This is a genomic window from Paraburkholderia sp. EB58 (genome assembly GCF_050436665.1).
GTDB lineage: Bacteria > Pseudomonadota > Gammaproteobacteria > Burkholderiales > Burkholderiaceae > Paraburkholderia.
In genome coordinates, this window is the sequence record NZ_JBNDMQ010000037.1 from 1 (window position 1) to 57,084 (window position 57,084).

The following is a 57,084-nucleotide window of genomic DNA, read 5'->3' on the forward strand; positions in this document are numbered from 1 at the left end:
TTAGGGGACTCTTTAAGATTCTTCTTCGGTTACATGGAGAGAGAGTCTCAAGTGTTCGTCTACATGCTGGGCCTCCAATCCCCTTGCTCCGTAGGTCATGCGAGACAATGGGAATTCGAGCGCCGGATGCTTTTGCGTTCGCGCCTCCCTCGCCATGGACGATCTCTTCGCCACTATAGGAAAAACGTCACCGCATGACTTGACACGAAACGACAATTCACGAGAAGCGTTCAAAGCCCCTCCTCCTGTCACACAGGTGTCCCACACGTCAGTGTGACAGACCCTGCCGCAGCAAGCTCCACACCCTCCTCTTACCGGATCGACCGGCACCCGTCGCATCGCGCAACCCATAGCTCGAAGGTGAACCGCTCCCCGGCGGCAGCGCGCTCATTAAACGTATCGGTGCCGGGAATTCTGACTTGCGTCTTCTAGACCCCATGTAATTCTGGATTTGTCCTGGCACACACCACACGCGGGGACGGCTGTCGGGTTGCATCCCAAGGATTATGTCCGGCTGACGAACAACCATAACCAGATGGAGTAACTCAATGCGCAACAAAGATCCGACGGGTTGGTCCGTCGCCTTCATAACGCATCCATGATGCGCCCGGCTCCCGTCCCCAAAACCGAATTACTCCGGCAAACCAGCTTATACAAGGACACCCTTATGAACAATGCCCCAAAGAGCCTCTGGCAGGTATTCGTCGATGAATGCCGACAGTGCCTCATCGACTACTTCACGCCATTCATCCTCCTCGCGCGGTGGCTACGACGCCGTACGCGCAAGTGAAACGTCAACGATACATGCATGGAGACACGAGATGGAAACCACACGCTTTACCGCAGCCAACGGCCGCGAGGTTGTCAAGGTCGTGACCGACTCGGGCGTCACCGGCTACATCGACGCCAGCATCCCGCCCGAGGCGATCGAAGCCTGGTACCGGCGCCTGAGCGCCGATCTCAGGCGCCCCATCGCACATGCGCGACGCATGCTGCGGCAGAACCAGCGTCGCGCGACCAGGCCGATGCGCAAACGCACGCACCGTAGGCGCCCCGGCCCTCGTCTGTGGCTGCCCAGACGAGGTCGCCCGCTCATTGTGCTTCGCTAGTCCGCATCAACTTGCTTTCTGACCCGCCCATGGGAACCTGGATCCGTTGCCGCACGACGAGTCGTCGAGACGGGACCGACGGATCCACTTCATTACCTAAACGGAGCCCCACATGCAAAACGATCAACAGCAAACGTCACTGTTTTCTTTCGTCCATCCGGACCATGCGTGCCTTCCCCGCCCCGTCAGGGCGCTCTGCAACACCGTCGCCACACTGTTGTTGTTCGCCCCGGTTTTTATTGCCTGCACCTCGTGCCTTGGAATCCTTCTGGGACTCGCTGGCCTGCAGGGCGCCTGCCCGGCCCTGGCGCAAAGTATTGCCCTCGGGGTAATCGACATGATCAAGGGCGGCGCAATCGGATTCACCGCCCTCCTTCTCACCAGAGACTTCTTCGAACGCGAGCAGTTCGCGCAGTTCATCCGCGACGACCTGTACCACATGATCGAGAACGAGATCATGCCCCTGTTTCGCTAGGCGTGCTGCGTCTCTCGACGCCCGGCTCCCACCGCTTTGCCATTGCTTCTTGCCTGCACGGAGAATCACTCATGATTGATGTCATCGTATTCACGGCTCGCCTGTTCCCTCCGATGCTGACCGGCTCCCTCATGGGTGCCGGCGTTGGATCGGTTCTTCACCTCCATGGCATGCACCGACTGCTCACGATGCTGGTCTGCACGGGACTGGCGTTCGCGCTCCACCGCTATGTCAGCATCGCCCGATGGCTGATGGCTACCGCGACCCTCGCCATGCTGGCGCTTGCAATCGGTCAGTATTCTGTGCTGCTTGCCGGTCTGCTCGGCGCCGGAATCGTACTGTGGCTGGCATTGCGCGCCAGGCAACGGTACCTCGCGACCAGACAACCCACCCAGCCGCCCGAACAACAGCCCGGCCCACGCTCGGGGGCGCAACATGCACCCAGCGAAGCGACGCCCCAGCGGGCGTATTTCCTGAACGATCGCGTACTGCGCGCGCGGTTCGCCTTTGACGCCATCACGGGGATGGCTGATACAAAGAACCGGCTGCTCAATGCGGCACGCGATGTCCTCTTCAACCCGGCGCAGGCGAGAAACGGCATCCTGCTCTCTGGCGAACCCGGAAATGGAAAAACCATGTTTGCCGAAGCACTCGCTGGCGAGTTGCAGATCCCCTTCTTCTCGATTTCCTACCAGGACATCGCCTCGAAGTGGGTCAATGAAACACCTGAGCGTGTGAAAGCGGCCTTCGCGCAGGCCACCCGCCTAGGTCAGGCCGTCTTCCTGATTGACGAGGTGGACGGGTTTATCAAGGCCAGGAGCGATTCCCATCATATGGATAGGGATTTGACGAACACGATGCTCACCGAAATCGTCCGACTGCGTGGCACCCGCATTATCCTGGTCGCCGCCACCAACGATCTCGACTGGTTGGACGGGGCCGCTGTGCGCGAGGGGCGTTTCGACTTCAAGATCGAAGTGCCATCGCCTGACGCGCCAGCGCGTGAAGCGCTCCTTTCCCGCACGGTCTTCAAGGCGCTCGGACCGAACGCCGTCAGCTTGCCCGTACTCAAGAGTCTCGCGGCCCGCTGGGAAGGGTTCAGTGCGGCGCGTCTGATGGCCATCGGGCCTCAGCTTGGCGACATGCGGCGTGAAGGTCTTTTCGGAAATGGAGTGGTGTCGTCCGAAATTGCCATGCAGGCCATGCGTCGCATCCAGGGATCGAGAGGACACCTGCCGGAGAAGGTCAAGACGGTAGACGAAATGATTATGCCCGTGGGCTCTCGTGACGAACTTAAACGCCTCGCACGGCGCCTGCGCCATATTCACCGCATGGAACAGCTCGGTGGCTCGCTTCCCCGTGGCGTACTGTTCTATGGCCCACCGGGCACCGGCAAGACGCAGGCCGCGATGGCCGTCGCAAAGTCCAGTGGGTGGGCGGTTCTCAAGACGACAGGCGCGGACCTCCTCGCCAGCCATTCCGCGTGGAACATGCTATTCCGACAGGCAAAGGACCTGCGACCCTGCATCGTCTTCATCGATGAGGCGGATGACGTCTTCAGGAATCGGGCCATGTCTGCGGTTGTGTCCGTGACCAACCGGATCCTTGCCGCGATCGACGGCGCCGATGGCCGCGTGCCTGATGTACTAATAATTGCGGCTACCAACCATCCGGAAGCGCTGGATCCGGCGGTGCTGCGCGGCGGCCGCCTCGAGCAGAAGATCCGCTTCGACGTGCCGTCACGTGAGTCGCTCGCGGCTTACATACGCTCCCAGCTGAAGCTCAAGGCGAGCGATACCTTCGCGATTTCCCGGCACACCGTAGAGTGCCTGGTCACGGCGCTCGAGGGCTGCTCGATCGCGGATACCGACGCCGTGTTGCAGCGGCTTATCGACGAGGCCGCGGCGCGACACATCGAATCGGGAGCCTCCACCATTACAACTGGCGATGTGCGTGCAGCGCTTTCGACACTGCACATTTCCGTCGGGTGATCCGTCTCCCCGTTCCATGGCGCTTTGAACTTTCGGGCCGCGCTCCTCGCACTGCGGGTCGACTCTTAACCCATATGCAGGCCGCCGGGCATTGTCACGTTGATGGCAGGTTTGAGGAAGACGCGGCGACAATCGCGGGCATGAAACGAACCACTTTGCCGCTGCGTACGTCGGTCACCGACACCATTTCCTATGCCGGCTACAGATTTCCGCCCGATGTGATCAGCTACGCGGTGTGGCTGTACGACCGCTTCCCGCTGAGCCTGCGCATGGTCGAGGAACTGCTGGCCGCACGCGGCATTGAATGCGCGAGAAGGTGATGCGCCGCTTCAAATCAGCGGGTCACCTGCAACGTTTCGCCTCGGTCCATGATCAGGTTGGCGATCTGTTCCCGCATTGTCGTTACCACAACAACGCAAAACAGAAGCGGGCGCTTCGCGCCGAGACCTTCGAAGCGTGGGAAAACGCGACGAGCGCTCCGATGCTGGGGTGACTCGCTGATTAAATTCGGTATCCTTATATACTACGTGTTCGAGCGCGTGTGGCTCGACAACTTGATAATACCCGCAGCAGTGCAGCACCACAAGAGCGGTGTGGCCGCATGAGCGAGCCGGAAAATTTCGTTGTGCAGGCGTAGCCCGCATCTGCCACGACCAGAGCCAAATCTGATCTGGGATGCTGCGTCAGAGAAGGAGAGTTGGTGCGTGTATAGGCGAGTCGGAAGTGAATGCAGGCGGTACGTGCACTCGGGTCGATCCGGGTTGTGCAAGGCAAAGGCGTCCTCGCGTATCGTCGAACCTGACGCGCACCGCCGCGAGACCCCGGACATCGCGCGCCTCGGTGCCGGAAGGTCCAAGTCATGACCATTTCTGCGCCGCCCACATATAGGCGCCTGTAGACAATCACTCAGGACTACCGGCCTGTGGACACTTCACGGGCAGCGAAGTGAAACAGGGAGTTGCCAGGAAGTCGAAAACGTTCGTCGAACAAGCCGGACGGGACGCAAAAATTGTCGATGCAATTCACTACGCCCGCTATGCCGTCGCCCGGTTTCACTCGCTGCCGATGACGATGGAGGGTAAGCAGTTTCACATGGACTTCTCGCGAGAGATCGCGAAGCTGACCGAGGCCATGGAATTGCTGGGCATCGACACATCGAAAGAGCTACTCGCCCCACGTTTCCCGGACGATTGGGACGGGTGACCACCATGGACCGCAGACCTTCACACGAATGCAAACCCAAGGCAAGCGTGGGATAACGCACATTCAAAACGAGCAAAAGGCTGGCAGCTGTTTTGCCTTTCCTTCTTGTCAGCCCGCACCGAACGCAGTAAGCCCAACGTCGTGTAGCCCGAAATCACTTCGCGCATAGCGACAAACTCGCCAACCCACGTCTTGGCGGAAATGTCGCCAAATCCGGGAGTGAATGTGACGGTCGAAAAGTAATAGGGCGTGAGCCAGTCGGAGCGGACGGTACAGGGTAGGTGGCGCCGGTCGGGGGGAACCTGCAAGTGAAAACGAGTAAGGTCGGTACCACGAATACCCGGCCCACGCCAGTCCGACCGTTTGCGAGGAAGCCTCAATAGACGGGCAACCAGGACCCACCGTCCCGGCCAGACAGCGAAGACGTTGCCGAACAGACTGAGTGCACTCGGCGATCTGAAGAGTCCAAGTGCAATGGCGGTAACGCTGCTGACAGTCTCCTTGCCGTTCTGGTTCAGGCTGAAACTAACCGACGAGAGGGTTTCGCTTGCAGAGGGATCCCCATTGATATACGATATGTATATCATGAAAAGGGGTATGAATGAGTCGAATCCTGGTTGACTTGCCCGACTCGCAGGTCGCGGAGTTGGCAGCCCTTGTGGAGGCTGAGCAACGTCCGCGCGCCGCTGTTATCCGTGATGCGATCGAGGCGTATATCTCGCAGCATAAGGCGGTCCTTGGGGCTGAGGTTTTCGGGCTATGGAAGAGCAAAAAGGTCGATGGCCTTGAGTACCAGCAGGAACTGCGCTCGGAATGGTAAAGGCTCTCTTCGATACCAACATTCTGATCGACTATCTCGGCGGCGTCGGTGCAGCAAAAAAAGAATTCGCACGATACGAGTACAAAGCGATCAGCACGATTACCTGGATGGAGGTACTCGTTGGGACAACAACAGATGACGAGGCGGCGATTCGTGCATGGCTTGGATCATTCGACGTGATCGCACTGGACACTCCGATTGCCAACCGTGCGGTCGAAATTCGCAAGCAGACGCGGATTCGCCTGCCCGATGCCATTGTGTGGGCGTCAGCCCAGGTAAATTCGCTGCTGCTGGTTTCGCGTAACACAAAGGATTTTCCTGCGGATGAACCCGGCGTGCGCGTGCCTTACAAACTCTAACGAAAGCCCCAGTACAGGGGTATTACGAAGTAAGGCGAAATAGCTAGCCATGAACCGTCAAGACGCTGACGGACTCGTCCTGCCCGTCAGAATCGCTTTGGAGCGGATCCGTCAGGGGAAAGCTGATCGCGACGCAACTGCGTGCATGGCGGAGATACTGCTGCTGACGGGATTTCTGACAGAGGGCGGCTTCGGGCGACTCGACAAGCCTTTCCTGAACGATGTAGAAAAGCGCCTGCTGGCCGAGATGACGCAAGGTGGCGTAGGTGGCGAATGGAAAATCGCGTCGGAGTTAGTCGACGCGCTTGTCGTCGTTGTCAATGAATACGACAGGCTGATGCGAGAACCGTGGGAACTCTCACCCGCCTACGACGTGACGTTCGCGCACAATCCGGTGGGCGACTGGACGAACCAGCATCTCATGTCGGTCAATGGCAAATTCAAGAATTTCACCGAGGATGACCTGCTGCAGGTGGCCGACCTGTTTGGAATGGTCGGCGCGGCGCAGACGATCATCAGAGACGTGCGCGAAGCGGTGAAGGCATGGCCGGACTTTGCGCAACAGGCTGGCGTTAGCGCCAGCGTCACCGCGGATATCGGGCGCCAGCACCTGCTCCTCCTCTAACGCGCGGACTCCGGTCGCGATGGACGAGCCGGCGCGCTACGCTGCCTGCAAGACCGGTTCGATGATGGCTAGCTCGGCGCCCGGCTTCCACTCTGGAGCGAGCGCGACCAAAGCCTCGCGCGCGCCCTTGCACGGATAGACGGGATAGTCCTTGCGCAGTCGTATCAGGTTGAAATACGCGTAGAGCCTGAACTCGCCGTCCCCCGGGCGGGTATAGACGCCGTAGCGAAGCCCGTCGGTCACAATCAGCCGGTGGCACCCCGGGCGCGTCTGTGCTGCGCATGCCCGCGTTGCCATCTCAAGGAGCGATGTTCGCCCAGCGACTATCGCCGCATCCGACGATGGGAGCACGAACATGTACTGGAAGTTATGCAGCGTCGACTCGACCGGAAGCCTGATGCAATGACCATCAGAAGAAGCACTGTCGAACACGTCTTCGGCACGCTGAAGCATTGGATGGGGCCACCCACTTCCTGACCCGGACGCTCGGACGGGTGAGCACGGAGATGAGTCTTCAGGTATTGGCCTACAACCTGAAACGCGTCCTGAATATACTGGGGGGCTGAGAAGAGGGCAAAGAACAGCCTCAGGGCAATCGCCAAAGCGGCCATCCCACAGTGCTCTCGAGATTGCAACATTTAACCCTAAGTCTTAAATGAAACAATATCGCACATCGCCCACTTGCACGTTTCTCGTCTCCTGGATACGATCCGTTCAGATTCTCCGCCGCTCAGCGGCACGAAGCAAACCGGTCCAAGACCGTGTGCATGAAGAAAAACCAGGTCAGTAGCTTCGGGTGACCGTAGCCGCTAATTGACCGGTCCGCAACACCGCATTGAATCTTTGTGCCACTACAACTTTGGCCAACTTCAATTGCGTTACGCGTCAATACAAAAGGTCGCTGTTTGGACACGCTGGTGGCTTTTGACCACCAGTTCAAAATTCGTATCGAAAAGTATCAGTGCTTCCAGGCAAATACCGCGTAACGGGTCTTAACCCGTTCATGCGCGGTCGACGCACACATATCGACGAACTTCGTCATTAAATCCGACGCTTCTTGCGCCAGCAGAATCGTCCGAGAAACAAAGTCGCGCCCCGCGGGGTCGCGCACGCCCGCCGAGGCGTCACCACCTTTCACTGCTTTTCAGTTTGACCCGATTCTCTGTGGCATCACGGAATCGGCGCCTTTGCCAGACACCTTGGGCAAGTGTCGTCCGTTGCATCCCGGGAATTCACCAGTGACAGACGCAGGCCCGTCACTGGAGGATCCCGTTTGACCCGGTCTGCTGTAGTGTGACCATTGTTTTGGAGGAGCGCCATCTCCTTGCAGTGACGGCGTCGGACGCAGGTGTCAACCTGCCACAACGTCCGTCGCGGCTCGGCCATGCGTTCTGTTCTAACACCCGGTTTCCAGATAATCTGACATCTTTCGGATGCCTATATATGCAGAACGACATTGATGTTTTTGGATGTGACGTTGGCTACTTCCAGGTGAAATGGGTGGTACGCCGTAACGGAGCGATCGAAACGGGAAATTATCCGTCAGTCGCCATTCGGAAGATGAGGTCGAGCACTGCGACGGCGACGGCGACCGCAGCCGACATGTTCATCGACCACAAGACAAACGTCGAGATCGAAATCGGCGACGTGACTTACGAAGTCGACACGTCGCCAGACAGCATCGCAGGATCGAGGACGGCCCGAGCCGAGACAGATAACTTTCCAAGGGAGGACGAGTACGCGGCCCTTGTCTTTGCGAGCCTGGTCGCGATCCAGGCAAGGAAGGTACGACTGATGGTACTAGGTCTGCCATTACACACGATGCGTCATGCCGAGTTTCTGAAACAACGCTTCGAGGGTACGCACAACCTTCGTCAACATGGAATTTGCACGGTAGAGAAGGTTGCAGTCATACCACAGCCTTTGGGTGCGCTCGCATACCTGCGGGTTGCAGCGCCCTTGGCGGCCACGCCGAGTACAACCGCATGCCTGGTCGACAGTGGATGGCACACGACTGACCTGATCACCGTCGAAAATGGAAAGAAAGTCGACCACGCCCGCAGCGTTGGCCGCCCCGGCGGCGCTGCTGTGGTAATCCGGGAAGTTGCGCGCCTGGTTGGTGAGTCGATCGGTGAACGTATCGAGAACATAGACCGGATCGATCGTGCGCTGCGATGCAGGCATCCCCTTCACGTCTACGGGAAAGCGGTCGATCTTCAGCCCTTTCTCCGCGATGCACTTCACGTTACATATCCCATCGTCAAAGCGCTCCTCACCGTAGTGGGGACCTGCGAGGACCTTGTCGTTTATGGAACCGGCGGCGCCGCGTGTTACTACGCCGATGCCCTTAAACGTACGCTCGGGTTCGACGTATATACCGTCGATCGTCCTCAGCTCGTCAACGCGATCGGGTTCGTTCTTGCTGGCGAAGCCGCGACGAAACCGCGGAGGATCTCATGAAATCCGTCCTGAAAATACAGCTCACGTTCAATGCTATCGAATATCCTGCATCCCTGCTTCCGCTCCTCGACATGCCTCCGTCCATCCGCGCCCGCTTCTGCAAGCAGGTGCTTGAACTGTTCTTTCGGGAAGGAGGCGCTAGGGACGGCATCTGGCCTGTACGGACGCCATCCGGAGTGAGGGGTGTCGGGGAAAGCAGAGGCCCGCAGTCTGCCCTCGCCAAGGCAGAACCTGAGGGATCAATCGAGCCTGAAATGTTTGATGATTCATTTGCAAGCCACTTCAAGTAGCGATGATTTGGACATACCCGCAAAATTGCTCCACTAACCGGCGAAGCCACAACGCGGATTTTGAATGCCATATCGACGTGCATTCAGTTTCCTGCTTTCCGTAAAGGCTTCGCGGTACTGACAATGATTGGCACGATGCGAGGACGACCGCTCTTTGTGTCGTAGAACGAATCCTGATCGTCGCGGGTAACCTACAAGAACTGCAAGCAGATCCAGATTCGGATCTCTTCGAGCCGGACAGCCGAAGGAAAGATAATTCGGCAAATCCGGAAAACGATCAACGCAGCAGACTCGAAGTGAGTCAACCGTGACCCCGATAGTTGCGTTTTTGGATCGGTTTATAAGGGCACGGGCATGCCTGCGTTCAATCCGGCTTCCTCTCCCCTTGGTCATCATGCCGAGTCATTGACGGGCAATAGCCATTTGGTTGCACACCTTCATTCTGCACCGAATATCCCCGGATTCGGCGCAGACGTTAGACGCGTCAAACGGCTCTCATGCGTCCAAGATGTTTGCCGTTTCCGCCTTCGATTCCGCGTAAGCCTTGAGGTACGTCTCGAGGGGCTGAACCATATCGGCCTTACGAATCCACGCGGCCCAATTTCCGACTTCCATCCAGATCAGGTTCATCGTTTCGATCGGCAATCGCTGTTCGATCATTATCTCGACGATAACGATGAGATGTTTTGGCTTAAGACCTGCGGGCTTACCAAGCTTGTAGCCACGTTCATATAACATGTCTGCGATCCTGGGGATAACGCTATGATGCATCTCGAAAATCCTTGAGCCATGCCGCCCACCTCGTTCATCTATGAGCGCGCGCATCTGCCGGTTAAGTTCCGCTCCCATCTAATTTTCTCCATTAGTACTCTTGATGATTTTACATTCGCGACTCGCTCGGGACGATTCGGGTCGTGGCGTGTGCAGAAACAATATCCCTATCTGAGAATCAAGTGAAGAGAAACCGGACGTTTTGCTGACGATATTGTTTCACGTAACGTCACTAGCACTGACTTCACCACGGTATCCAGGGTAAGGTACTTGAAAATGACACGGATACATTTTCATGGACAAGAGTTCGTACACCGATTCGACAACCCGCCTGACCTACCATCGTAGATGCAGGTACCAGACGACCGCTGAAAGCCTTGTCAAACGTCTATGTGTTTATGGCGCCAAGAAGAAGAAGCTTGGTGACGCCCATCGCCTGGTAATCCGTTCGCGGGGCACAGCCCGGGCGTATCAGATTTGCATCGCAAACTTTCTATCGTTTCGCGCCCAGGGTGGTGCGCCAGACCGTGGACCATACCTACGCGCCGAGTTCGACGAGTTCCTCTATCTAAACAGCCTGACATGGCAGCAAAAAACTGTTGACCAGCACTGGCAGGCGTTCATAAAGGTTTTCTCTTTAGAACTCCCGCGCTACAGGGCCTCCATGCCCAGCATGGTCAAGGGTCGCGCCTATACCCATGAAGAGTTTGAGAAAATTCTCGCGGTGGCAAGCTCCTTGCACCGCCTCTCTATTGCTCTGCTCTACTATTGCGGGCTTCGCACCGAAGAAATCTTGCGGATATCCGATCTTCACATTGACGCGCCGTCCCCGGATCGTCCATGGCGTCAGGACCTCTTCTTCGGGTTGCACGAAGTGATTATCTGTACCGTTACTGGAAAAGGCGGCCTTACCCGGAAGATAGCGGTCCCGGCGCACCTGTTTGCGCAGCTCAATCAGCAGCGACTTAACCAATCCCGCACCGTCTGCAATCGGGGGCAAGATTTCACGACACATTTTGGACTGGTCGGCGGTCAGGCGCTGTCGATGGCATTCACAAGGGCATCAAAGGCTGCGCTCGGCTTTAGTCTCGGTGCGCACGGCCTACGTTACTCCTACATCCAGCGCAGGCTGGCAGAGCTACGCGCGCTAGGTCTCTCAGATAGTCAATGCCTTGCTATCTGCAGCCAGGAGGTAGGACATTTTCGCGAGGACATCACGTTACACTATACGACTCCCAGGAGGCAGCCATGAGGCAGCGCGATCTCCCAACGGGCCTATTGGCCCGCGTTCAGCGAAGTGGGCGGACCTTCTTCTATTTCCGCGCCAACCCGATGGAAAAGGAAATTCCATTAGGATGTGATCGAGCCGCGGCGCTCGCACACTATCAGTCGATTCAACGGGAACGGTTGATCTCCGCGCACCCGGGTGGCCTGCGTGCACTTGATCTTGTTTCGCAGTTTCAGCGATGCAATACGCTCCCAGTCGAGCGTCACGGCAAGTCGAGGCGAAACAATGAACTCAAGGTTCTCGTGGATTTCTTTTCCGAGTTCGGCAACCCTAACATTACATCCCTGCCATCACAGCGTCAGTTTGAATCATGGGTGACGCGAAAGGACGATATCCGCAACTTCGATTCGGTGCGTCTGTTTCGGATGATCTGGTCATTTTTCACGAAACACGGATACATCGACAGTGAATGTCCGTGGAAATCCACTGGCCAACACCGTGAGCGTGTAACCCTTGAGCTTGCTGACATACTGTACCCTTACTCGCTCTCTCCGCTTAAGGAAATCTTTGAGGCCTTACTCACTCCCAACTGTGAGATGTCGTCGGTGGTAATGCCCGACGGTAAGGCTGCGCTAGCGATGGTCCGGGACGCCTTGCGCACATCCAAAGAAGCTGCGCGCAATGCACTAGCAGAGAGTTTTCGCAGCGATTTGGTTCCGGCTCTGCTAGATCTCGGCTACGAAACTTTATTTGCGGTCTTGTCGTCTCCGACCCGCATCAAGAATCTGCCGCCAGGGAAACTGATTCTCCTGGAACACAAGCGAACCGTCATCGCCACGTTACGACAAAAAGCCACAAGGGATGAGCCTATCCTCACTCATTAGTGGTTGACCCGTGGGTTGCGATGCAACAATTTAAGAATCGGAAAGACATGTCCCTCGACGAACGCCTAGTGGAGGCGCTGGCACCTCGCGCAATAAAAGTATTCGGCCACTGCGGGAAAATGACTGTCGAAGGAGGAAGTGACCATGTTAGCCCGCAACGCTATACCATCTTCACTGATCCAAGCGGCGAGGTCGATCCCGTCAAGATAGCAGCTGGCCTCAAGCGCGTTCTGGCGGACACAGAATTGGAAGAAATCTACCATACTGTTCTGGGCGAAACCCAACAGATGTTCGAAGAAATTCGGTCAATGAACCAAATCTTCTTCAGCACCCGCCAGTATTCAACAAGAAAGACAAGACGTCACTGACGTACTTGAGGGAGATCCCAGCGTTATTCACTAGGTCTGGAAACTTGCATCGCGGCAGGCGTGTATCGCCGCCTCCCGCGATCACTTCCTTCTCACCTAGCACCAATACAAGCTGGAAATACATATGCCCTAGACCGTGCGCGACGATCACATCCTGAACACCGACCGGCGTGGTTTTAAAATCATCTCTCCATCAACGGTCGCTTTCGAGGGGCAGCTGGACAAAGTCTCGACCCGGTGACGCTCGACGACATCGCACGCATGAAAGCAGACTTCGTCACTGCGATGAAACACGCGCTCGAGGCCGGCTTTCAGTGGCTTGACCTCATTTCGCGCACGTCTGACTTTCCAATTAATCTTGCTGTACTCATCGTAGGTTCCGACCCAAGCGACTACAATGATTCTCATCTGGTATGCCAGATTACTCATCATGCGATAGTCGTTGGCCACGGGACCCGACATAGGCGAGCTTCGCAAGCTCGACCAGTCAACGCTGACCAGCATTCATGCTGAGCACTGCGCAAACTAAGCTTTGGCGATGCAGCCTGCGACCACATCGACCACCTAATCACACCTTCGCGGTGTCCAGATGCATGCCTGAATGTCGCTGACCCACAACCGACCTTCGATCTCATGTACCTTAACAGTGGCTTCCAAGGTACAACGGCCGATCGCGCGGTGATGCCAGTCGGCGGGTAGTCGCCGAACGCAGTCCCGTGCTCCCTGTTCGGCGAACACCCGGCCGCATCGCAACGCGCCCGAACTTCTATTCTCGCCGGGCTCACACACTCGTCAGGGATATTGATTATCCACAACCAGCCTACCGGCTAATCATCGGAGCCCCTTTGTAGGGCGATATATGGGGCCAACGATTCCTCGTCTAGCCGGACACGCAACAGGATGTGCAACCTTGGCAGCAGGACTTGCTTGGTGTCACCGCCTGTTTTTGCTTAAACGCTCTCATTAGACGGCTGGCCGGGTTCGGACTCACTTCTGCCATTGACTGCCTCGTGGGGAGAACAGCGGCTTTTGGAGAACCAACTGTCGCCCGAACTTGTGTCCGGACCGCGTCCAGTGCTTCACTTTTAGCCCTTCTTGAACACGATGATCATGGTGTCGCCCGGCAAGCCGCATCCCCTTCGAGGCACCTTAGCCACTGGCCCAGGGCCGGACATAACGACCCATCCCTGTTGCAACATTTCGACAATATGGTCTTCCATCGTTTGCCTACTGCGCGTCTGTCGAAGATAGTAGGCGTTCAACATTTTCTCATACGTGAAAGTCTTGATTTTCATGGCACGTCCCTTCGCGTCGAGAATTGCAGCAGATATCAATGGATTTGCCCGGTCGACCGGCACCGCAGGGTTGGCCTGCGAAACTCCTTTTTCCTTCACAAGCTGCGGTGCGCTGCCCGCGACCATCGCCGCCGAGCGCACACACGGATCGCCGGCGAGATGTACGGCTATCACGGAGAAGGAAGGTGCGGGCAAGAGTCTGGTAGAACACAGTGCCTACGAAGAGCGGTGGTCGTTATGCCGAGGGCCGGGCGCGTGAAGCGCCGAGGGAATGCACTGGTGGGTAAATTATTGGGGTCATGGGAATCGTTGACTGTGGCAGAGCGCACTGAAGAGATCAAAAGCAACAAATGCGCGGCAGGCGGCGCATTGACAGGGGCCATGCTACCCGCGTGTGCAGTCGGCGTTCCGCATTCTGAATGCGGATGGATGGAATCGACGCGAGCGTCTGGCCTTAGGCCGATGACGAGACGTGCCTGGTCAGCGCGTCCAAGGCCCATTGTCTGGGTGGAACTGACGGTTGAATGTCGTCACGAGAACGCGGGCCAACGACCGTAGATGGCTGTACTGAGTCGGATGGCGATCGCCTCAGATCGATCCGATAGAGTCAGTCTGTTTTCTCTGAAGCGGGCACTCAATTCGCCGTGTTCTCCAGCCGCTAGGCCAAGCGACGGCTGCTGTCGTTCCGTCGCGCCGTGGCCATCGCTAGGCGGGCCGCTCCAGGTGGGCGCAAGCGCACTCGCGCTGGCTGGAAGGCATCAAGTTCGCCCGGCTGAAGCAACAGATTGTGCTACAGGAATATATCGACACGGTGCAGAGCTGTGGCAGCCGTGTGGCCAGCCCCGACCACGAAGTCGAGACGGCCGCGCAGGCCAGCGCGCTTTGGCCAGTGATCGAGGCGTTGATGGAGCTGCGCGGCATTATTCCGCTCGAGGCGTGACGGTGGTCGCGGAACTCGTTGAACTCGCACGGTTTGTCGGCGCGCCCCAACTGGTGGCGTATCTGGGCCTGGTGCCCAGCGAAGACTCGAGCGGCAAGCGCGAGCGCCGCGGTGGCATCACCAAGACCAGCAACAGCCACGTCCGGCGGGTACTCATCGAAGCAGCGTGGACCTATCGTCATGCCGCACGAACGACCGCGATCCCGCAGCGGCGCGCAAAGCGTAAACCGCCGGAAGTCCAGAAGATCGCATGGTCGGCGCAAAAGCGGCTGTGTCAGAGTTTTCGAAACCTGATGGCACGCAGGAAGCTCAAAAACCAGGTCTGTACCGCCACTGCGCGCGAGCTCGTCGGCTTTATCTGGGTTATCGGGCAAGATGTCGCCCCCCAAGCCGGGCTTAGCCGGCACATGCGGTTAGTTGATACGCAACAGGATATTTCGGCCAAGACCACGCAACGGTGGGAGAACCCTGGCGGCGACACTAGGAGGCAACTGGAAACAGCACAACCCTCGAAACTAGAGTGAGGCAGCTCCCCGACGTTTCGTTTGTCATGCGGTTACAAACCCGCGCATATGAGAATGATCAGCCGTCGGATAACCGCCTTGCCCTCGCCCAGGCACCCTGTGTTGACGACCGTCATAAAGACGGTCTCGCATAGTCGTGAGCGTGCAAGTGTCGCCCCTCACGACCAATGTGTAACATGGAAAACCGACGTCGCGTCAACGGTCCGCTACGCCGGGCTGACGTCCGTCCTTGACCCGTGAAACTTCGGGGAACCACGTTTTGGCATTTGACACGGTCCATTCATGTCAGTGTTCTTTTCGTTAAACTGAACAAAACCGGACTTCAAGTTTTGACTTTTCCGCAGGACCTTGGCATAGTGCATTTACCGCTTGCGGAATGACTCAGAGAAAATCCGGTTTAACAGTGCTCTAGCTAGTCCGAGCCCCTCTGTCAAAACCGGTCTATGACGTAATGAATTGACCGTCTAGGCACTGCTGGGCGATCCAGATGAGGTCTCGCGCGTCCAATTTCGACCTGCATCTCGCCCTCAAAAACGAGCACACGAAGGTCGTGCGCTGCAATCGTCGTGCACTCACACGAGCAACCACGAACCAAGGACCCGATCTACCGGGCCTGCGTTCATATTTGCCGTTATATGAAACAAATTCCTATCCTGCCCATAGCAGAGTACGGCACGAATCGATAGTCGGCCTGCCCGGCGCCGCTTTTCGCCTAATCGCCTGACGGTTGAAGATTAGGTGAAGAGTCGCGAATTCCTGCCCGTCGGTCTCTGGCCAGTGCGCGGCCCCGATCCCCTTGAAAACGTAACCTTGCACCAACTATTTGGCGCAGGCGATTGCGCGATTGCACTCGTTCCTTGCGATCACAGGGCAGCGTGTTTCTAACAATCACCATCAAACGATGCCTCAGCGCGGCCACCGCCGCCCGGCAAGTCCATTTAGTCAGTCTTGCCAAATCAACAGAAAGGCGTCACCCCGCGGATCAGTTGCGGGCGCATTTCTGGGCGCTTCCGTTTTGCTGGAGGCATTGTTGGATAACTGCGTCATGGAGCTTTAGATGGTAGAAGCACGGAAGAAACAGCGTCGTCAACGCGCAATGGTGGGCGATCGCCCCAGCGTGCGCGCGGTCTTTGTCAAAGCCCACCAGGAGCGGCTTAAGGGGAAAAATCCTCTGACCACTTCGCTGCAGGCAGTTGCATGCCGCGTCAAACATGAGACTGGTATTGAAATCAGTCGTTCGACGGTGCGAAACAACCTGATCGCCCACAACCTGTATGGGCCGTGGGAAAGAGAGGCCGCGAAGTAAAAGGATTATTGATGGTCCTTCCTACCTAATCTTAGGAGGGACCATCTTTCATATCAGGCATGGTACGGCACAGATTCCAGATTCTTTATGTATTCAACATAACGAACTTTCACTGACATTTTTTTAAGAATCGACTGCAAAGAAAGTCAACTAACATTACATCAGTCAAAGTTCCCTCGACATTTTTCACTAACCCCTCCCCTATTCTCAAGGATTTTTATGAGCTCAAGTTATCAAAACTTCCGTTTGGTCGACTCTGTCGCATCGACGCTCCATGGCTTCCGCTTCGGGATGGCGCCGGCCAACTTGATTGACGTGAAATCAGTCGTCGCCGCTGCGATCGAGGAATACGAGCCTCATGTGGATACGGAGGTCTTTTCACTCGTCACTCACTGTGCCAGCGAAATCCGGTCGAGGGAAAGGTACCGTCAGTTTCAAAGGAAGTTCAGCAAACCATGCTGGTCTCGCGTGACAAAATCCGCAACACTCATTGCATACGACGCCGCACCACTTCGCGAACCTGACTATGAACCACTGGTCACAGTTTGTAGTTATCCTCACGCATCAACCGCTGACCCGTGGACCGCCATGCAGATTTTTCAAGGCGGGCAAGATCTATCGCTCGACCAACAGTTGGTGAAGTCGTTGGAACCTCGCGCTACGGAATTGTTCTACGGATACGGAAAAATGACTGTGGAGGGAGGAAGTGACTACATCAGCCCACAGCGCTACACCATCTTCCCGAGTCCAGATGGACGAATTGATTCCGTGAGGATCGCGACGGGGCTCTCTCTCCTCCTGGCGGATATTCAACTGGAGGAGACTTACCAGACTGTTCTAAAAGAAACGAAACAGTTGCTTATCGAAATGCGTTCGACGAATCCCAATGTGTTCAGCGCCGATCCGGTCCGGCAAGCGGCCGGGAAGGCGATTCGTTGACATACTTTCCGGGAAATCCCAGCGTTCTTCATTAAATCTGTTAACCGACTCGCGGCAGGCATCCATGCCCGCCTGTCGCGGTCTTTCCTTAAGTTCGCCCGATAGCACACAGGCTGTCAAGCTGTCGTGGCCGCGTTCGGCGATACAGTTGAGGCCGCGGCTGTCGTGCGGACGATGTCGACGGGTCTGTGCCTATCCGCGTATCAAACACGATTCCCCCGTCATAATCGCTAGCGCGGAGCGAAAACATCTCAGCAGGCAATCCGCCATGGCGGATTTGAAGCTCGTGGCGTAGCGCCTTCCGTGAGTCCTATCCGAAATCCCGCTGCGCCAGGCGTTCCCTGCCCCTGACGCAGCCACGCGCTCCCGCGTCGACCCACAGATGGATCTGACCAATGATTTGTGAGAGGCCTTGACAACTTCCTGCTCATAGAAGCCATCCGCCATTGGGCATCCGGCCCTGCGTATGGGCCACCCGCCGCCAGATGCGCAGGCGCTCGAGCAGGACCGGCGAGATCATGGCGTAGCGGTCGCGGCGGCCTTGACCTGCTCGATGCGCAGCGTCATGCGGTGTCCGATTTGCGGCGTCCGATTCGACGCATCACGCTGTTGCGCGCTTCGATTAAGACATGGTTGCCTGCGCGTTGGCTTATCGCCCCCTCTGCTCCACCGTTGACCTGAACGATCTGCGCCGTCACGTGAATGACTTCTGGCGAGGCTAGTCATCCGATGGTGCCGCGATATCGGCGGGGCCTTCCGCGCGGCCATTCAGCGGCTCGGAAATCTTGCAGCTCTGCCGAGCCTCCTACAACGCGGTTCCGAAGAATCCCGGGTCCTCGACGTAGCCCGGTGCAATGACACTACGACGATGCCCTGCGGGCCCAGAGTCTTGAAAAGGTCATGGCAGTACAGATAGAGCGCAGCCTTCGAGGCTCCGTAGCACCCTTGGCCCAAGCCGCGTAAAGCGGCAATCGAACTGGTAAAGACAATGCGCCCACCCGGCGCACGAAACTGGTCCACGAGCGCTTCTGTCAACAACACCGCAGACAAGGTGTTATTGCAAAGACGGTCGCTCCATCTGTGCCATACCGGCGAGGGCATCTGCATAGTGTGCGGCGGGAACCCGGCGCAGCACATGGCCTCCTGCCGTATTCACGAGGACATCGATCACGGGAAATCGCTGCGGCAGCAAAGCGCGGGCGCGTTCAACCTGATCGGGCGGTGCAAGGTCGGCGTGTCGGGCTTATCTGTCGAAGACCGTCGACGACGCCCAGATGATCGCCGCGATCCAGCAGGTCGCCGCCGGACTCAAGTAATGAGTCTGGCGATGACCGAGGCGCTGGCCGACTACGTGTCCTTCGGCGGCGAACGGTTGCCGCACGAAAGGCTCTTCGAGCGCGAGTACCAGACGCTGTGCACGCTCGCGTCCGGCAAGCAGCTGACCGACGTCGCGAACGCGTCGTCGCTGTCGGTGAAAACGGTAGGCGCGTACCGCACGCCTCTGTTTGAGAAGATGAAGCTCACCAACAATGCCGAACCCAGGTTCTGCGTGATGACCAATCGGCTCGTCGACCTCAATCCGGCGATGGCCGGCTAGCAATCGGCTTTGGCGTTCAGCCGCGGGCAGGACGCCGGTTCATCGACAAACCGGTTCCTGCCCGTTCGTCGTGCTCGCGGGCGAATTCTCTTTGCACCGCCCTTTGTCGCGCAAACACACGCCCCGAACGCGGGCACTTCGGTGACATCGCCCCTTCATGGGCTCGTTCTTAAAAGCCTCCGCTGAACCGCTTTTTGCACGCCGTCCGCTAGAACTCAAGGTTTTCCCGGCATTTTGCGCATAAAACTTGCGCTTTACAGGAGCCCTTCTTGGATGTCCCTCTTCCGCAAGACAAATATCGAACACATGCGGGCGGCCAGCCAGAGCGCCGGTCTGAAGAAGGCACTTGGCGCGCTTGATCTGACCATCCTCCGCGTTTGCGCGATTATCAGCACGGGGATTTTCGTGCTGACCGGCACGGGCGCGGTTCAGCGGGCCCGGCGCTGAGGTGTCGTTTCTGATCGCGGCGATCGCGTACGGATTCCCGGCGCTCGCGTATGCCGAATCGCGTTGACTTGTCGGTTGCTTGCCTCTTCAGCGGAACGCCGCGCCATGCGCGCGCGGACAAGGCGCCAAACCGCGCGGTCTTTGCCCTGATTCAAACACAGCAGCACCCGCGTACCTTCCTCTCGTTAGGAGCCCAGGTCAGTAGCTCGAAGGGGGATTCGCTGCCCTGGGTATTCGAATGTTATCGGCTCAACCGCCTTGGCAATTCGTTGGCGGCCTAGTTTAAGGCTAGCGCCAGTTGTTGGGGACTGGCATCAACAGCCCCGAGTTCGGATTGGGCGATCTCCTGGGGATTTCGAAGGCCCGGAATCCCCACCCAACCCCATAGGCGGCAAACTATAGGGCTTCCGCATGCACGACCGGGCGGCTAAGTTTGACTGTAGTCGGATTCACGGCGGCTCCTTGGACGTGCTCTTTACCCTAATTCTGTACTTCTGCTTGCCTAGACGGTAGGTGTCTGGCGACGAACAGACTCGTTCATAGCCAGACAAAACGAATCTGGAGGTAAGTCATCGTGAAGTCCCTTATTCAGGCTGTTGTTGCCGCTGCCCTCGCGCACCACTGCTCCGGTCATGTCGTTCGCTCAGCAGTCGAACGCCCCTGTCACCCATGCGCAAGTGCGCGCGGAGCTCGTTCAGCTCGAAAAGGCTGGCTACAATCCGTGCTGCGGCAAAGATCCGTATTACCCGGCCGCCATCCAGGCTGCTGTTGCCCGCGTAGCGGCGAAAAATGCGAAAACCACGACACCAGCGTCGCCAGCTTAACGACCAAGAGTCGAAGGCCAGGAAGCTCCGAGCTATCCACGGAATGTGTTTGCGACGATCAGATCACGCCTGGCCCCTCGCACCTCAAGCTCAACTTCTGCGCCCGCGATGGGGGGGCGCGCTCGGTAGACGACCACTCCCTGACGCAGCGACTCACCCAAGCCGCCGAGCAGCTTCTCGCCAAAGAGATCGGGAATCTCATGCACATGGAAGATCACGATCTGATTCGCGTCTTTCCATGACAGCCCCAGTTCTATCAGCCTGGCACCGATGGCGTCGATGGTGTAGCGGGCGCGCTGCTGCATGGCTGCCGGGCTAGTGTCTCCATCGGCGATGATGGTGCCATCCTGGGCAATGTCCGCCGAGCCAGTCAGGCAGAAGCCGCCTTCCGTCGATGCCGTGGGTGCGGTGTAGCTGAAGGCGCAGAGGGAGGCTGTTTCCGGCGCATGGTCCGCCAGAGCGATGTTCGAGCGGCACACCCCGCTCAAGTCACCATACATCAGCCCCCAGCGGCGCAATTGTTCGCGGTACGGAGTGTTGAAGTCGGACCAGTCCTTTCTCGTCAGCGGCGCAGGCACGCGCATTTCGGTTCCACAGACAGCCTGCACCGGCCGTCCCACGCTCTTCAGGTAGGCCTCAATGAAGGGGTAGCCCTGGTCCAGCGGCAGCCACGTCTGCAATTGCACGCGCACCACTTCGAAGCCTTCATCGGGCACGATGCCGGGGCAATGCGCCACGCCACCGGGCAGGAGCCTGTAGTTGCCCGCCTTGTTGTGGAGCAGCGATATCGAGGGAGCAGCCGGGCGCAAGCAATCTTGAGGCATCGTTGTATTCCTCCAAAATAGAGACTGGATGAATTGCAGTGACAGCAACGCCGACAATGCGGACCGCGAGGCTCATGCATTTTTTGCGGCATGCTGAATGAATTTACTGCGTTGGATCAGCTGGATATTCGCTTCCTCCTCCATGCATCTTTGGGCCGGCTATACAGTTGCCAGCACTGTCACCCACGGCTTGTGGCTTTTTCCAGTCCGAGGTGACACGAGCTGCAAGATTCGCGGTAGCGAGTGAATGCCCTGCGGCGTGCAAGTCTCGAACGGGCCGAGCGTGAGCGACCCAATGCCAACCATTGCCAATGGCCAAAGACACAATGTCCAGATCCGTCTTAAGGCGTCTCCCGATCTGGTCAGGCGTGAATTCCAATGTCATCGCATCCTTGCCCGTCCTCTCATGCACATTTAAAGAACTGCCAGCCAGCCACCATCGACATAAATTATCTGGCCGTTGACATAGCTCGATGCCGCTGACGATAAATACAGCGCCGTGCCGACCAGCTCTTCAGGTTGTGCCCAGCGCTGCGCGGGGCTGGTGCTTTTCACCCAGGTGTCGAACTCAACATTCCGGATCAACGCCGTGTTCATCTCGGTCAGGATGTAGCCCGGGCCAATGGCATTTGCCTGGATGTTGAAAGCGGCCCACTCCGCCGCCATCGAGCGGGTAAGCAGTTTGACTCCCCCTTTCGCCGCCGAGTAGGCACCAATGCTTTTTCGACCCGCCTCGCTCGCGATCGAGCCGAGGTTGATGATCTTGCCACCCTTGCCGCGCGCGATCATGCGTTTCGCGGCCTCCTTTGAGACAATGAATGCACTGGTCAGATTCGCGTCGATGACGCGCTGCCACTCGCTCAGTTCAACATCGAGAAGCAGATTTCTGACATTGATTCCGGCATTGTTGATCAGAATATCGACCTGGATGTTCTGCGAATCCCAATGCGCGAAGGCGTCGGCGACGGCGACTTCATCCGTCACATCGAAGGCACGCCCAAGCACGTCGAGATCCTTTGCCTTGAGTTTGGCGACAGCCTCTGCCACGGTATCGGCGCTTGTGCCGTTGAGAATCACTTTCGCCCCTGCCTTGGCCAACCCCTCCGCAAGCGCGAACCCGATTCCACGCGAGGAACCGGTAACGACAGCGGTTCGCCCTTTGAGATCAAATAGATGTGACATTCACTTCCTCCTTGCCCTTCTGCAGTTGAGTACCCCGATCGGGAAAGCCCCCGCCGGTCGCCCAGTTCTGGTGATCAATTTCAAAAATCAGGACCTGCACATCTGCCTCGGGGCATTTCGCGATACGTGCCATCTCCCGAGTGAAGACATCAACCAGCTCGCGCTTTTGGTCCTCCGTGCGCCCGGACAACATCTCGATGCGAATAATCGGCACGCCAACTCCCTTTCGATAAATGGTCAGCCGCGACCGGGCAAATCCTGGCAGTGAAAACGACCCGTGAAGGCTATGCTGGCCCGCGCTGCTTGTGCCGCCGGTTCTACGTTCAACGAATACGACTATGCTTCGGGCTGTGCCGCGTAAGAGCCGTAGGCCGTGGTCACTAGCCAGCCGCAGTCGATCGGTAACGTCACGCCAGTGATCGCCGAAGCTTGCGGCGAACACAGGAAAAAGATGGTATCAGCGACCTCGGACGGTGCCACGAAGCGACGTAGCGCCGATTTCTGAATCACCGCTTCAGGATTGCGCTCGCCGTTATCGATACGGGCCTGCATTGCAGGAGTCAGCGTGTACCCGGGCGCGACCGCGTTGACGCGCACCCCCTTCGGCCCCCACTCGGCCGCCATGATTTCAGTCAGCATTTTCAGACCCGCCTTGCCTACGGCGTATCCCACCTGAGCCGAGGCACGGAACGTGGTCAATGAGCATAGCTGAATGATTGAGCCTCGGCCAGCAGCGCACATCTGCGAGCCCAATGCCTGGGACATGAGAACGGTACCTCGCACGTTGACTTCCCAAAGGCGATCGAACCCGGCAATGTTCATGTCGAGGACTCGCACAGCGTTTTGCAGGATGCCAGCGGAGTTCACGAGCGTGTCAGGGATACCGTGCTGGGCCAGCACATCTTTCGCGAAGCTCGCTATCGTGGCATCGCTTGCGAGGTCAACCTCATAGAACGTCACGTCAGAACCGGCACGCCGTAGCTCCGCCGCAACGCTTTCGCCGCGCACGGCGTTGATGTCTCCGATTACCACGCGATAGCCGCTCGCAGCGAAGCGTCTAGCTGTCGCTTCCCCAATACCGCTCGCGCCGCCTGTTACCACAGCCAAGCTCGTGCTTTCATTCATTTTCTTACCTTCAGAGATATTTGTTGTGCGCAGTTGTGTCGCGCGGCGGCGTCGGATCATAGCGCGGCGAACTGCATATCTGGAGCAAGCCCGTACGCCTCAACCTGCGCCCGCCAGCGGCGTGGCTCACATGATCAAAAGCGGTAGCTCCGACCCCTGGCGCAATTTTGAGTCGACCGAATGTCGACAAATGTATATGCCGTTACTGGCCATGTCAAGGTCAACTCCAGAGCCAATTTATCGGCCGCTCGTTGGCCCCGCTAATACTGCTGTTTACCCCGACGATCGGGCTGAATGCCAGCAATTGCGCGGCTCAGAGAGTAGTCAGCGAGCACGAAGAGTAGCCAGCGAGCACGATGCCAATTTTTTTGTGTTGACATTGTCGGCATTGAGTCGACAATTAGCACATCAAATCGCACGTATCTGAGGATCGAAATGAACACTTGGAAATTGCTACTCCCGAGATGCTCGGTGCCTGCGCTCATCATGGCAATGCAAGGTGTGGCGCATGCGCAATCGACTGGGGGGGGCGGTCAGGTCGTACTGAAGGAAAGACTGCCAATCGCGACATCGCCGTATTGGGCAACACCTCTCGACCACATCGCCAGCAACATCGCTAAGTAATGCAGATTACCCGCTGTGCTTGGTTTGATGGGCACAGTCTCTTATTTGACAAACCTAAGCAACGGCTGATTTAACCGGGTCGACGGGTACCGTCGTGCCGACTACGGTGAAAGGCTTTGAATGGAAACGAAGCTATGGCAAGTGCACGTATTGGCGTCGATATCGGCGGTACCTTCACCGATCTCGTTCTCCTCGACGATAATGGTGATATTGCATTCACCAAGGTATCCTCAACACCAGCCGCACCTGAGGAAGCTGTACTTACCGGTGTTGAGCGGATCCTCGAGCAGGCACGGCTGCGGACCTCGGATGTGGTCGAAGTCCTGCATGGCACGACAGTCGGTTCCAACACACTACTCCAAAAGGTCGGCGCGAAATGCGGCCTGATCACAACGAAGGGCTTTCGCGATGTCCTTGAAATAGGACGGGTCCGTACGCCGACCATGTTCGACCTGTCGTGGGACAAGCCCGTCCCGCTCGTTGAGCGCCGTTACCGGATAGAGGTCAACGAGCGCGTTCTGGCATCGGGCGAAGTACTCCGTCCAACGCCTATCGAACAAGTGATTGCAGCAGGGAATTTTTTTCGCGAAGAGGGCGTGGAGTCTGTCGCCATCTGTTTTATCAACTCCTACAAAAACGGCGCCAACGAGGCCGCAGCGCTGTCTGCGTTTCAGCAAGCCTTCCCCGATATTAGCGTCACGGCTTCAATTTCGGTACTGCCGGAGCAGCGCGAGTATGAGCGGACCTCAACCACGGTGGTCAACGCGTATGTTCTGCCGGCACTCAGCACTTATCTACGTCGTTTGGAATTAGGCCTTAAAAGGATCGGCGTTCATGCGCCCTTGTTGGTAAGCAATTCCAACGGCGGCCTGTCCAGTGCGCGAGTCGCGCAGGATACGCCCGTCTTCTTCATTTCGTCGGGCCGTTCCGCAGGTGTGGTCGGCGCAGGCCGACTGGGCGAGGCGCGCAACGAACGGGATCTCGTTGTCTTTGACATGGGCGGCACAACCGCGTCCGCGTCTCTTATTCATTCAGGTCAATTAGCCAGAACCAACGAGTACGAATTCCGCGCCGGCATTTCGACACCGAGCCGTTTCATCAAGGCGGGCGGCTACATGATGCGCGTACCGACGATCGACGTCGCCGAAGTTGGCAGCGGCGCAGGCTCGATCGCATGGATCGATGCTGGCGGGCTGCTCAACGTCGGGCCGGTGTCCGCGGGAGCTGATCCTGGGCCTGTTTGCTACGGCATCGGTGGGACCCGCCCAACCGTAACGGACGCAAATGCGGTGCTTGGCTTTCTGCCTCAGCGCCTCGCCGGAGGAACGATGGAACTCGACTTGCCTGCGGCAAGACGTGCAATTCAATCGATTCTTGCTGAGCCTCTGGGCATCAGTGTCGAAGCAGCGGCTTTGGGTGTGCGCGAAGTCGTCAACGTCAACATGGCCCGAACCATCAAAGCGGTGACCATTGAGCGTGGCGTCGATCCCCGCGACTTTACTTTGCTTGCGTTCGGCGGTTCCGGTCCGGTGCACGCCTGCGACCTGGCTCGTGCACTGGGCATGAAACGCGTCGTATTTCCTGGTGCCCCTGGTGTCTTTACTGCGATGGGTATGCTAGCCGGTGCAGTTGAACGCTACTTCGTTCGACCATCGCAGTGCTTGCTGGAGCATCTCGATATCGACGCACTCGCTGAGCAAATAAAGAAAATGCGTGCGGATGCGGAGCGCGCGCTCGCGGAAGAGGGCTACACGGCCGATCGGGTCAAACATATTTTCCAACTCGATATGCGCTTCCGTGGCCAGGATTACGAGATACCGGTGACGATCCCCGAGACGCTTGACGAAAGCTGCCGCGCATTGTTGCGTGACAACTTCCTTGCGGCGTACAGGTCGACGTACGGCTATGCATCCAGCGACGCGATCGAGTGCGCCAACGTTCGCCTATTGGCGCGCGGTGTTGCCACCAAGACGCTCGATTTCACCAACATCCGCGGCACACGAAGCACGAGCACCCATGCACGAAGTGAAACCCGGCGCGTGCATTTCGATCGTTCCAACGGCTGGATCGATACCCTCATCATGCCGCGCGAAGCGCTTGCTGGCGAAGTCGTCGGACCAGTGATTCTCGAGAGTTCCGACACGACGATCGTGATCCCGCCTCAATGGCATGCAGTCCCGGACCCGATCGGCAGCATCATTGCATCCCTCGACTGATTCGAATTGGAGGTCAAAATGCCACAACAGAAGGCCGATCCGATCACCTTCGCGGTGATCAAAAATGCTTTGGACACGATCGTAGATGACATGGCTTTTGCGGTGATGCGGACCGCGCGTTCGCCAATCATCCGGGATGTCCTCGATTACTCAGTCACGATGTGCGATGCCACCGGCCGGATTCTCGCGCAGGCGAAAACAGTTGCCCTGCATTTAGGCGCAGTGCCCGACGCCGTCGATGTCGTGATCAAGAAGTTCGGGGCCACGGTCGAACCGGGCGACGTGATCGTCCTCAACGACCCCTATGAAGGTGGGATGCATCTCCCGGACATCTTCATGTTCAAGCCGATCTTTTTTGAGCAACGGCTGCAGGGGTTTTCGGTCGTTATCGCGCATCACTGCGATGTCGGCGGTCGCGTGCCGGGATCGAATGCAGCGGATTCGACAGAGATATTTCAGGAAGGCTTGCGCATTCCGCCGACCAAGCTATACCGGCGCGGCGAGCCGAACGACACCCTGCTGAACATCATTCGCAAGAACGTGCGGCTGCCCGATATGGTCATCGGCGACCTCGACGCGCAGCTCGCCACTTGCAACATCGGCGAGCGCGAGCTGATCCGCCTGATCGAACGCTACGGCGAGGATGAGCTGCGCCTGTACTTCGATGAGTTGCTTGACTACGGCGAGCGCTTGACGCGACAAGCCATCGCGGCGTGGCCCGACGGCGATTACGAATTCACCGACTATATCGACGGTGATGGGTTCTCTGACGAGCCGATTCCCATCAAGTGCCGCATCACCGTGGCCGGGTCGCAAATATCGGTCGATTTCGCCGGATCCTCGCCGCAGGTACGAGGCGCAATCAACTCAACGTTGTCATTCGTCAAGTCGGCGACATATCTATCGGTGCGATGCGCACTGGACGCGGATGTGCCGAACAATGCCGGGGTCTACCGTTGCATCGACATCACGGCCCCGGCGGGTTCGATCTTGAACCCGCGTATGCCGGCACCGGTCGCGGCGCGCGCGCTGACGGGCTATCGAGTGGTCGATTGCGTGTTTGGTGCGCTAGCGAAAATCGTACCGAAGAAGGTTATGGCGGCCGGTGAAGGTGGCAATACGGTGATCGCGCTCAGCGGTTATGACAAGTCCGCGAGCGAGCCCTTCATCCTGGTCGACATGATCAATGGTGCATGGGGTGGCCGTTGGAGCAAGGACGGTATCGAAGGCGTGACCAACCCCTCGCAGAACATGTCCAACATGCCGATCGAAACGCTTGAGGCCCGCTATCCGATTGTTATGGAAGCGTACGGATTTACGCCTGACTCCGGTGGCGCGGGTAGGTTTCGCGGCGGCTTGGGACTGGTTCGCGAATATCGGATCCTTGCCGACGATGTCGTGGCCCAAGTGCGATCTGACCGCAGTACCCATGCGCCGTATGGTCTTTTTGGCGGCCACTCGGGCGCGCCCTCGCGCACCTTCCTGAATCGTGGCGACTCGCTGGAAGCGTTGCCTAGCAAGTTCACCATGACATTGCATCGCGGTGCCGTGATTCGGCATGAACAAGCGGGTGGCGGAGGGAATGGCGACCCCTATGCGCGCACGGCCGAGCTGATCGAGCTCGATTTGGCCAACGGCAAAATCACGCGCGACTACGCGGAGCGCTATCACGGCGTCGTATTTGAAGGCGAGCGCATGGACGCTGCGTCGACAGCAAGGCGACGCCAATCGCTCACCGAATCGGGAAAGTAATATGAGCTACGATCTTTCGCGTTTTGCGATCAATCAAATCACCACGCCAAAGTGGTCGATGCCTGAGGCCATCGATGGCTATGCGCGCCAGGGAGTCCACGGTATTGCCGTGTGGCGCAACTTCCTGGAAGACTATGGCGTCGCGCAGACGCGACGCGAGCTGAATGCGCACGACATGTGGGTTCCGTCGTTGTGCACCAGCGAATGGCTCAATATATCGGTCACGCGAAATATGAGCACCGCGATCGATATCAACCGTCGCTTGCTGGACGCGGCTGCGGAAATCGGCGCCGGTTGCCTGATGATGGTTGTCGGTGGTATTCCGCCAGACAGCAAGGACATTCAGGGCCAGCGCGAGCGCGTTCGCGACGCCTTGTTGGAACTTCTTCCGCACGCCCGGCAAACGGGAGTCAAGCTGGGCTTGGAACCGTTGCATCCAATGTATGCGGGCGATCGCAGCCTGCTGAACTCGCTACGCGTCGCAAATGACCTGTGCGACGAGCTTGGCGAGGGCGCAGGCGTCGTTGCAGACGTCTATCACTGCTGGTGGGATCCAGTGTTCGAACAGGAAATTCGTCGTGCGGGCCCCGCCCGTATTTTGAGCTTTCACTACTGCGACTGGCTCGTGCCGACGCGCAACCTGCGTGACCGCGGAATGGTCGGCGACGGCGTCATCGACATTCCGCGCATCAAGGGTTGGCTCGATGACATTGGATATGGTGGTCCGTTTGAGCTTGAAATTTTCTCAGAACTCGACTGGTGGACCCGTCCGCCAGAGGAGACCGTGCGCGTGGCTATCGAACGCTGCACCCCATACGTCCAGACCCCAAGTGCTACTGGAGCAGATAAATGAGCGAGAGTCTCGCGGTCAGGTTGAGTCAACTCGGCATCGATCTGCCGGCCAGCCCCAGGCCTGGTGCCAACTTTTTGCCGACCCGGCGCGTAGGTAATCTGCTTTTTATTGCCGGCCAGGTACCCGTCTTGAACGGGGTAGATCAATTCGTGGGGAAGCTCGGACAGGATATCTCGATCGAAGCAGGACAGGCGGCGGCACGTCTGTGCGCGATCAACATCCTGGCGCAAGTCAATCATGCCGTCGGCGGGAACTTCGACAGGGTTAAAGGCTGCGTGCGGTTGGGCGGCTTCGTCAACGCAGTACCCGACTTCACCGAGCACCCGAAGATCCTCAATGGTGCATCGGATCTGATTTTGGCGCTGCTTGGCGACGATGGCTGTCACACGCGTGTCGCGGTGGGTTGTAGTTCCTTGCCGCGCAATGTTGCAGTGGAAGTCGAGGCCATTTTTGAGATTGATGATGGCCCCCCGTACCCTCTCTAAAGGCCACGACGTAAGCAATATTGGATAGCTGCGGTAAGACAGTGAAGAAGCGCGCTTTGACTTCATTCGGTCTATACGGTTCTTAGTTGACCTTAATTCATCCATAAAGCGCACCCCCTTCGACATTCAGCTTAACGGTCTGAGAGGTTAGTTGTGTGCATCCGGCTGTCGCTAGTGTGCAGAAGTCTTGAATGATTTCCCTTGGGATAGGTATCCAGATGTTTTGATTGCTTTCTTGGAGATGAGTATGAGACGATTAGTTCTTGTATTGAGTGTTATGAGCGCATTTACGAGCGTCGCGCATGCACAAAGCAGCGTCACATTGTATGGCCTTATCGATGAAGGTCTGGACTATACGAATAATGTTCGGGGCCATAGTCTCTACGCAATGTCAAGCGGCGACGGCTATGGTTCCCGCTGGGGCCTCAAGGGAACCGAAGATCTGGGTGGCGGGTTGTCGACAATCTTCCAGTTGGAAAACGGGTTTAACGTCAACAGGGGCACGCTGGGAGAAGAAGGCCAGGAGTTTGGCCGTCAGGCTTTCGTCGGTCTGTCCAGCAAGGCGGTCGGTACCCTTACTCTCGGCCGCCAATACGATTCCCTCGTTGACTATTTGGCTCCTCTGACGATCAACGGCAGCTGGGGCGGTGCGATGTTTTCGCACCCGTATGATAACGACAACACGGACAACACTTTCCGTATCAACAACTCTGTCAAGTACGCCAGCGTCAACTACGGCGGATTCACGTTCGGCGGCGCCTACGCCTTCAGTAACTCGACAAGCTTCGCGGACAATCGTGCGCAAAGCGTAGGCGCACAATACACCGGTGGTCCACTGACGGTTGCCGCCGCATACCTGAACGTCGACAACCCGAATAATGGCTCCGCCGGCGCCGTGGCAAATCTCGGCTCGAGCGGCACTGACGGTAGCTGGACCGCCGCCCGTCAACGCATATTTGGTGCGGGCATCAGTTACACGATCGCAGCCGCGACGCTGGGTTTCGTATACACGAACACGAACCTGTCGCAACCCACGGCCACGGAGTACGCAAATCTGGCCCCGAGTCCGACACTCGGTGCAGCATCGTCGCTCAAGTTCAACAATTTCGAGGTGAACGCCAAGTACCAGTTCACGCCGGCATTCTACGTTGGCGGCATGTACACCTATACTCGCGCCATATACGACGGCGCGTCAGGCGGCAGCGCCGCGGCAAAATACAATCAGTTTGGCCTTATGGCCGACTACAACCTGTCGAAACGGACCGACGTATATCTTCAGGGCGCTTACATCAAGGTTGCGAGCGATCCGAGCCTAGCCGGCACCGGGTTGGAGTTTGCCGCGAATGTGGACGCTGCAGGTCCCTCGTCGAGCAGCAAGCAGTTCATCGCTCGCATCGCCCTTCGCCATACGTTCTGATAAACGAAGGTGCGCCTGGAGAGGTGGCGCCGCAAATTCGGACGGCGGGATAAGTGGAGCGGCTGGTCACTGAGCCGGGCATGATGCCAGCAAAGGAAACCAGACGAGGACAAAGGGCCCCCTCCGGACGGGTAAGGGTAGTACTGGCAGCCGCAAGGGGGGCACGCGAAGGGATCGTGTGGTCGAATTCGCGCCTAAGGCCTTTCCCGTTGGTTTTTGGCCCTCAGGTCACATTGTCCGAGGCAAGTCGAAGTACTGTTGTTTACCGTATCACGATCGAAACAGTTTTGAACAATTGACATTGTCGGCATTAGGTCGACAATATGTATACCGACTCACGTCACATGAGGATCGAATCGACATGAAAAAGTGGAAATCATTGCTCATGGCGCTAGGCGCCGCACTCGTGATGGCCGCACAAGGCGTGGCACACGCGCAATCAAGTAGTAGTGGCTACTGGCAGGCCGTGCAGAAGAGCGGCGTACTGCGCTGCGGCGTAGCGAACGCGCCACCGTATGTGATTCGTGATCCAAAGACTGGACAATACAGCGGCATCTTCGTTGACCTTTGCCGTGAATTCGGCGAACAGGAGTTAGGCGTCAAGGTGCAGATGGTCGAGACGAGTTGGGACAACATCGTCGCCGGGCTGCAGTCCAATCGATGGGATCTAGCCCTCGCGCTGAATCGCACGCCCAAGCGTGCGCTGGCGATCGCATACAGCAGCCCGGTGTGGAACTACGAAATCACCGGGGTGTACGACAAAGCCAATCCGAAGTTCAAGACGCCGCCCAAGTCGCTGGCTGATATCGATCGCGCGGGCACGACCATCGGCGTGATGACCGGTACCGCGGCCGATCAACTGCTGACTGCGCGTGTGAAGAATGCCGGGATCCTGCGCCTGTCCGATGTGGACACCACGCACCTTGCGCTGTCTTCGCGCCGCGCGGACGTGCTGTTTGACGATGACGAGACCAATGCGCCGTTTGCCGCGACCAATCCGAAGCGCTGGGGCGATCTGCACCCGGTGCCGGCGCTCGCCAAGCAAGGAATCGGTTTCGGCCTGCGCCGCGATGCCACCGAAGCTGACCTTCAGGTACTGGACATCTTCATAGATAACAAGGCTGCTGTTGGCGATATTGCGGCATTGGGTAGTGTCTATATCGACCATACCGCCAGCACTACCGCCAAGTAATACGAGCCGTTGAGGGGCGACAGTTCGACCCCAACCACCCAGGAATTTCACCTATCCAAGGGGTCGAACATGTTGCTCAGACCATCCGATTCTGATCATGAACAGCCTGTCAGTCGTACTATGGAGAAGAGCGTGAACAATCAACCCTTCGTCACCGTGCGAGGTCTGGGGAAGAGTTATGCCCGCGGCAGCGTCAAGGTGCTCGACGGACTGAACCTCGAGATGTCCGGAACCGATCGCCTGCTTGTCGTCGGACCGAGCGGTGGCGGCAAGAGCACGCTGCTGCGCTGTGTGATGGGCCTGGAGGACATCGATGCGGGGACGATAAAAATTAATGGCAAGAATTACATTACCCACACACCGAAGTCGACTGTTATCGATCGTGCGATCCAAAAGCAGATCGGGATGGTATTCCAGAGCTACACGCTGTTCCCGCACCTGACTGTACTCGGCAACCTGACACTCGCACCGGTTCGATCGCGATCGATGAACCGTTCCGAAGCCGAAGACAGGGCACGGGAACTACTGCGTCGATTTGGACTTGATGCAAAAGCGAAATCCCACCCGGCGGCATTGTCGGGCGGCCAGAAGCAGCGGGTTGCCATTGCTCGCGCGCTGATGCTCGAGCCCAAGCTGATGTTGTTTGACGAAGTTACCTCGGCGCTTGACCCGGAGCTCGTCAGCGAAGTGAGCTCGATGATCATCGAGTTGGCCGAGACCGGAATGCCGATGATGATCGTGACGCACGACATGTGGTTCGCCAAGAAAATCGCAAGCCGCGTCGTGTTCTGCGCGGGCGGCACGATTATCGAGGATGCGCCACCGGAGGAATTCTTCGGCGATCCGAAAACGCAGCGCGCACGCGACTTCATTCACAACGTGCTGCATGCCGACGCCGACGCCACTAAGGTGCGGTCCCAAGTTTGATTAACCGTATCGGACCTCTCTTAAAATCATGGAAAACATCGACTTCTTTTTCGTGTTGCGCGCGTGGCGCTCGCTAGCCGATGGCCTGCTCGTAACGCTGCAGCTCACAGTGTGGGCGAATGTGATCGGTCTTGTGGCTGGGTTTCTTCTGGCGTTGATTTCCAGCAGTCGTTTCAAGCTTTTGCGCATCCCCGCACGCGCATACATCGACTTTTTCCGTTGTACGCCCACGCTGGTGCAAGTGATCTGGTTTTTCTTCTGCGTGCCGATGCTGTTCAATGTTTTCTGGACCCCCCTCTTCATGGGACTTCTGGCGCTCGGCATGAACCTGAGCGCTTTCAACGCGGAAGCGTTTCGCGCATCGATTCAGGCGATTCCGCAAGCCCAATTGGATGCATCGGTCGCGCTAGGACTTAGCCCGTGGACTCGCATTATCTTTGTCGTCCTGCCACAGGCCACGCGTCACGCGGTACCGGTGTTGATCACCAATGCGATTGGCATCTTTCAGCAGAGCTCGCTGGTTGCGTTGGTTGGCGTGGCAGACCTTATGTATCAGGGGAAACTCTTGTCAACACAGACTTACCGCCCGATCGAAACGATGACCTTCCTCGCTTGTTTCTATCTTGCCGTGGCAATTCCCTTTAGCCGGCTCGCTGCGTATCTTGAACATCGCAGTGAACGCTTTCTCGGCGCATGAGGCTGTAATGGATAACCTCGATTTTTCACCATTATGGCAATTCCGCGATGCGCTCATGAAAGGCCTTCTGATCAGCCTCGAGCTTAGCGTGATTTGCGCGGTGCTCGGCACGGCGTTCGGCTTTTTTATCGCGATTGGACGTCAGTCCCACATTCGGCCGCTGCGGGCAGTCATGGGGCTATACGTTGAGGTTCTGCGTGGCACGCCGGTCCTGGTCACCTTGTTCTGGGTGTTCTTTTGCCTTCCGATCATCCTGCGCTTCGAGCTTGGAACATTCGAATCTTCTGTTATCGCGATGACCCTGTACATGGCCGCGGTGACGAGCGAGTCGTTTAGATCCGCATTGAAAAGCGTTAGCCAGGACCAGTTTGACGCTTGCAATGCGCTTGGTCTCGGGCCGTTGGTGCAATCGGTTTACGTCATCGCGCCCCAGGCGTTGATTCGCGCCATCCCCAATCTGCTGTCCAACACTGTGAGTCTGTTCAAGGAGAGCGCACTGGTTTCCGCGGTCGGTCTGGTTGAATTGATGTTTACTGCGCAGAACATTGCCACCTCCACCGAGCGCCCGGTGGAGGTACTTACGGCGACCGCCCTGATCTACTTCGTCATTGGTTTTGGGTTGACGCGTATCGTCAATCGCGTGGAAGCGCGCATCTTGAGTCGGGTTGGAGCATAAATGGAATAGCCGTCACGATAGGACGCTGTCGGCAGATCCACGGTGCGATAGTTACAACACGACTGCCTACCTTAGCTCGGTGGCCTTCGCCAGCGACGACTGTCGTCAATGTGTCGACAAAATGCACCCCAAGTGCTAGAATCCGCTTGCCATCTGCGTCGCTACTCCGTTGCATATCCGAAGATATGCGTTGATATCCGGTAAGTTGCGGCGGCACGTCCCTCTCTCGTTCTTCTTCCGCCCATGGACATCGTTCACGATCTGCAGTCGATTGTCGCTCAGGAAAACGCCCTGGTGTTCCCCCACTTCGATGCCGACCGTGCGTGGCAGCTCGGCGCGTACCTGCACGAGCTTGCCAACGCACGCGGACTTGCGCTCGCCATCGACATCCGCACCTTCGGCCAGCCGCTATTCTTAAGCTTGCTCGCGGGTGCGATACCGGACAACGTCGACTGGGCACGCCGCAAGGGAAACGTGGTTGCGCATTTCCGGCGCAGTTCCTATGCAGTCGGCTTAGGTGTGCAGCAGGCGGGCAGCACGCTTGCCGAAAAGCACGGCTTGTCGGTCAGCGAATATGCATCGCATGGCGGCGCGTTTCCTTTGACGGTCACAGGCGCCGGTGTGATCGGTTCGGTGACGGTGTCCGGCTTGCCGCAACGAGCCGATCACGAGCTGGTCGTGGAGGCGCTGTGTGCGCACCTCGGTCAGGACTACAGCAAGCTCGCGCTTCCCAAGGCCTGAACCCATGCGTGCGCCTCCTTATGCGCTCCTTGCCATCGGCATCGTCGCCGAAGTGATTGCCACCTCGGCGCTGCGCGCGTCGGAGGGGTTCTCCCGTTTGTTGCCTGCCGTGATCGTCGTGCTTGGCTACGGCGTGGCGTTCTATGGTCTTTCCTTGACGCTTAGGAGCATTTCGGTCGACATCGTCTACGCGATCTGGTCGGGTGCCGGCATCGTCCTGATCAGTCTGGTCGCGGTCATGCTGTACCGGCAGGTGCCCGATTTGCCGGCCATCATCGGGTTACGCTATTCATTACCAGGTGGATGGCCGGGCAGACCCATCTGCCTGCCCCCTGCATATACACAATGGAGAATGGTATGAGCTCAGAAACGCGCCCATTGAGAAGCGCCGCTTGGTTCACGCGGCTTGATAACACCGGCTTTGAGCATCGGACTCACCTCAAGGCGCGTGGCGCGTTGCCGGATATGTTCGAGGGACGTCCGGTCATCGGTATTGCTAACTCCGCTTCGGACCTGGTGCCCTGCAACGCGCATTTGACCGGTCTCGCCGACTTCGTCGCCAAGGGCGTTCTGGAGGCGGGCGGCTGGCCGCTGGTCTTTCCGACAATGTCGATCGGCGACATGATGATGCGTCCAAGTGGCATGCTGTTTCGCAATTTGATGAGCATGGAGCTCGAAGCGACGCTGCGTGCCAATCCGCTCGACGGCGTGGTATTGCTGTCCGGCTGCGACAATACCGCGCCCGCCTATATGATGGGCGCGGCCAGCGTTAACCTTCCAACCATCCTGGTGCATGGCGGTGCGATGATCAACGGCCGCGTGGGCAATCGAACCGTCGGGTCAGGTACGGATATTTTCCGCATGCACGCAGATTACCGGTCCGGACGAATGTCAAAAGAGGCGTTCGGGGATGCCGAGTATGGGATGTCTCGAAGCAACGGGCACTGCAACACTATGGGCACCGCCTCGACCATGGGTAGTGTGGCTGAAGCGCTGGGTTTGAGTTTGCCCGGCACCGCCATGATTCCTGCTGTCGATGGCCGCCGTTATAGTAGCTCTCAACTCGCCGGCCGAAGAATCGTCGAGATGGTGCGAGAGGATCTGGTTTTCTCGAAAGTAGTTGATCGGCGCGCGTTGGAAAATGCGATCCGTGTCAACGCGGCTGTGGGCGGCAGCACCAACGCGATCCTGCATATTATTGCGTTGTCCGGACGGCTCGGCATCGAACTCAAGCTGGAAGACTTCGAGTCGAACTGCATGGGCATACCCCTATTGGCCAATATCCTGCCGAATGGCGCATACCTCGCCGAGGAGTTCTTTGATGCCGGTGGGGTGCGCGCGCTGATGGCCGAAATGAAGGATCGCCTGCATCTGGATGCGATGACCGTTACGGGCAAGACCGTTGGCGAGAACATTGTCGGCGCAGGCACCGCGGATCCGAACGTCATCGCGCATTTCGATGCCCCGGTGAAACAGCAAAATGCGCTGCGAGTGCTCAGGGGCAATCTGGCGCCTAATGGTGCGGTCATCAAGCCTTCAGCCGCGAGCCCACATCTGCTTCGTCACACCGGTCCCGCGGTGGTGTTCGAAAGCGTTGAAGATCTCGACGCGCGCATTGACGATCCCGACCTGGACGTCGACGAGGATAGTGTTCTGGTCCTGAAGGGGATCGGTCCGCGTGGTTACCCCGGTATGCCAGAGCTTGGTAACATTCGCCTGCCGGCGAAGCTCCTGGCTCGCGGCGTTACCGACATGGTTCGTATTTCGGATGGGCGCATGAGTGGTACCGCATACGGTACCGTTGTGCTGCATGTGGCTCCAGAGTCGTCGGTCGGGGGCCCCCTTGCGCTGGTACAGAATGGGGACCTGATTGCTTTGGACGTCAACGAAGGGCGGCTCGAGCTACAGGTACCGGCGGAAGAACTAGCGCGCCGCAAGGCCGCCGGCTCGGTTAGCGTCGAACCGCGTGGGCGCGGCTATGAACGCCTCTTTTTTGAACACGTGCTGCAAGCGGACCAAGGGATCGACTTCGATTTCCTGGTCGGCGGCAGCGGCAACGCGGCACCACTGCGGCGCCCTTTTTAGAGGCGCGCTGGCCCGTGTGGCGCAATTGACGAGCGAATCTTCGTCACCCGAAATGGCTGACAAGGTTCGCTGGAATCACTAGGGTGGGCTTGATGACCAAAACTGTTGAGAAACCTCCTCATAAAGAAACGGGAAGCGCGCGCGTGTACGCGGTGCTACGCGATGAAATCTTGCGCCTCCAGCTAGCCCCCGGCACCCCCTTGGACGAGGTCGGACTGAGCGAGCGCTTCCAAATGTCGCGTTCCCCGATCCGGGAAGCCTTGGTGCGTCTGGGCAGCGAAGGGTTGGTGGTGATTTTGCCGAATCGCAGCACCATCGTCACGCCGATGGACTTTCAGCGCATGCCGGAGTTTCTCGATGCGCTCGATTTGCTGCAACGCGCGGTGACTCGCCTGGCCGCGACGCACAGAACAAGCGCCGATCTAACGCGCATTCGCAAGGCTCAGAAAGACTACGAGTCGGCGCTGAGGGTCAGCCTCAAGTCCGGGGACAGCCTGATCATGATCGAGAAAAACTACGAGTTCCACATGGCGATCGCGCAGGCGGGGCGCAACGCCTACTTCGTGGACTTGTACCGCAGGCTGCTGGAAGAGGGTCGCCGCATGCTCCATCTGCACTTTGAGTATGAGGCGCTTGATCCAAATATCAGCGTGGAGAAGATGGCCAGCCATCATTCGGCCATGGTGACAGCCATCGAAACGCGCGACGCGGACAGTGCCGAAGAATGGGCGCATCTTCATGCGAAGCAATTCACGGGCCGTTTCATGCAGTTCCTTGACCGGAATCTGACGGCAAACATGCCTTTGCACTACGCATCCGCGACGCTTGAAAACGCGTCGCGGATCGAGGACGAACCGCTTCAATCCGGTATCCCGGAACGTGTCGCCACATCGGGCTCGCGCGCTGGCACCGGCTCACGGCGCCAGCGCCGAAGCTGAATCCTTACTGCGAGTGTTGCGCTGGCGCGTCCAGCAGGAACTGCACCATCCGGTCGCAAACCCGGCCGAACATCTGCGTGCCGGTCACGGTCGCGCAGCCGCGCGTGCGGGCCGCTTCGATCAGTAGCGTGAGCGGCGGCTTGGTGACGACGTCACCGACGAAGGTCGTGCCTGGCAGCCGCGAGACATCGACCGGCAACGGATCGTCGGGATGCATGCCCGCAGGCGATGCATTCACGACCACGTGATAGGTTTCCAGCCCCACGTCAGGCGCCGCGACTCGCACCTTGCCGGGAAACAGCGCGCTCAGATTGCTAACCAGCGCTGCGCTGCGTGCCGCGTCGTTGTCGTGCACAGCGAGCGACGCGGCTCCTGCATTGACGAGCGCCAGACCGATCGCTGAGCCGGCGCCGCCCGCCCCCACCAGTAGCGCGCGCTGTCCACGCAAGTCGCAGCCGGCATCGCCGAGCGCGGCGACCAGGCCGGTGCCGTCGAACATGCCGCCGTACCAGCTGCCATCGGCCTGCCGACGCAATGTATTGACCGCGCTGAGAAACTTGGCTTCGTCGGTGAGACCGGCGCAATATCGGGCCGCGTTGAACTTGTGCGGCACGGTGATAATCACGCCATCGACGTTGTGCATCTGCGTGACGCACGCGAAAAACGCGGAAAGGTGGACTGCCTGTACGTGGGCCGGAACGACGACCGCGTCGCGACCTGCAGCGCGCAGCGCAGCCGTCACATCGGCGGGCGAGCGCACTTGCGCAATCGGATCCCCGACGATGAAATAGACCCGTGTAGCACCGCTGAGGCCGGCGTCGAACGGCACGGAAAACGATGCTGCGTTGCCTTGTGTCATGCTATGTTCACCTCTCGAATGCGCTCGGCTTGGTCGTCCATTGACGTCGAGCAGTCTTGCCCGAGCGAATGCCCTGGCACTCTCCTTACTTCGTCGCCCCTAAACAATTCGTTTTGCGGCGCGCCCGGTCTCATGACGTCGAGACCTCAGCGAAGGCACGTTCGATGAGCGCGATGAGAACGAGGGCGTAAAAAAGGTGCAGCTTCCTGATGATCATCCGCGGGTTGTGGCCGGCGCCGCGCAGGGCCGCGTGAATCGCGTCACCGAACGCTCCTATGGGCCAGTTCCGATCGAGTTTTCCGTTTGCCTTTCATGTGACCGAATGGCGGGCTCAATCGCGCTACGTCTTCGGCTCGTCGCACGCAACCCACGCTTGAAACCGCGCCGCAATTCCGGGGGATAAATTTTCACGCGCGCAACGATGCCGGATCAAGATAGGTGGAGTATAAAACTTCAACTCTGAAGAAGCTGATTGCCTTTCCAATGATGATTTTCTTCCACATTTCAGGATCGAGCGCGACCGGGTCGCGCAGGGTGATGCGCAGCCCCTGGGCGAATCCAGGGGCCTTGCTGGGCAGGCTAGATCAGAATCCGCTCGGTTTGTCCCAGAGATTCAAGGGTTGGCCAATCCCCTTTTGGATCGCGTTCTTGTATACGTCGAAGCCCCAGCTGATGTCGAAAACGGACATGCCGCAGGCAATGAAAATGACGCGTTCTTTTGTGCCCTCCCGGCTAGGTTTGTTGCCGTTGACGACGTCACCCAGACCGGTTGAATCCGCCAGTGCGGGCAATTTGCCAGCATCAATCAGACGGTAGAATGGTCCGCCAATAACGCCACTATAGTAGGCATCCTTATCGCCCGATGCGATCGCGTCCTCAACGTACGCCTCCTGCAGCGGGGTGTGATCGAATACGATCTTGCAACTGGTGAGGAAGGCTTCGTCAGTGTTAAACGGACCCGACACCAAGACTGTTGCGCCTTCCTTGATCCACTCATCCCTGAAGTAGAGCGGCTTCAGGCGCGAGGCTGCTACGGTGATGACGTCCGCATCACGGAAGCCCTTTTCTGCCTCGTCGACCCCGATAGCGCTGATGCCGTACTTCTCCTCAACCCAGCGCGCAAATTCGTCGGCCTTGTCAAGGAAAACGTCAAAGCAGATGACCTTCTTGATTGAGCCGAGTTGGGTCATGATCGCCGTGAAGCAAGCCCTGTTAATAGGGCCGCAGCCGATGACGGATACGCTCTTCGCATCCTCATTAGTCAGGTACTTCGCTGCGACGCCAGGCACAGCCCCGGTTCGTGCCGCACTCAGGAGATTCGCCGACATAAGTGCCAGTGGCGCGCCCGTGTCCTTATCATTGAGCATCATCGTCAGAATCGAGCGCGGCAATCCCTTTTCAGCATTGGCGTGATTCGAACCGTACCATTTGTTTCCGCAGACGTCGAAGCGTCCTCCTAGATAACCGGGCATGGCAGCAAAGCGTCGGTCGGGGCCCGCCACGGGCATGTTGGGGAATGTCGTTTCTTTTGGAAAGACGATGTTCATGCCGTGGTTGTTGTGATTGGCACCGCCCATCAGATAATCGCCCTTTCCAAGAAGGCTGAAGGTTTCCTCACATACAGAAACGCAACGCGCGGCATCCAGCACACCGGCTGCGATCATGTCGGGCTCTGATAGATAGAGAAAGTCAATCTTGGGATACATGGAGCTTACCTTTTTCAACGAGGTGAGTGATATTGCATGCAGATTTCTGGCCGCGCTCATCGCGTCAGAATCTAAGGAGTGGGGAGATGTCATAAAGGCGGCAACCGGGACTTCGTGCATTCGCCCGCATCAAAAAATTGAGCTTTTCAATGCGTTCCCCCGAGCGCGGCGCGCCGTTTTTTTGGAGCGGGACTTCGAGCCCAACGGAAAAATCCATCACGACGTCGTCCACGACGCCACCCGAGCGGCCTGAAGGCACCGCGATCATCCCATGCTGTTCGGCAAATCGGTAAGCGTCCATCGCTTCAGTTATCGTACCGACCTGATTAGGTTTGAGTACGAAGCCATCAACGGCACGCGTTTCATGAGCTTTTCTAAGCAAGGCCAGGTTGGTCACTGTCAGGTCGTCGCCCAGAACGATGGTGCGTTTGAGTTCTCGAACTGCTTTGCAATAGCCAGTCCAGTCGTTCTCGTCGAGCAGATCCTCGATAAAAACAAGGTTGAACCGTTCCGTCAGGCACTTGGCATACGCGATCAGTTCGTCGGATGACACCCGTTTGCCTTTCAGAAGATAGGTACACGTTTCTTTGTCATACATCTCGCTCGAGGCGCAATCGAGCGCGAACGCAATTCGCCGTGTATAGCCACATCGGTCGATTGCCCTCTGCATCAGTTCCAGAATCACTTCGGGGTCGTCAGAAGGCGCGGCATAGCCGTACGAACTGGCAACCTGGGGCTTATGTCCCAGATACTCAGTAAGTATGTCCGAGAGTTTCTGGAACACGGCGACCGCCATCTCGATGGAAAAATCGACGCTGTCGGTACCGTAGGGCACAATCAGAAATTCGTTGAATGCCTGCGTCAACACATCGTATCGTCCACCGTTGATCACGTTGAAGCAGGGGACTGGCACGGTACAGATGTCGCGACCCGCGATGTGCTTGTAGAGCGGGATCGAACACGCGGCTGCGGCTGCGCGAAAAGCCGCAATGGATACCGAGTAAATCGTATTGCCTCCCAGGCGGCTCTTATCTGGCGTCCCATCAAGGGCGATCATCCTTTCGTCGATGGATCGCTGGTCGAACACGTTCATGCCGAACAAGGCCGGACCAATTACGTTTGCCGCGTTGTCGACGGCCTTGTGAACGCTGAGCCCCTTATACGTCGATGGGTCACCGTCCCTCAGGACAACTGACTCGTGCATGCCGACTGAAGTACCGGTGGGCGCCGCGCCTCGCCCCACTGCACCGCCTTCGGTGCGTATCTCGACCTCGACAGCGGGCCGGCATTTGCAATCGATGATCTGCTGTGCCCGTACGGATACGATTCTGTCTTCCACGTTATTTGCCCCCGTGCGGTGCCGGAACATAAAGAATGTTCAGGTCACACAGATTGGTACCTGTGTTGCCGGTAAATACAGTTGAACTGATCGAGTCGAGCGCTTCAAAACAACTGTGTTCCCGCAACGACTGATATAGACTGATTCCTTTCTCGGCCGCCGCCTTGAAGCTGGTCGAATCGGTGATGCCGCCAGCGACCTTGGCCGTTCCGTCCGTACCTTCGCTATCGATTGACAGCAGGCAGGCACCATCGGTCTTGCCCGCCGTTATGGCAAAACTCACGGTCATTTCCTGGCCCGGACCACCATGGCCCTTGACTACGCTGTTAGCATCGATCTGCGTTGTCACCTCACCGGAACTGAGAAGGACACACGGAGGCTTGATCGGATTGCCATATCTCTGTATCTCGCGCGCCATTGAAGCGAAAAAAGTTCCAGCGTCACGGCTCTCGCCCTCAAGGAAGGACGACACGATCATCACCGGGATACCCATTTCTTCACATATTTCTTTGGCGTAGATGCAGGAATCCGGTAGCGTGTTGAGCAGGAAGTACGTGTTATCAGGAAATGCTTTAGGCGTTTCCGCTTCAGGCCCCGCGTTCATCAGATAGTTGACAACGCTTTTGGGCAGGCGTTTCGCGACATTGTGATTGATAATCGTCGCGCGAGCATCGTCCAACGTCGTCATGTCCGGGCCGATCGGCGTGCTTTGATAGGCCGTATATGGCACAGCGATATCGCCCGTGGCCGGGGACCCCACCGCGTCGCTGATACCGAAACCAATCAGTTCGGCTCCTACATCCTGGATACGCTTTGCTAACATCCCGCCGTTCAAGGCTGAGATATGACGGCGTACGGCATTGATTTCGTAAATGCCCGCACCGGATTTCAGCAGCACGTCGGTGGTATCGATCTCATCCTGCAAGGTGATGCCGTCGATTGGACATGACATGAGTGCTGAGCTGCCACCGCTGATCACCGCAATAAAGAGATCGCCGGGGCCGGCCTGATCGACGATTTCGATGATCTTTTGCGATGCCCGGTAGCCTTCTTCGTTTGGAAGCGGGTGCCCGCCGACAAACACCTCGGTCTTGTCGAATCGATCCGTTTTCTCAATAGTCTTAACGATGGCCATACCCCTAGTCAAGCGATCTCCCAACACGTGGTCCACCGCCATCGCCATATGATTGCAGGCTTTTCCAGCTCCGATGAGGTAAACATTGCGCTTTAGCGATAGATCCCATGTGCGAGTTCCAATACGTAACACGCTGCCCTCCATGCGCATGATGCTCTTGATGCGCCGATAGCTGTCGAGTCTGTCAAGTGTTCGGTCGGCAATCTCAAGCACGACTCGCCTGGAGGCCACGTCACCCTGCGAGAGGACTTCTTCTGAATTTCGGATTTTCTTCATGCTGGCGGATTCGATGTAGTTTTATAAATAAATAACTTAGGAGTATTTATTTAATCATCTTAGATTCGTGCCAATTGGCAGAGCCAAGACTGGAATTGTTTAGTGAAGGCTCCACTCCGCAGATACTGTTGGTTAGCCAATTCGGGGATGCCTTCAACCTCTACAATTACATTGCGAGGAAGGAGGTATATCCGGCCTTAGAGCGGGCGTGACGGTCTGCGTAATCCAGGCCGATTTTTGACCACTGCTGTTCGAGGGGCGGTTTCGCAGACGCGTCGTGGTCGAGCTCCCATCTTTGAAGGCGACTTTGAGGAATCGATGGGAGGGGTCGCGCGTGATTGTTCCGTTCGCAAGATCGGCCTCGACTGGATCAAAAGTAATGGGGCGAGTCTACGGTGTGTCACGTTCTACTCCATTGAGGTCCAGTCAGGCGATGCGACTACTTTGTCAACCTTAGCAGTCCTGAGGCGCCAGCCAAGTGGAATCACCACGCGAGAGGACTTCGTATGCGCTCCCAATTGACTGACCCTGTTGATGCCGTCGACCTAAACGGTCTGCGCGCATGTCTGGGATTGCGCCGCATTGCGATCACCGAGTCCGCGTACCAAACCAAAGGTTCCAGACCGGTCATCAACGTTGAGCGTGTAGTAAGTGTAGGCAAGCGCCCTGTACAGATACATGTACACTTTGCGCGATTGCCGATACACTGTATAGGTGCCGACACCCCTACGGTGGTGGCTGCAAAATCTCACCCGCGACGAAATGAAAGCCATTTTGACCTTGGATTCCAGTGCAGAGACGTCGCTTACCCAGCAGATCGTAGATGGCGTGATCAGGGAAGTCGACGAGAAACGCTGGAGGCCGGGAATGCGCGTACCAAGCATTCGTGTATTTGCAGCAGCGCACGGCGTGTCAACCTTTACTGTTGTCGATGCCTACGATCGGCTGGTAGCGCAGGATGTACTGCTTGCACGACGCGGTTCGGGTTTCTACGTTTCTGGACGGACCCGAAATACATTGAGACATGCAGTTGAAATACTTGACGAGAAGCTTACCAATGGCTGGTCGCTACGCAACATTCTAGGAACACACGAAGGGGCGATTCACGCAGGGGCGGGATGGCTTCCTGACTCGTGGTTTGACAGTGATGGCCTCGCACGAGCGCTTAGACAGCTGGCGCCGCATGCAGAGAATCTTCTAGGTTATGGACACGCGAAGGGGTACGAGCCGTTGCGCGAACAGATAGTTCGGCAGTTGGCGGAGTACGAAATAGCGGCAGATGTAACTAGCGTCATAACGACGCTAGGTGCGAATCAAGCCCTTGATCTGATCATACGGCAATGCACTCAACCAGGCGATACCGTTATGGTTGATGAGCCGTGTTACAGCGACCTGCTTGTTGCGCTGCGCCTACGCGACGTTAAAAGCATAGGTATAACGATGACCGCTACCGGGCCAGACGTAGGCGTGTTGGAAGGAGCTTTGGAGAAGTTTCATCCGAAGCTGTACTTCACGAATAGCCGACTTCATAACCCCACCGGGGCAAGTTACAGTTCGGCGACGGCCTTCAAAGTCTTGAAACTTGCGGAGCGCTACGACTGTTTGATTGTTGAAGATGATGTCTCCGCCGGCCTCGCGCAAGGTGCCGTCGTCACGCTCGCGTCTTTGGATGAACTACGGCGCGTGATATACGTCGGCAGCTTCTCAAAAACGATCGGCGCAGGCTTGCGCGTTGGTTTCGTTGCGGCGGAAAATGGTATTCTTGAGGGCCTTCTATACCAGAAGTTGGTGTCCGGCATGTCGACACCAACAGTCACTGAAAGGCTCGTGAGCGCGATATTGTCGGAAGGACACTTTCGAAAGCAAACGGAACAATTGAGGGACCGTCTGGCAGCTGCACAGGAGAGAACCGGTCGCCGACTTGAGGGAATAGGATTTGAGCTCTTTTGCGAGCCTCGCGCTGGTATGTTTCTCTGGGCGAGACCAGCAGGCGTGGCCCATGATTCAGCGAAGCTAGCTGAACTTGGCTTAAAAAGGCAAATACTTCTTGCACCGGGAAATCTGTTTTATGCGGAAACTGTCAAAACAAGCTGGCTAAGATTCAATGTGGCTCACTGTAACTCCGAGCCCTTATTTGCCTTCCTCGCAGAATCCGCTGGGAGTTGAAGTAACGAACTGATTGACCAAGCACGCTTGCACGCCCACCTGCAATACATCGTCCTAGCTTTTTGACCGTCGGGCTCCGAATGCTCGAGAAGAACTCGCGGTGCGCTGCGGACCGTTTGCATTGCCGATAGCATCACCTCGTGCGTATTTCGACGAAGCCGAATAGAGATATCGGTTGATGTCGAAGAGGGTTCTCGCTGGAAGATGAACAGGCGTTTCGGTTGAAGTCAAACAAAGCCGAAACGGTTGTTCGATTTGCCGAAACGGTTGTGTCGCGATAAGGTCGGCAAGGCAAGAAAGTTCCGCGATGACAAGGAGTCCTTATGCCACCAACGAATAGAATTGATCGGCAGCGGTTCGGGTAACGCCGTTGTCCTTCATCTGACCTTTCCTGATCATATGCATTGTCTCAATGCCTGACAGGATGATGCGAGCACACCGGAAATCCTTGAAGCCCATCATTGGCCTGATTCGGCGTTTGATGGCCCGATGATCCTGTTCGACGATGTTGTTCAAATACTTGACCTGCCGGACGTTGATGGGTGTTTCCCGTTCAGCGTTGATGGCCTGAAGGGCGGCCAGATTGGCCCCGCTTTTATCCATGGTCACGGTCTCAGGCGTGCCGTTCCGATCGATGGCTTTCTCGAAGTAGCGGCGCGCGGCAGCCTTGTCGCGATGCGCCCGCAACAGGAAATCCACCGTATTACCGGCCTTGTCCACTGCGCGATACAAGTACTTCCACTGGCCACGCACCTTAACGTAGGTTTCACCCATCCTCCAGCTCTTGCCGACCGGGCGTTTGTACCTGCGAAAGGCCTTCTCGAACAACGGCACCAGTTTGATCACCCAGCGATGCACGCTGGAATGGTCAACCTCGAAACCCCGTTCGGCCATCATCTCCTCCAGATGGCGTAGGCTCAGCGGGTAGGCCACATACCACCGTACACACAGCAGGATCACGTCCAGCGGATAGTGCAGGCGTTTGAGTACCTTCGCTACGCCGGCAGGCAGGGCTTTTCTCGCAGTCGCCTTCTTCATATCATGCTTCACTTCAGGAAAATGTCCGCCTGGATTTTACTCCTGCACCCTTAGCGCGACACAACCACACCCCCGATGTCAACAAGGTCATCTGGAAAACACAGAGAGCAAAGACCAACGCGATTGCGTCGTTGAAGAGAAGCGAACGAGAAAGTCCGACAGGCTGCTCGCGCATGCATCCCTACCAAAAGATCCAAGGGCTCAAGCGAAAACCTCACCCCCCACCTCTCCGCCGATCCCGGATCAACGCCATCAGCCGGCGATCACGCCACTGAACCCGCGCATCCCAATCATCGAGTGGCAAGGCAGCGCGCCGCTCACCCGCCACACGTGCCACGAGATCGGGCGTCCACGGATCATGCTGGCCACGCGACGCGCCCATTCGTTCGTACGCAGGCCCCATCTTCTGTGCATGCGATGCAATCCCGCCACGCGTGTTGAGATCGACGGTCTCGAACGGCCCCGTCACCGACCAGCGCAGGCCGACGCCGTCGCGTATCACCCTGTCGATATCCGCAACCGACGCCACGCCGTCCCGCACCAGGCAATACGCTTCGCGCAACACCGCACCTTGCAGCCGGTTGAAAATAAAGCCTTCAATCTCCCCTGTCACGCGGACCGCGCTCATCCCCGCCGCTTCATAAAGCGCAGTAACGCGGGTGATCGTTGCGTCGTCGGTGAACGGCGCCGGCACGATCTCGATGACCGAGATCAGATACGGCGGATTGCCTGGATGCGCAACCAGGCAGCGCGCGCGCCCTGGCAACGCATCGGCGAACGAAGACGTCGTCAATGCCGACGATGAACTCGCCAGCACCGCAGCGGCGGGCGCGTGCACATCGATCAGCGCGAACAACTCGCGCTTCAGCTCCACGCGTTCAGGTGCACATTCCTGCACGAGCACCACGTCCCGAACCGCATCGGCGAGATGGTCGAACACGGTGATGCGGGCCAGCAGCAACTCGGCTGGCTCATCGAGCAGGCCAAATTCAGCGAGATCGTCGAGGCGTGCCCGCACTTCGGGTTTCACCGCGTGCCGCCGTTCTTCCGCCGGGTCGTACAGGCACACATCAAAGCCCGAACGCGCGAACACGATACAAAACGCCACACCAATGCTGCCCCCGCCGACTATCGCGACCTTCTTCATTACTTCTCCCAATTCGAATCTTCAAAAAGTCAACCGCATCACCATGCTGCGGTTTGCACCCGTGCGAATCAGCAGCGGCCCAGCAAGCGCACGGTCCATGTTTGCGTCGCCCGTATCCACGAACAGCCGGCCGTCGACAAGCGACAGCAGCTTGTGAACGCTCGCCACCACTTCGATGCGTTGCCGCGCTACACGCGACAGCACGCGCGCGCTGATCGGCTGATTGCCGCGTCCGAACAGGCATCCCTGGCGTCCAATCACGCCAACCACGATCGACGCGGACGGCCACCTATCCAGCAGCTTCAGCAGCGTGGCCTCAGACGTATCGGCGGCCACGACACTGCCGTTGACGATCGCGTCGACGCCGAGCATCGTGCCGCGCACGCCAGCGCGTTCGCAAAGCGTCGCCATCGTGGTACCGGGACCGACGATATACAGCGTCTCGCGCTCGAATTCCGCTGCCAGTTGGCGGCACGCCGCGTCGATGTCGGCGCCACCGCTGCCCGGCATGTGCGCCTTGCTGCCTTGCATACGCGTGCGATCCACGGGCGCCAGCACATGCCCATGTAGCCGCGAAGAAGCACGGTCCGCGCGCAACTCCGCTTCGTCGATATCGAGCAACTCGACCGGCTGTACGTCGAACGGTCCGCGTGCGCATTGCGCCGCCACTTCCCCGGCACGCGCCGCCGTCAGCGCGAACACGCCCGAATACATTTTTACGCCGCAGGGGATGCCGATCACCGGGAGGTCCGTGCCGGCAATAGCCGCGATATCGCGTGCCGTGCCGTCACCGCCGGCGAACAGAATCAGGTCCGTGCCCGCGTCAATAAACGCCCGGCATGCGGCCGCCGTATCCGCCGACGAGCTCGGCGAGCCAGCGGGCCACGCGACAACTCGCGCCTCTAGTCCAGCGACGCGGCATAATTCCTCACCCATCGCCCCAGCCGCCGTGACCACGTGGAAACGCGCTACATCTGCAGCGGCCCGAAGTCGCAGTAGCGCAGGCAACGCACGCGTACCCGCATCGAAAGACGCTTGCCGCGCACACGCCTCCGCCACAGTCCCCGGACCATCGCTCCCTTTGAGTCCTACCGCGCCGCCCACCCCGGCCAGCGGATTGATCACTATCCCGATGCAGATCGACACGTCCGATTCCGGCCTTGCGGCAACAAATTGATGTCGGTATATTGTGCGCCATACAAACAAATGTGCGCAATAGTAAATTGGCGTGCATCACCGGAGCACTGTATGCGAAACCAGCCGCATCCCTTCATGGCTAATTCCGTAAGCGCGATCCAGCAGGAGATGCTGGCGGCGATTGGCGCGAAGACCATTGCGGAATTGTTCGAGCAAATTCCCGCCGATCATCGGACCCAGGTGCCGCTCGATCTGCCGCCGGCGCTCGCGTCGGAAGCCGCGCTAAAGCGTCATCTGATGGATACGCTCAGCCAGAACCGCCATTGCGAAAGCGAATTGAGTTTTCTCGGCGGCGGCTGCTGGCGTCATCACGTGCCGGCTATCTGCGACGAGATCGCGCGGCGCAGCGAATTCCTGACGTCGGTATGGGGCACGCCATCATCGGACCAAGGACGCTATCAGGCATGGTTCGAGTTCTGCAGCCAGTTGGGCGAATTGGTCGATTGCGATCTGGTCGGGCTGCCCGTCTACACGTGGGGCTGTGCGGCTGGCCACGCGCTGCGCATGGCCTCACGTCTGAACGGACGGCGCAAGGTGCTCGTGCCGGAAGCGCTCGATCCCGAACGCCTGCTGGTGATACGCAACTATTGCGAACCGTCGGAAATGGCACAGCATCTGTCGATCGTGCCGATGCGCGTCGATCCCGCGACAGGTCGCATCGATTTCGCCGATGCCGCCGCGAACATCGGCGCGGATACAGCCGCGGTCTATCTCGAGATGCCGAACTATCTCGGCATACTCGAAGACGACGCCGAGCGCCTCGCCGAGTTGGCCCATGCCGCCGGCGCAGAAATGATTGTCGGTGTGGACCCAATTTCGCTCGGCTTGCTCGCGCCGCCGCCGTCTTATGGCGCGGACATTGTGGTCGGCACCACGCAACCGCTCGGCGTTCACATGTACGGCGGGGGCGGCCTAGGCGGTTTCATCGCGACCCGCGACGAAGAGCGTTATGCACGCGAATACCCCACGCTACTCGTCAGCATGACCGGCACCAGTCGCGCGGGCGAGATCGGCTTTGGGCTCTCGCTGGCCGAGCAGTCGTCGTATGGCTCGCGGGAAAACGGCAAGGACTGGACCGGCAACTCGGTGTATCTCTGGGCCATCGCCAATGCCGTCTATCTGTCGCTCATGGGTCCGCAGGGTTTCGAAGACGTGGGCCGACTCATCACGGCCCAGGCGCACTATGCGGCGCAAAGGCTTGCCACGCTTCCGGGCGTCAGCGTGCCGCTGTCCGGCAGTTTCTTCAAGGAGTTCGTGGTCGATTTTTCCGCGACCGGACACAGCGTCGCATCGATCAACCAGGCGCTCCGCGAACGAGGCATCTTCGGCGGCCACGATCTGTCCACGGAGTTTCCGGGACTCGGTCAGCGCGCGCTTTATTGCGTCACCGAACTTCACGAGCGGCGCGATATCGACCGGCTCTTCGACACCCTCAGCGAGATCCTGAACCATGACAACTAAACCGCACCTGCGCCGTTATCACGCCGCTGTCTGGGACGAACCGATCGTGATGGAAATGTCGCGAGAAGGCCGGCGCGGCATGCTGTTTCCAGAGCCCGATCGCGAGGTTGCCGAATCCGTCGGCGCACCGGAACAGTTGATTCCCGCCGCGCTGCGCCGCTCGACGCGCCCCGCGCTGCCCGAAATGTCGGAGCCCGATGTGCTGCGCCACTATCTGCATCTTTCGCAACAGACACTCGGCATGATGGGCATCTCGCTGTTCGGCACTTGCACGATGAAATACAACGCGCGCCTGAACGAAGCCATCACCTCTCGCGATGAAGTCGCCGAACTGCATCCGCGACAACATCCCGACACACTGCAAGGCGCGCTGCAAATCATCCACTCGCTGGACCTCGCGTTGCGCGAACTGTCCGGCATGCACCGCTTCGTGTTCCAACCCGCAGGCGGCGCGGACGCTGCCTACACGCACGCCTGCATCACGCGCGCCTATCATGCAGCGCGCGGCGAGCTCGAGACGCGCGACGAAATCATCACCACGATCCAGTCGCATCCGTGCAATCCGGCGACCGCCGCGACGGCCGGTTTCAAGGTAATTACGCTGGCGCTGGAAGAAAACGGCTATCCGTCGATTGAGGCGCTAAAGTCAGTGGTATCCAGTCGCACCGCTGCCTTGATGGTCAACAATCCCGACGACATGGGCATCTATAACCCGCACATCAAGGAGTGGGTGCGCATCGTGCAGGAAGCGGGCGGACTGTGCTTCTACGACCACGCCAACTTCAACGGCGTGATGAGCCGGATTCGTGCACGGGAACTGGGTTTTGACGCGTGCATGTTCATGCTGCACAAGACCTTCGGCGGCCCGAAAGGCGGCGGCGGCCCGGCTGTCGGCGCATATGGCTGTAGCGCCGCCCTGGCGCCGTATTTGCCGGGACCGCTGGTCGTGGAGCGCAACGGCTCGTACCGGCTCGAACCCGGCCCGCATACCAGCATCGGGCGCGTGCGCGAATTTTTCGGCAATCTGCAAACGGTCATCAAAGCTTACGCATGGGTACGCGCAATGGGCGCGGAAGGCATTGCGACGGCCGCGGATCTGTCCGTCCTCGCGAACAACTACATGACGCAGGAACTCACGAAGATTCGCGGCGTAACGTGCTCGCATCCGCATGTCGACGCATGGCGGATGGAGATGACGCGCTTCAGCCTGGCGACGCTTGAACAGGAAACCGGCATAACCGTGTTCGACGTGCAGAACCGGATGGTCGATTTTGGCGTCGATGCGTTCTGGCTCGCGCACGAGCCATGGATCGTGCCGCAGCCTTTCACGCCGGAGGCCGGCGAGATGTGGTCGAAGGAGGACATCGACACCTGGATCGCTGTGTTCAGGCAGATTTGCCACGAGGCCTACACCACGCCGGACATCGTGCGCAGCGCGCCGCACAATCACCCGGCCGGGCGGGTCGACGGCGGCCCGCTGGAGGACCCATCGCGCTGGGCGATGACGTGGCGTGCGCATCTGAAGAAACGCGCCGCCGCGTGAAAGACCATGGATGTCTCGCCGGGCGTTTCAGAGCGCCCTGGTTCGCCAACCGGGGCGCTGAACGCTCAGCCACCGGGTCCGCCACTCCATGTGTGGCGGACCTCTCGTGCATCAACCCTTCCAATGCCCTTCGGCCTTCAACTCGCCGAATACCTGATCGACGGCTTTGCGCGCACGCTTCACCATCTCGGCAATCTCGTCTTCCGAGATGACGAACGGTGGCGAGAACGCGATCGAATCGCCGTCCGGCAAGCCGCGCGTAATCAGCCCATTCGCCAGCGCCGCTTTGGCGACTCGCACGCCCACCTTCAACGCCGGATCGAAGCGCTTCGCCGGATTGCGCGCGGCGACGAATTCGACCGCACCAATCAAGCCGAAGCCGCGCACATCGCCCACCGCCGGATGATCGGCGAAGGTCGCGCGCAGATACTTGTGCATGATCTCGCCACGCGAACCGGCTTGCGCTACCAGCTTCTCGTCTTCGATCACCTTCAGGTTGGCGAGCGCCGCGGCGGCCGCAATCGGGTGGCCGCTATACGTGAAGCCATGACCGAACACGCCGAGCTTGTCGCTACCCGACACGATCGTGCGCCACACCTTCTCCGAAACCAGACTCGCCGACAACGGCACGTATGCCGACGTCACGCCCTTCGCAACGGTGATGAGATCCGGCTTCATGCCCATCGCCTCGGTGCCGAACATCGTGCCGAGCCGGCCGAAGCCGCAAATCACTTCGTCGGCAATCAGCAACACGTCGTATTTGTCGAGGACCTTCTGAATTGCCGGGTAATAGCCGGCGGGCGGCACGATCACGCCACCCGCGCCCATCACCGGCTCCATGATCATCGCGCCGACGGTCTCCGGCCCTTCGGCCAGAATCAGTTGCTCCAGATCGTTGGCGAGCTTTTCCACGAACTCCGCATCGCTCTGGCCCGGTTCGGCCTCCCACAACCGATGCGGCGCCGTCGTGTGTTTGATGAACGACAGCGGCAAATCAAAGCCGCTGTGCAAACCCGGCAGACCGGTCATGCCGGCGGTCACCACGGTGACGCCGTGATAGCCGCGCCGACGCGCGATGATCTTCTTCTTCAGCGGCAGGCCGCGCGCATTGTTGTAATACCAGACGAGCTTCACCTGGGTATCGTTCGCGTCCGATCCGGAATTGCCAAAGAACACCTTCGACATCGGCACCGGCGACATCTCGATCAGCTTCTGCGCGAGCAGGATCGGCGCATCCGTCGACATCGAAGCGAACGTGTGATAGTAGGGCAGCTTCATCGCCTGCGCGTGAATCGCGTCCGCAATCTCGCGGCGTCCGTAGCCAATGTTGACGCACCACAAACCGGCCATCGAATCGATGTAGCGCTTCCCGTGGTTGTCTTCCAGCCACACGCCCTCACCCGACACCATCACGAGCGGTCCATTGCGCTCGTGATCGCTCAGCGCCGTAAACGGATGAAAAAAGAACTGCCGGTCCAGATTGTTGAGATCGGGCGCGTGGTCCGCCACAGGAAAACTCATGACTATCTCCAGGTTGGGTAAGCCGGTTAGCAGCGAGATCAAAAACGCAGAGCGCTATGCCGCGGCAGATCTCGGCACCTAATGTGTGCGCATTGCGTCATTCTGGGCGATATGAGAACATAAATCAACGAATCGAAATACGTCGACGCCCAACCAAGGAAAATTTCAACGATGCTGACACTCAACGACCCGAGCCTGCTCAAACAAGCGCTGTATCTGAACGGTGAATGGATCGACCAGACAGACGTGGGGTTTATCGAAGTCGTCAATCCGTCGAGCGGCGCTGTGATCGGCAAAGTGCCGAAGGCAAGCCGCGCGATGACCGACGATGCCATCGAAAAGGCGCATAGAGCGCTGCCCGCGTGGAGCGCACGCCCCGCGGCAGAACGTTCGCAAATTATCAGGCACTGGTTCGACCTGATTGTGGCCCATGTCGACGACCTCGCACGGATTCTCACCGCCGAACAGGGCAAGCCGCTCGCCGAAGCGCGCGGCGAAATCCTGTATGGTGCTGCGTTTTTCGAGTGGTACGCGGAAGACGCCAAGCGACTGCATGGCGAAGTGCTGCAAGCCCCTTCGGCGGGCCGGCGGATGCTCGTACTGCGTCAGCCGATCGGCGTATGCGCAGCCATCACGCCGTGGAATTTCCCGATGGCGATGATTCCGCGCAAGGCGGCGCCGGCACTGGCTGCCGGCTGCACGATGGTGCTCAAGCCCGCTAGCGCCACGCCTTTTTCAGCGCTGGCGCTAGCCGAACTCGCGCACCGCGCCGGGCTTCCTGCTGGCGTGTTCAGCGTGCTGACGGGCGCGGCATCGGAAGTCGGCGATGAACTCGCGACACATCCGCTGGTGCGCAAGCTCACCTTCACCGGCTCGACCGAAGTCGGCCGATCGCTGATGCAGAAGGCGTCGGGCACGATCAAAAAAGTCGCGATGGAGTTAGGCGGCAACGCGCCACTGATTGTGTTCGACGACGCAGATATTGACGTCGCCGTGGCCGGCACCATCGCGTCCAAATTCCGCAACATGGGTCAAACCTGCGTGTGCGCGAATCGCATCTACGTGCAGGCCGGCATTCACGACCGCTACGTCGAAGCGCTGACACGCGCGGTCAAGGCGCTCAAGGTCGGGGACGGCTTCGCGCAAGGCGTCACGCAAGGTCCGCTGATCGACGACGACGCAGTGGTGAAAGTCGAGGAACACGTGACGGACGCACTCGCTCAAGGCGCGAAAATCGCGGCAGGGGGCAAGCGACACGCGCTCGGCCGGTCGTTTTACGAGCCGACGGTGCTCACTGGCGTCACCCAGTCGATGAAAGTCGCGATCGAAGAGACTTTCGGCCCGGTTGCGCCGATTTTCCGCTTTGACTCAGAAGCGGAAGCGGTGGCGGCCGCGAACAACACGGAATTCGGTCTCGCGGCCTACTTTTTCACACGCGACAACGCGCGCGTCTGGCGCGTCAGTGAAGCGCTGGAATGCGGCATCGTCGGCGTCAACACCGGCGCGACTTCCTTCGAAGGCGCGCCGTTCGGCGGGGTCAAAGCATCGGGCGTGGGGCGCGAAGGATCGAAGCACGGGATTGAAGAGTTTACAGAATTGAAATATATTTGCATCGCGGAAGTCTGCTGATAAGATTTGCGTTACGCAGATTTTGTGCGCCATGCGCCCACTATACCTACTTAAAGAGGAAACATATGGCCGCATACGATACGACCTTGGATGAAGACGACGAAGTTCGTGACCGCGACTACGTCGGCTCGTTTGCTCGCGGGCTGGAAGTCATCAAGGTATTCAACCGGCACACGCCACGGCGCACACTGAGCGAAGTGGCCGAGGCAAGCGGTATGACGCGCGCCACGGTCCGGCGCTTTCTGCTCACGCTCGTGCGCGAGGGCTATGCTGAGACCGACGGGAAGTACTTCAACCTTAAACCGAAGATCCTCGAGATCGGTTTTTCGGCATTGTCGTCCATGAATATCTGGGACATCGCCCAGCCGATCATGAACGCGCTTTCCGCGAATGTGCAGGAGTCGTCCTTTGCCGCGGTGCTCGATGGCGATTCGGTCATCTACGTGGCGCGAGCTACGTCGAACCGCATCGTGAATGTCGGCATCTCCATTGGCAGCCGGTCGCCCGCTCATTGCGTCTCCACCGGACGCGTGCTGCTCGCCGCGCTGCCGGACGCGGAGTTTCATCAATATCTCGAAAAGGCGAAGCTACATAAGTTCACCCCCAATACGGTCACCTCGAAGGTCAAGTTGCGCGAACTGGTTGAAGAAACGCGTTTGCGCGGTTGGTCGATTGTCGACCAGGAACTCGAAATCAGCCTGCGTTCAATTTCGGTGCCGATTCGCGACCGCGACGGCAAGGTCGTGGCCGCACTCAATGTGTGTTGTCCAGCCGACCGCGTGACGCCACAGGACATCAGCACACGGATCCTCTCGGCCATGCTGGAAGCATCAAAGGATATTACCCGCGCGTTGCAGGCCTGACCCGCCACACTCGTTACGCATCACCTGAACGGCACGCATAGCGTGCCGTTTTTTTGTCTGTCACCCGTCCGTGCCATTTTTTAGCGACAAGATGTTTACATGGCGAACTTTTGTGCGCTAATATCAATGACCGTTTCGAGAGATGTCACCACGGGAGCCATCGTTCATGCAGTCGTCATTGAAGGGTAAGGTCGTACTGGTCACGGGAGCAGCGCGCGGCCTCGGTCACGCTATCGCGACAGCGTTCGCCGAAGCGGGAGCCGTGGGTGTCGTCGCGGACCTGCCTTCGCCATCGCGGATGTCGCCGCCACCTGGCATGACGGCGCTCGATTGCGACGTCACCTCTGAGTCGAGCGTCGCAGCCTGCGTTGCGGCCACCGTCGAGCATTTCGGCCGGCTCGACGTGGTGATCGCGAACGCCGGACTCGTGCCGGGCTGGCGCGCAACCGAGAACCTCGATGTCGACGAATGGGATCGCGTCATGGCCGTGAACGCGCGCGGCGTCGCCATCACGCTGGCCAAGACCGCCAAGGCGTTGAGTGCCACGCAAGGATCCGTCGTTGTCATGGCGTCGATCAACTCGTACGCGGCGCATGGCCGCCAGATGCTGTATACGGCATCGAAGCACGCGGTGCTCGGCATTGTTCGCTCGGCCGCGCGGGATCTCGGCCCGCAAGGCGTGCGTGTCAACGCGCTCGCGCCCGGGCCGATTGCAACCGAAGCGCTGCTCGAACGCGTCCAGCATCGCGCCAACACCGGCGGCACGCAAGCCGATATCGTGTTGCAGGAGCTCGCGCGCGGAAATGCGATGGGGCGCCTCGCCACCGCAGTGGAAGTCGCCAGGGCCGCTTTGTTCCTCGCCTCCGACGCCGCCAGTGGCATTACCGGCGTGCTGCTTCCCGTCGACGCGGGCTTGCAATAGTCCGCCGTCGTCCGTGTTTCCCTACACAGCTACACAGGTCCTCTCTCATGTTCAGTCTGGAAAACAAGACCGTACTCGTTACGGGCGCGTCCA

At 58.4% G+C, this 57,084-nt stretch carries 52 protein-coding genes and 8 pseudogenes (1 of these 60 only partly in view); 42 read left to right on the forward strand and 18 right to left on the reverse strand.

Annotated elements, in window-relative coordinates:
• Window positions 1-667 precede the first annotated feature (667 nt).
• The 10 genes and pseudogenes from P3T40_RS36080 to P3T40_RS36125 all read left to right on the forward strand — a co-directional run bounded on the left by P3T40_RS36080 (window position 668) and on the right by P3T40_RS36125 (window position 6,582).
• Complete coding sequence (locus P3T40_RS36080) at window positions 668-790, forward strand: hypothetical protein (protein ID WP_429272480.1); 123 nt, start codon at window positions 668-670, stop codon at window positions 788-790.
• 31 nt (window positions 791-821) lie between these two features.
• Window positions 822-1,109, forward strand: coding sequence for a hypothetical protein (locus P3T40_RS36085; RefSeq protein ID WP_429272481.1), 288 nt, complete (start codon window positions 822-824; stop codon window positions 1,107-1,109).
• Window positions 1,110-1,221: 112 nt separating this feature from the next.
• The gene (locus tag P3T40_RS36090) at window positions 1,222-1,584 is read left to right on the forward strand and encodes a hypothetical protein (RefSeq protein ID WP_429272482.1); all 363 of its coding nucleotides are present in this window, start codon (window positions 1,222-1,224) and stop codon (window positions 1,582-1,584) included.
• Window positions 1,585-1,586: 2 nt separating this feature from the next.
• A complete protein-coding gene (locus tag P3T40_RS36095) occupies window positions 1,587-3,575 on the forward strand; it encodes an AAA family ATPase (RefSeq protein ID WP_429272483.1) in 1,989 nt (662 codons plus the stop codon).
• Window positions 3,576-3,715: 140 nt separating this feature from the next.
• Window positions 3,716-3,877 (forward strand): annotated as a pseudogene (locus P3T40_RS36100) (IS6 family transposase); the annotation flags it as partial.
• Window positions 3,878-3,894: 17 nt separating this feature from the next.
• Window positions 3,895-4,068, forward strand: a complete 174-nt coding sequence (locus tag P3T40_RS36105) for a hypothetical protein (protein ID WP_429272484.1) — start codon at window positions 3,895-3,897, stop codon at window positions 4,066-4,068.
• A gap of 452 nt (window positions 4,069-4,520) precedes the next feature.
• On the forward strand, window positions 4,521-4,778 hold the full coding sequence (locus tag P3T40_RS36110) for a hypothetical protein (RefSeq protein WP_429272485.1): 258 nt from the start codon (window positions 4,521-4,523) through the stop codon (window positions 4,776-4,778).
• A 601-nt stretch (window positions 4,779-5,379) separates the two neighbouring features.
• The gene (locus tag P3T40_RS36115) at window positions 5,380-5,598 is read left to right on the forward strand and encodes a ribbon-helix-helix protein, CopG family (protein WP_429272486.1); all 219 of its coding nucleotides are present in this window, start codon (window positions 5,380-5,382) and stop codon (window positions 5,596-5,598) included.
• Complete coding sequence (locus P3T40_RS36120; RefSeq protein ID WP_429272487.1) at window positions 5,592-5,957, forward strand: type II toxin-antitoxin system VapC family toxin; 366 nt, start codon at window positions 5,592-5,594, stop codon at window positions 5,955-5,957. Before P3T40_RS36115 ends, P3T40_RS36120 begins: the two co-directional genes overlap by 7 nt.
• A gap of 49 nt (window positions 5,958-6,006) precedes the next feature.
• A complete protein-coding gene (locus P3T40_RS36125) occupies window positions 6,007-6,582 on the forward strand; it encodes a hypothetical protein (RefSeq protein ID WP_429272488.1) in 576 nt (191 codons plus the stop codon).
• Window positions 6,583-6,618: 36 nt separating this feature from the next.
• Here the strand turns inward: P3T40_RS36125 and P3T40_RS36130 are convergent, their stop codons facing one another.
• Window positions 6,619-6,825: a hypothetical protein gene (locus tag P3T40_RS36130; RefSeq protein ID WP_429272489.1), complete on the reverse strand. Its 207-nt coding sequence runs from the start codon at window positions 6,823-6,825 to the stop codon at window positions 6,619-6,621.
• A 39-nt stretch (window positions 6,826-6,864) separates the two neighbouring features.
• Here P3T40_RS36130 and P3T40_RS36135 point away from each other — a divergent pair.
• The 3 genes and pseudogenes from P3T40_RS36135 to P3T40_RS36145 form a co-directional block, all read left to right on the forward strand.
• Window positions 6,865-7,148: pseudogene (locus tag P3T40_RS36135) on the forward strand (transposase); the annotation flags it as partial.
• An 877-nt stretch (window positions 7,149-8,025) separates the two neighbouring features.
• On the forward strand, window positions 8,026-9,042 hold the full coding sequence (locus tag P3T40_RS36140) for a hypothetical protein (RefSeq protein WP_429272490.1): 1,017 nt from the start codon (window positions 8,026-8,028) through the stop codon (window positions 9,040-9,042).
• Window positions 9,039-9,332, forward strand: coding sequence for a hypothetical protein (locus P3T40_RS36145; protein WP_429272491.1), 294 nt, complete (start codon window positions 9,039-9,041; stop codon window positions 9,330-9,332). Before P3T40_RS36140 ends, P3T40_RS36145 begins: the two co-directional genes overlap by 4 nt.
• A 495-nt stretch (window positions 9,333-9,827) precedes the next feature.
• Here P3T40_RS36145 and P3T40_RS36150 read toward each other — a convergent pair whose 3' ends face one another.
• Window positions 9,828-10,181 carry a hypothetical protein gene (locus P3T40_RS36150; protein ID WP_429272492.1) on the reverse strand — a complete coding sequence of 118 codons (354 nt, stop codon included), beginning with the start codon at window positions 10,179-10,181 and terminating at the stop codon, window positions 9,828-9,830.
• A 217-nt stretch (window positions 10,182-10,398) separates the two neighbouring features.
• On the opposite strand from P3T40_RS36150, the gene P3T40_RS36155 reads away from it, so the two are divergent.
• Genes P3T40_RS36155 through P3T40_RS36165 form a run of 3 tightly spaced genes read left to right on the forward strand, consistent with a single transcriptional unit; the run spans window position 10,399 to window position 12,583 of the window.
• A complete protein-coding gene (locus P3T40_RS36155) occupies window positions 10,399-11,355 on the forward strand; it encodes a hypothetical protein (RefSeq protein WP_429272493.1) in 957 nt (318 codons plus the stop codon).
• Window positions 11,352-12,215: a hypothetical protein gene (locus P3T40_RS36160; RefSeq protein WP_429272494.1), complete on the forward strand. Its 864-nt coding sequence runs from the start codon at window positions 11,352-11,354 to the stop codon at window positions 12,213-12,215. Before P3T40_RS36155 ends, P3T40_RS36160 begins: the two co-directional genes overlap by 4 nt.
• Before the next feature lie 47 nt (window positions 12,216-12,262).
• Window positions 12,263-12,583 (forward strand): hypothetical protein, encoded by a 321-nt coding sequence (locus tag P3T40_RS36165; RefSeq protein WP_429272495.1) that lies wholly within the window; start codon window positions 12,263-12,265, stop codon window positions 12,581-12,583.
• Window positions 12,584-13,668: 1,085 nt separating this feature from the next.
• Here the strand turns inward: P3T40_RS36165 and P3T40_RS36170 are convergent.
• The gene (locus P3T40_RS36170; protein ID WP_429272496.1) at window positions 13,669-14,019 is read right to left on the reverse strand and encodes a hypothetical protein; all 351 of its coding nucleotides are present in this window, start codon (window positions 14,017-14,019) and stop codon (window positions 13,669-13,671) included.
• 521 nt (window positions 14,020-14,540) lie between these two features.
• On the opposite strand from P3T40_RS36170, the pseudogene P3T40_RS36175 reads away from it, so the two are divergent.
• From P3T40_RS36175 to P3T40_RS36185, 3 genes and pseudogenes are all read left to right on the forward strand, one after another.
• A pseudogene (locus P3T40_RS36175) lies at window positions 14,541-15,192 on the forward strand (transposase); the annotation flags it as partial.
• Between the two features lie 1,207 nt (window positions 15,193-16,399).
• Window positions 16,400-16,648: a hypothetical protein gene (locus P3T40_RS36180; protein WP_429272497.1), complete on the forward strand. Its 249-nt coding sequence runs from the start codon at window positions 16,400-16,402 to the stop codon at window positions 16,646-16,648.
• A gap of 219 nt (window positions 16,649-16,867) precedes the next feature.
• Window positions 16,868-17,587 (forward strand): hypothetical protein, encoded by a 720-nt coding sequence (locus tag P3T40_RS36185; protein ID WP_429272498.1) that lies wholly within the window; start codon window positions 16,868-16,870, stop codon window positions 17,585-17,587.
• Window positions 17,588-18,020: 433 nt separating this feature from the next.
• Here the strand turns inward: P3T40_RS36185 and P3T40_RS36190 are convergent.
• Window positions 18,021-18,157: pseudogene (locus P3T40_RS36190) on the reverse strand (integrase); the annotation flags it as partial.
• A gap of 198 nt (window positions 18,158-18,355) precedes the next feature.
• Window positions 18,356-18,724: an SDR family NAD(P)-dependent oxidoreductase gene (locus tag P3T40_RS36195; protein WP_429272499.1), complete on the reverse strand. Its 369-nt coding sequence runs from the start codon at window positions 18,722-18,724 to the stop codon at window positions 18,356-18,358.
• 104 nt (window positions 18,725-18,828) lie between these two features.
• On the opposite strand from P3T40_RS36195, the pseudogene P3T40_RS36200 reads away from it, so the two are divergent.
• The 3 pseudogenes from P3T40_RS36200 to P3T40_RS36210 all read left to right on the forward strand — a co-directional run.
• Window positions 18,829-19,184 (forward strand): annotated as a pseudogene (locus tag P3T40_RS36200) (LuxR C-terminal-related transcriptional regulator); the annotation flags it as partial.
• A 273-nt stretch (window positions 19,185-19,457) separates the two neighbouring features.
• Window positions 19,458-19,689, forward strand: a pseudogene (locus P3T40_RS36205) (amino acid permease); the annotation flags it as partial.
• Between the two features lie 516 nt (window positions 19,690-20,205).
• Window positions 20,206-20,455 (forward strand): annotated as a pseudogene (locus P3T40_RS36210) (DUF4148 domain-containing protein).
• 32 nt (window positions 20,456-20,487) lie between these two features.
• On the opposite strand, the gene cnbZ reads toward P3T40_RS36210, so the two are convergent.
• The 4 genes from cnbZ to P3T40_RS36230 all read right to left on the reverse strand — a co-directional run bounded on the left by cnbZ (window position 20,488) and on the right by P3T40_RS36230 (window position 23,586).
• On the reverse strand, window positions 20,488-21,279 hold the full coding sequence (cnbZ, locus tag P3T40_RS36215) for a 2-amino-5-chloromuconate deaminase CnbZ (RefSeq protein WP_429272500.1): 792 nt from the start codon (window positions 21,277-21,279) through the stop codon (window positions 20,488-20,490).
• A 414-nt stretch (window positions 21,280-21,693) separates the two neighbouring features.
• Entirely contained in the window at window positions 21,694-22,461 is a 768-nt protein-coding gene (locus P3T40_RS36220) for an SDR family oxidoreductase (RefSeq protein ID WP_429272501.1), read from the reverse strand.
• Window positions 22,445-22,675 (reverse strand): tautomerase family protein, encoded by a 231-nt coding sequence (locus tag P3T40_RS36225; protein ID WP_429272502.1) that lies wholly within the window; start codon window positions 22,673-22,675, stop codon window positions 22,445-22,447. The genes P3T40_RS36220 and P3T40_RS36225 overlap by 17 nt, the downstream gene beginning before the upstream one ends.
• Window positions 22,676-22,797: 122 nt before the next feature.
• Entirely contained in the window at window positions 22,798-23,586 is a 789-nt protein-coding gene (locus P3T40_RS36230; RefSeq protein ID WP_429272503.1) for an SDR family NAD(P)-dependent oxidoreductase, read from the reverse strand.
• 758 nt (window positions 23,587-24,344) lie between these two features.
• Between P3T40_RS36230 and P3T40_RS36235 the strand changes: the two genes are divergently transcribed.
• The 13 genes from P3T40_RS36235 to P3T40_RS36295 all read left to right on the forward strand — a co-directional run bounded on the left by P3T40_RS36235 (window position 24,345) and on the right by P3T40_RS36295 (window position 38,189).
• Window positions 24,345-26,426 (forward strand): hydantoinase/oxoprolinase family protein, encoded by a 2,082-nt coding sequence (locus tag P3T40_RS36235; protein ID WP_429272504.1) that lies wholly within the window; start codon window positions 24,345-24,347, stop codon window positions 26,424-26,426.
• A gap of 18 nt (window positions 26,427-26,444) precedes the next feature.
• Window positions 26,445-28,178: a hydantoinase B/oxoprolinase family protein gene (locus P3T40_RS36240; RefSeq protein WP_429272505.1), complete on the forward strand. Its 1,734-nt coding sequence runs from the start codon at window positions 26,445-26,447 to the stop codon at window positions 28,176-28,178.
• A gap of 1 nt (window position 28,179) precedes the next feature.
• Window positions 28,180-29,031 carry a sugar phosphate isomerase/epimerase family protein gene (locus tag P3T40_RS36245; RefSeq protein ID WP_429272506.1) on the forward strand — a complete coding sequence of 284 codons (852 nt, stop codon included), beginning with the start codon at window positions 28,180-28,182 and terminating at the stop codon, window positions 29,029-29,031.
• On the forward strand, window positions 29,028-29,516 hold the full coding sequence (locus P3T40_RS36250) for a RidA family protein (protein WP_429272507.1): 489 nt from the start codon (window positions 29,028-29,030) through the stop codon (window positions 29,514-29,516). The genes P3T40_RS36245 and P3T40_RS36250 overlap by 4 nt, the downstream gene beginning before the upstream one ends.
• A 241-nt stretch (window positions 29,517-29,757) precedes the next feature.
• Complete coding sequence (locus P3T40_RS36255) at window positions 29,758-30,933, forward strand: porin (RefSeq protein WP_429272559.1); 1,176 nt, start codon at window positions 29,758-29,760, stop codon at window positions 30,931-30,933.
• A 361-nt stretch (window positions 30,934-31,294) separates the two neighbouring features.
• A complete protein-coding gene (locus P3T40_RS36260; RefSeq protein ID WP_429272508.1) occupies window positions 31,295-32,125 on the forward strand; it encodes a transporter substrate-binding domain-containing protein in 831 nt (276 codons plus the stop codon).
• A 132-nt stretch (window positions 32,126-32,257) separates the two neighbouring features.
• Entirely contained in the window at window positions 32,258-33,052 is a 795-nt protein-coding gene (locus P3T40_RS36265) for an amino acid ABC transporter ATP-binding protein (RefSeq protein ID WP_429272509.1), read from the forward strand.
• Between the two features lie 28 nt (window positions 33,053-33,080).
• Window positions 33,081-33,749: an amino acid ABC transporter permease gene (locus P3T40_RS36270; protein WP_429272510.1), complete on the forward strand. Its 669-nt coding sequence runs from the start codon at window positions 33,081-33,083 to the stop codon at window positions 33,747-33,749.
• A 7-nt stretch (window positions 33,750-33,756) separates the two neighbouring features.
• Window positions 33,757-34,425, forward strand: coding sequence for an amino acid ABC transporter permease (locus P3T40_RS36275; RefSeq protein WP_429272511.1), 669 nt, complete (start codon window positions 33,757-33,759; stop codon window positions 34,423-34,425).
• Window positions 34,426-34,668: 243 nt separating this feature from the next.
• Window positions 34,669-35,166 (forward strand): heme-degrading domain-containing protein, encoded by a 498-nt coding sequence (locus P3T40_RS36280; RefSeq protein ID WP_429272512.1) that lies wholly within the window; start codon window positions 34,669-34,671, stop codon window positions 35,164-35,166.
• Window positions 35,167-35,170: 4 nt separating this feature from the next.
• A complete protein-coding gene (locus P3T40_RS36285; RefSeq protein WP_429272513.1) occupies window positions 35,171-35,527 on the forward strand; it encodes a DMT family transporter in 357 nt (118 codons plus the stop codon).
• A complete protein-coding gene (locus P3T40_RS36290) occupies window positions 35,524-37,251 on the forward strand; it encodes a dihydroxy-acid dehydratase (RefSeq protein WP_429272514.1) in 1,728 nt (575 codons plus the stop codon). The genes P3T40_RS36285 and P3T40_RS36290 overlap by 4 nt, the downstream gene beginning before the upstream one ends.
• Before the next feature lie 92 nt (window positions 37,252-37,343).
• Window positions 37,344-38,189, forward strand: coding sequence for a GntR family transcriptional regulator (locus P3T40_RS36295; protein WP_429272515.1), 846 nt, complete (start codon window positions 37,344-37,346; stop codon window positions 38,187-38,189).
• 4 nt (window positions 38,190-38,193) lie between these two features.
• Here the strand turns inward: P3T40_RS36295 and P3T40_RS36300 are convergent, their stop codons facing one another.
• From P3T40_RS36300 to P3T40_RS36320, 5 genes and pseudogenes are all read right to left on the reverse strand, one after another.
• A complete protein-coding gene (locus P3T40_RS36300) occupies window positions 38,194-39,048 on the reverse strand; it encodes a shikimate dehydrogenase family protein (protein WP_429272516.1) in 855 nt (284 codons plus the stop codon).
• Window positions 39,049-39,178: 130 nt separating this feature from the next.
• Window positions 39,179-39,468 (reverse strand): annotated as a pseudogene (locus P3T40_RS36305) (IS5/IS1182 family transposase); the annotation flags it as partial.
• A 164-nt stretch (window positions 39,469-39,632) separates the two neighbouring features.
• A complete protein-coding gene (locus P3T40_RS36310) occupies window positions 39,633-40,754 on the reverse strand; it encodes a tyramine oxidase subunit B (protein ID WP_429272517.1) in 1,122 nt (373 codons plus the stop codon).
• A gap of 64 nt (window positions 40,755-40,818) precedes the next feature.
• The gene (gene eno, locus P3T40_RS36315) at window positions 40,819-42,123 is read right to left on the reverse strand and encodes a phosphopyruvate hydratase (protein ID WP_429272518.1); all 1,305 of its coding nucleotides are present in this window, start codon (window positions 42,121-42,123) and stop codon (window positions 40,819-40,821) included.
• Complete coding sequence (locus P3T40_RS36320) at window positions 42,095-43,504, reverse strand: glycerate kinase type-2 family protein (protein WP_429272519.1); 1,410 nt, start codon at window positions 43,502-43,504, stop codon at window positions 42,095-42,097. Before P3T40_RS36320 ends, eno begins: the two co-directional genes overlap by 29 nt.
• 762 nt (window positions 43,505-44,266) lie before the next feature.
• Between P3T40_RS36320 and P3T40_RS36325 the strand changes: the two genes are divergently transcribed.
• Window positions 44,267-45,670, forward strand: a complete 1,404-nt coding sequence (locus tag P3T40_RS36325; RefSeq protein WP_429272520.1) for a PLP-dependent aminotransferase family protein — start codon at window positions 44,267-44,269, stop codon at window positions 45,668-45,670.
• Window positions 45,671-45,991: 321 nt separating this feature from the next.
• Here the strand turns inward: P3T40_RS36325 and P3T40_RS36330 are convergent, their stop codons facing one another.
• The 3 genes from P3T40_RS36330 to P3T40_RS36340 form a co-directional block, all read right to left on the reverse strand.
• On the reverse strand, window positions 45,992-46,708 hold the full coding sequence (locus P3T40_RS36330; protein ID WP_429272521.1) for an IS6 family transposase: 717 nt from the start codon (window positions 46,706-46,708) through the stop codon (window positions 45,992-45,994).
• Window positions 46,709-46,922: 214 nt separating this feature from the next.
• Complete coding sequence (locus tag P3T40_RS36335; RefSeq protein WP_429272522.1) at window positions 46,923-47,855, reverse strand: 3-hydroxyacyl-CoA dehydrogenase; 933 nt, start codon at window positions 47,853-47,855, stop codon at window positions 46,923-46,925.
• Between the two features lie 21 nt (window positions 47,856-47,876).
• Window positions 47,877-49,001: an ATP-NAD kinase family protein gene (locus P3T40_RS36340; protein ID WP_429272523.1), complete on the reverse strand. Its 1,125-nt coding sequence runs from the start codon at window positions 48,999-49,001 to the stop codon at window positions 47,877-47,879.
• A gap of 126 nt (window positions 49,002-49,127) precedes the next feature.
• Here P3T40_RS36340 and gcvPA point away from each other — a divergent pair, with 126 nt between their 5' ends.
• Entirely contained in the window at window positions 49,128-50,513 is a 1,386-nt protein-coding gene (gcvPA, locus tag P3T40_RS36345) for an aminomethyl-transferring glycine dehydrogenase subunit GcvPA (RefSeq protein ID WP_429272524.1), read from the forward strand.
• Window positions 50,503-52,056 (forward strand): aminomethyl-transferring glycine dehydrogenase subunit GcvPB, encoded by a 1,554-nt coding sequence (gene gcvPB / locus P3T40_RS36350; protein ID WP_429272525.1) that lies wholly within the window; start codon window positions 50,503-50,505, stop codon window positions 52,054-52,056. The genes gcvPA and gcvPB overlap by 11 nt, the downstream gene beginning before the upstream one ends.
• Window positions 52,057-52,167: 111 nt before the next feature.
• On the opposite strand, the gene P3T40_RS36355 is transcribed toward gcvPB, so the two are convergent.
• Entirely contained in the window at window positions 52,168-53,577 is a 1,410-nt protein-coding gene (locus P3T40_RS36355) for an aminotransferase (protein ID WP_429272526.1), read from the reverse strand.
• Window positions 53,578-53,748: 171 nt separating this feature from the next.
• On the opposite strand from P3T40_RS36355, the gene P3T40_RS36360 reads away from it, so the two are divergent.
• The 4 genes from P3T40_RS36360 to P3T40_RS36375 form a co-directional block, all read left to right on the forward strand.
• Complete coding sequence (locus P3T40_RS36360) at window positions 53,749-55,206, forward strand: NAD-dependent succinate-semialdehyde dehydrogenase (RefSeq protein ID WP_429272527.1); 1,458 nt, start codon at window positions 53,749-53,751, stop codon at window positions 55,204-55,206.
• A 65-nt stretch (window positions 55,207-55,271) separates the two neighbouring features.
• Entirely contained in the window at window positions 55,272-56,069 is a 798-nt protein-coding gene (locus P3T40_RS36365) for an IclR family transcriptional regulator domain-containing protein (protein WP_429272528.1), read from the forward strand.
• Between the two features lie 166 nt (window positions 56,070-56,235).
• The gene (locus P3T40_RS36370) at window positions 56,236-56,991 is read left to right on the forward strand and encodes an SDR family NAD(P)-dependent oxidoreductase (protein ID WP_429272529.1); all 756 of its coding nucleotides are present in this window, start codon (window positions 56,236-56,238) and stop codon (window positions 56,989-56,991) included.
• A gap of 47 nt (window positions 56,992-57,038) precedes the next feature.
• Window positions 57,039-57,084: the 5' end (the start) of an SDR family NAD(P)-dependent oxidoreductase gene (locus P3T40_RS36375; protein WP_429272530.1), read on the forward strand. The gene runs 722 nt beyond the window's last position; only the first 46 of its 768 coding nucleotides appear in the window; it begins with the start codon at window positions 57,039-57,041; the stop codon falls past the right edge of the window.

What these genes read in the sequence shown, in the direction of transcription:
- P3T40_RS36080 (WP_429272480.1), top strand. Translation starts at nt 668, where the DNA reads ATGAACAATGCCCCAAAGAGCCTCTGGCAGGTATTCGTCGATGAATGC.
- P3T40_RS36085 (WP_429272481.1), top strand. Translation starts at nt 822, where the DNA reads ATGGAAACCACACGCTTTACCGCAGCCAACGGCCGCGAGGTTGTCAAG.
- P3T40_RS36090 (WP_429272482.1), top strand. Translation starts at nt 1,222, where the DNA reads ATGCAAAACGATCAACAGCAAACGTCACTGTTTTCTTTCGTCCATCCG.
- P3T40_RS36105 (WP_429272484.1), top strand. Translation starts at nt 3,895, where the DNA reads ATGCGCCGCTTCAAATCAGCGGGTCACCTGCAACGTTTCGCCTCGGTC.
- P3T40_RS36115 (WP_429272486.1), top strand. Translation starts at nt 5,380, where the DNA reads ATGAGTCGAATCCTGGTTGACTTGCCCGACTCGCAGGTCGCGGAGTTG.
- P3T40_RS36120 (WP_429272487.1), top strand. Translation starts at nt 5,592, where the DNA reads ATGGTAAAGGCTCTCTTCGATACCAACATTCTGATCGACTATCTCGGC.
- P3T40_RS36125 (WP_429272488.1), top strand. Translation starts at nt 6,007, where the DNA reads ATGAACCGTCAAGACGCTGACGGACTCGTCCTGCCCGTCAGAATCGCT.
- P3T40_RS36140 (WP_429272490.1), top strand. Translation starts at nt 8,026, where the DNA reads ATGCAGAACGACATTGATGTTTTTGGATGTGACGTTGGCTACTTCCAG.
- P3T40_RS36145 (WP_429272491.1), top strand. Translation starts at nt 9,039, where the DNA reads ATGAAATCCGTCCTGAAAATACAGCTCACGTTCAATGCTATCGAATAT.
- P3T40_RS36150 (WP_429272492.1), bottom strand. Translation starts at nt 10,181, where the DNA reads ATGGGAGCGGAACTTAACCGGCAGATGCGCGCGCTCATAGATGAACGA.
- P3T40_RS36155 (WP_429272493.1), top strand. Translation starts at nt 10,399, where the DNA reads ATGGACAAGAGTTCGTACACCGATTCGACAACCCGCCTGACCTACCAT.
- P3T40_RS36160 (WP_429272494.1), top strand. Translation starts at nt 11,352, where the DNA reads ATGAGGCAGCGCGATCTCCCAACGGGCCTATTGGCCCGCGTTCAGCGA.
- P3T40_RS36165 (WP_429272495.1), top strand. Translation starts at nt 12,263, where the DNA reads ATGTCCCTCGACGAACGCCTAGTGGAGGCGCTGGCACCTCGCGCAATA.
- P3T40_RS36180 (WP_429272497.1), top strand. Translation starts at nt 16,400, where the DNA reads ATGGTAGAAGCACGGAAGAAACAGCGTCGTCAACGCGCAATGGTGGGC.
- P3T40_RS36185 (WP_429272498.1), top strand. Translation starts at nt 16,868, where the DNA reads ATGAGCTCAAGTTATCAAAACTTCCGTTTGGTCGACTCTGTCGCATCG.
- P3T40_RS36195 (WP_429272499.1), bottom strand. Translation starts at nt 18,724, where the DNA reads ATGTGCTGCGCCGGGTTCCCGCCGCACACTATGCAGATGCCCTCGCCG.
- cnbZ (WP_429272500.1), bottom strand. Translation starts at nt 21,279, where the DNA reads ATGCCTCAAGATTGCTTGCGCCCGGCTGCTCCCTCGATATCGCTGCTC.
- P3T40_RS36220 (WP_429272501.1), bottom strand. Translation starts at nt 22,461, where the DNA reads ATGTCACATCTATTTGATCTCAAAGGGCGAACCGCTGTCGTTACCGGT.
- P3T40_RS36230 (WP_429272503.1), bottom strand. Translation starts at nt 23,586, where the DNA reads ATGAATGAAAGCACGAGCTTGGCTGTGGTAACAGGCGGCGCGAGCGGT.
- P3T40_RS36235 (WP_429272504.1), top strand. Translation starts at nt 24,345, where the DNA reads ATGGCAAGTGCACGTATTGGCGTCGATATCGGCGGTACCTTCACCGAT.
- P3T40_RS36240 (WP_429272505.1), top strand. Translation starts at nt 26,445, where the DNA reads ATGCCACAACAGAAGGCCGATCCGATCACCTTCGCGGTGATCAAAAAT.
- P3T40_RS36245 (WP_429272506.1), top strand. Translation starts at nt 28,180, where the DNA reads ATGAGCTACGATCTTTCGCGTTTTGCGATCAATCAAATCACCACGCCA.
- P3T40_RS36250 (WP_429272507.1), top strand. Translation starts at nt 29,028, where the DNA reads ATGAGCGAGAGTCTCGCGGTCAGGTTGAGTCAACTCGGCATCGATCTG.
- P3T40_RS36255 (WP_429272559.1), top strand. Translation starts at nt 29,758, where the DNA reads ATGAGTATGAGACGATTAGTTCTTGTATTGAGTGTTATGAGCGCATTT.
- P3T40_RS36260 (WP_429272508.1), top strand. Translation starts at nt 31,295, where the DNA reads ATGAAAAAGTGGAAATCATTGCTCATGGCGCTAGGCGCCGCACTCGTG.
- P3T40_RS36270 (WP_429272510.1), top strand. Translation starts at nt 33,081, where the DNA reads ATGGAAAACATCGACTTCTTTTTCGTGTTGCGCGCGTGGCGCTCGCTA.
- P3T40_RS36275 (WP_429272511.1), top strand. Translation starts at nt 33,757, where the DNA reads ATGGATAACCTCGATTTTTCACCATTATGGCAATTCCGCGATGCGCTC.
- P3T40_RS36280 (WP_429272512.1), top strand. Translation starts at nt 34,669, where the DNA reads ATGGACATCGTTCACGATCTGCAGTCGATTGTCGCTCAGGAAAACGCC.
- P3T40_RS36285 (WP_429272513.1), top strand. Translation starts at nt 35,171, where the DNA reads ATGCGTGCGCCTCCTTATGCGCTCCTTGCCATCGGCATCGTCGCCGAA.
- P3T40_RS36290 (WP_429272514.1), top strand. Translation starts at nt 35,524, where the DNA reads ATGAGCTCAGAAACGCGCCCATTGAGAAGCGCCGCTTGGTTCACGCGG.
- P3T40_RS36295 (WP_429272515.1), top strand. Translation starts at nt 37,344, where the DNA reads ATGACCAAAACTGTTGAGAAACCTCCTCATAAAGAAACGGGAAGCGCG.
- P3T40_RS36300 (WP_429272516.1), bottom strand. Translation starts at nt 39,048, where the DNA reads ATGACACAAGGCAACGCAGCATCGTTTTCCGTGCCGTTCGACGCCGGC.
- P3T40_RS36310 (WP_429272517.1), bottom strand. Translation starts at nt 40,754, where the DNA reads ATGTATCCCAAGATTGACTTTCTCTATCTATCAGAGCCCGACATGATC.
- eno (WP_429272518.1), bottom strand. Translation starts at nt 42,123, where the DNA reads ATGTTCCGGCACCGCACGGGGGCAAATAACGTGGAAGACAGAATCGTA.
- P3T40_RS36320 (WP_429272519.1), bottom strand. Translation starts at nt 43,504, where the DNA reads ATGAAGAAAATCCGAAATTCAGAAGAAGTCCTCTCGCAGGGTGACGTG.
- P3T40_RS36325 (WP_429272520.1), top strand. Translation starts at nt 44,267, where the DNA reads ATGAAAGCCATTTTGACCTTGGATTCCAGTGCAGAGACGTCGCTTACC.
- P3T40_RS36330 (WP_429272521.1), bottom strand. Translation starts at nt 46,708, where the DNA reads ATGAAGAAGGCGACTGCGAGAAAAGCCCTGCCTGCCGGCGTAGCGAAG.
- P3T40_RS36335 (WP_429272522.1), bottom strand. Translation starts at nt 47,855, where the DNA reads ATGAAGAAGGTCGCGATAGTCGGCGGGGGCAGCATTGGTGTGGCGTTT.
- gcvPA (WP_429272524.1), top strand. Translation starts at nt 49,128, where the DNA reads ATGGCTAATTCCGTAAGCGCGATCCAGCAGGAGATGCTGGCGGCGATT.
- gcvPB (WP_429272525.1), top strand. Translation starts at nt 50,503, where the DNA reads ATGACAACTAAACCGCACCTGCGCCGTTATCACGCCGCTGTCTGGGAC.
- P3T40_RS36355 (WP_429272526.1), bottom strand. Translation starts at nt 53,577, where the DNA reads ATGAGTTTTCCTGTGGCGGACCACGCGCCCGATCTCAACAATCTGGAC.
- P3T40_RS36360 (WP_429272527.1), top strand. Translation starts at nt 53,749, where the DNA reads ATGCTGACACTCAACGACCCGAGCCTGCTCAAACAAGCGCTGTATCTG.
- P3T40_RS36365 (WP_429272528.1), top strand. Translation starts at nt 55,272, where the DNA reads ATGGCCGCATACGATACGACCTTGGATGAAGACGACGAAGTTCGTGAC.
- P3T40_RS36370 (WP_429272529.1), top strand. Translation starts at nt 56,236, where the DNA reads ATGCAGTCGTCATTGAAGGGTAAGGTCGTACTGGTCACGGGAGCAGCG.